This window comes from Marinobacter sp. (genome assembly GCF_046484525.1).
GTDB lineage: Bacteria > Pseudomonadota > Gammaproteobacteria > Pseudomonadales > Oleiphilaceae > Marinobacter.
On the sequence record NZ_JAWOIS010000080.1, the window covers coordinates 1 to 56987 of the forward strand.

Below are 56987 nucleotides of genomic sequence, written 5' to 3' on the forward strand. Positions count from 1 at the left end.
CAAACGAAATCACTATCACTGTCAGTCCAACTGACCGTTCTATCCCGTCCCCCAGTGATCAACCGTTTTGCCTGACGACCATAGCGGTCTGGAACCACCTGATCCCATCCCGAACTCAGAAGTGAAACAGACCTGCGCCGATGGTAGTGTGGCATGGCCCATGCGAGAGTAGGTCATCGTCAGGCTCCTAAATAAAACAGCCCCGACAGCGAAAGCTGCCGGGGCTTTTTTATTTGGATACGATATTCTCTTTCACTACAAACGGCCCCCATGCGACAAGGCTGCCTAAGGCAGCCGCAGGACGTCGGAGCAACGCGACGACGGGCCCGAAGGGCCGAAGGCCGAGAGGCCTGAGCAAAGTAGGTCATCGTCAGGCTCTTAATACCAAAACCCCCAGCGGCGTTGCCGTTGGGGGTTTTTTATTTCCGGTTCGGGAGAAATGATATACTCCCTCCCAAAACCACATCAAAGTTTCTGACGGGAGCCCTTCCAATGGCCGCAACTGATCACCTGGTCATTTTTGATACCACCCTCCGTGATGGCGAACAAAGCCCCGGCGCGACCATGAACAAGGCGGAAAAACTCCGCATTGCCAAGGCCCTGGAGAAACTACGTGTTGACGTAATCGAAGCGGGCTTCGCGATTGCGAGTCAGGGCGACTTCGATGCGGTCAAAACGATTGCAGAGACCATCAAGGAATCGACGGTATGCAGTCTGGCGAGAGCGCTGGACAGCGATATTGATCGCGCTGCTGAAGCCATCCGGCCAGCAGAGCGTGGGCGTATCCACACCTTCATTGCCACCTCTCCAATCCACATGAAGCACAAGCTCCAGATGGAGCCGAACGAAGTCGTGGAGCAGGCGGTGCGTGCGGTCAAGCGGGCCCGCAGTCATGTGGATGATGTCGAGTTCTCCTGCGAAGATGCCGGGCGTTCGGAGTTGGATTTCCTGTGCCGTATCATCGAGGCCGCCATTGATGCTGGCGCCCGTACCATCAACATTCCCGATACCGTGGGTTACGCAATACCGGAGCAATTTGGTGAAACCATCCACCAGATCATGAACCGGGTGCCGAACGCCGACAAGGCCATTTTCTCGGTACATTGCCATAACGATCTGGGCCTGGCGGTGGCCAACTCCCTGGCCGCAGTCACCCGCGGTGCGCGTCAGGTGGAATGCACCATCAACGGTCTCGGCGAGCGTGCAGGTAACGCTGCCCTGGAAGAAATCGTGATGGCGGTTCGTACCCGTCAGGACCTGTTCAATATCGACACCCGGATTGACACCCGGCACATCGTTCCTGCGTCACGGCTGGTTTCCACCATTACCGGTTTTCCGGTTCAGCCGAACAAGGCCATCGTGGGTGCGAATGCCTTCGCCCATGAATCCGGTATTCATCAGGACGGCGTGCTCAAGCACCGGGAAACCTACGAAATCATGCGGGCCCAGGATGTTGGCTGGCACACCAACAGTCTGGTGCTGGGCAAGCACTCCGGCCGTAACGCATTCCGTACCCGACTGCTGGAGCTGGGTATCCAGTTCGAGACCGAGACCGAACTGAATGAAGCCTTTACCCGCTTCAAGGCGCTCGCCGACCTCAAGCATGAGATTTTCGATGAGGATCTGCAGGCTATTGCCAGCGATACCCGTCAGAAGGAAGAGGAGGGGCCCTATGGGCTGGTGTGCATGCAGGTCTGTTCAGAGACCGGCGTAGTGCCGATGGCCAGCCTGACCCTCACGGTGGAAGGCAGGGAGCACAAAGTGGAAGCCGAGGGCAGTGGACCGGTCGATGCCACTTTCAAGGCGATCGAGTCCCTGGTGGATTCCGGCTGCAACCTGCAGCTTTATTCGGTTAATGCCATCACCAGTGGTACCGATGCCCAGGGCGAGGTTACTGTCCGCCTCGAACGGGGTGGCCGGATCGTCAATGGTGTCGGTGCTGATACCGATGTCATAATCGCCTCGGCCAAGGCCTACATCGAAGCCCTGAACCTGATTAGTCGGGGCGGCATCCGTCAACATCCGCAAGTTGCGGACGTATAACCCGCAGGCAGTCTGATGATCCGAACCGAAGCAGAACGTCAGTTCTACCTGGGAGTCGCCGGTGTCCGGCTCTGGTATGCTCGCTCGGCGCTGCCCGGTGCTGCTCCGAGCCCGGAATTTGAATTCCCGGAGGAGGTATCTGGGGCCGCAGAGGAGCTTGGCGTTGCTCCGGGGCCGACTGCCGACGTTAGCCCTGCGGTAGCGAGCAAGCCTGCCGGGAAGAGTGCGAAGCCGTCCCGGGTTGTAAACCTCCAGTCGCTGATGGAGACGTCAGCCCCGGAGTCTTCCGGTACCACCGCGACATCGCAACGCATCGGGCCTGAAGCTGAGTCCGACCAGGAAGCTGGTACGCCGGCGAATGACTCCCGCCAGTCCACCAGTGAATCTGAAGTGGCCCTGTTCCGGCATAAATTGAATCTCCGGTTCTGGGTCGGCCGCCGTTTCGTGCTGGTTTCGGATCTGTCCGGAGAGGCAAGTGTGCGGCTGCAGGAAACCCTGGCGGCCAATATCCTGAAGAGTATTGGCGATCGCGATCCCCAGGTGCTGGGGCCAATTTTGTGGCCAGTCTTCAATAATCCGCTGCTGCCCGGGAATCGGTTGCCTGATCTCGTCGATGTTCTCAAAGGCGTGCTTGAGCCTCTGGACAGCCAGCGCGTGATCCTTCTGGGTGTACCCGGTTCCGGCGCGGAAGCTGCGGGGGGCCACTGGTTTGCACGGGCGCTTGGGCGGGAACCGGAGCTGGTATTTCCCCATACCCTGGCGGAACTTGCCGGCAAATCCGGGTTGAAGAAAAATCTGTGGCAGCTTCTTAAGTCGTTTGCCTGATGCCAATGAGTAACGAACAAGCAGTTTCGGGGCCGGGTGAGAATTCTCTTGAGACCCGCTCGGTGTCCTGTTCGGATCTATCCAGGGTGTTGGAAATCGAGCGCCAGGGCTACTCCCATCCCTGGAGCGAAGCGGTTTTTCTGGATTGCTTCAAGGACAACTACCGTCTGTGGGCGCTCTGCAAGGAGGGGGCCCTTATCGGTTATGCGGTGGTTGCGTATCTGGTGGACGAGGCCCATCTGCTGAACCTGTGCATCCACCCGGACAGTCGTGGTTTTGGTGCCGGCCGTTATCTGCTCGAACACCTGGTGGACAAGGCCAGGGAGGATGGCATGACTCAGGTTTTGCTGGAGGTTCGGGTGAGTAATCGAACCGCCGAGCAGCTTTACAGAAGCGCTGGTTTCGGTGAGATTGGCTGCCGTCCGGGCTATTATCCTGCCGCCAACGGCCCGGAAGACGCCAGAGTCATGACCTTACCGCTGGATAAGTGATCACCCCGGTGCTGTTCACGGGGTGGGTGCTTACCCCTTATAATACCGGGTTTTCACAATCCTCCGATTCCGAGCTCATATTACACTATGTCGAATCTTTCCCAGGAAGTGGCCAAGCGCCGTACTTTCGCGATTATTTCCCACCCGGACGCCGGTAAGACCACCATCACCGAGAAGGTTTTGCTGTTCGGGCAGGCGCTCCAGAAAGCCGGCACGGTAAAGGGCAAGAAATCCGGTCAGCACGCCAAGTCCGACTGGATGGAGATGGAGAAAGAACGCGGTATCTCGGTAACCACTTCCGTGATGCAGTTCCCGTATGGCGGCAAGCTGGTCAACCTTCTGGACACCCCGGGTCACGAGGATTTCTCGGAGGATACCTACCGCACCCTGACCGCAGTGGACTCCTGCCTGATGGTGATCGACAGCGCCAAGGGTGTCGAGGAGCGGACCATCAAGCTCATGGAGGTTACCCGGTTACGGGATACCCCTATCCTGACCTTCATGAACAAGCTCGATCGTGATACCCGGGATCCGGTGGAGCTGATGGACGAAGTGGAGGAGGTTCTCAAGATTGCCTGCGCTCCAGTGACCTGGCCGATCGGCATGGGCAAGAACTTCAAGGGGGTTTATCACCTGTTGCGCGATGAGGTGGTGTTGTATCAGTCGGGACAGGGCCACACTATCCAGGAGAAGCGCATCATCAAGGGTCTGGATAACCCCAATCTCGATGAAGCGATCGGCGCCTATGCGTCCGATCTCCGGGACGAGATCGAGCTGGTAAAGGGCGCTTCCCACGAATTCGATCAGGAGGCCTTCCTGGCCGGTGAGCTGACCCCCGTATTCTTCGGTACAGCCTTAGGCAACTTCGGTGTCGATCACATGCTGGACGGTCTGGTGGAGTGGGCACCGGAGCCCCAGCCCCGGGAGACCGATCAGCGCCTGGTCGCGCCCATCGAAGAGGGCTTTTCTGGTTTCGTTTTCAAGATCCAGGCCAACATGGATCCCCAGCACCGTGACCGGATCGCCTTCCTGCGCATTGTTTCCGGCAATTATTCCCAGGGGATGAAAGCCCGTCATGTGCGCATCGGCAAGGAAGTCCGTTTTTCCGACGCCCTGACCTTCATGGCCGGTGACCGTGCGCATGCCGACGAGGCCTTCGCCGGGGATATCATCGGCCTGCATAACCATGGCACCATCCAGCTTGGTGATACCTTCACCGCTGGCGAGGACATGAAGTTTACCGGCATCCCCAACTTCGCCCCGGAACTGTTCCGGCGGATTCGACTCAAGGATCCGCTCAAGGCCAAACAGTTGCAGAAAGGCCTGATCCAGCTGTCGGAAGAGGGCGCGGTACAGGTATTCCGGCCGCTGAAGAACAACGACCTGATCGTGGGCGCGGTAGGTGTGCTCCAGTTCGATGTGGTTGTGGCTCGCCTGAAGAGTGAGTACAAGGTGGATGCGGTCTACGAGCCCATCAACGTGGCCACGGCTCGTTGGGTAAGTTGCAACGACGAGCGCAAACTGGACGAGTTCGGGCGCAAGAATAACGACTTTCTGGCCCTCGATGGCAGTGACCGCCTGGCCTATATCGCGCCAACCATGGTCAATCTAAACCTGGTCCAGGAGCGTTATCCGGATATTCGTTTCCAGAAAACCCGGGAACACTGAGCCGGAGCCGGGCGGAGGTGAGTATGAGAATGATCGACGCCCATTGCCATTTTGACTTTCCCCGTTTCGACGGCCAGCAAGCGCAGGTGCTGGGCCAGGCCCGGGCGCTCGGCGTTCTGGGTGTCGTAATTCCCGGGGTTCGCGGACCGGACTGGTCAAGGGTCCGGAAAGTTGCCGGCGCTCACCCGGGCCTGTGGTACTGCCTGGGTATTCATCCCTGGTTTGTGCAGGAACACAGCGAAGAGGATCTCCAGGCCTTGGAGGACCAGTTGTCGGAACGGCCCGAGCATTGTGTCGGTCTCGGCGAGTGCGGTCTGGACCGCCTGCATGGAACGCTGGATGAACAGCAGCCGTGGTTCGAGCGCCAGGTAGCGATCGCCGCGCGTCTGGACCTGCCCCTGATTATCCACTCGGTGAAGACCCACGATGAAGTTCATGCCACGCTCCGACGGGCCAATTGGTGTGGGCGGGCGCTGATCCACGGCTTTTCAGGCAGTTACCAGCAGGCCGCCAGGTTGGTGGATCTGGGGTGTTACATCGGGGTTGGCGGAGTGATCACCCATAATCGTGCCCGCAAAACCCGGGACACGGTAGCGCGACTCCCGCTGGATTGTCTGGTGCTGGAAACGGACGCGCCGGATATGGCGCCGGCAGGTGTGGAAGCTGGCCAGAATTCCCCGGTTTATCTTCCGCGGATACTTGAGACGTTGGCGACTCTTCGAGGTGTGGGTGCGTCGGACATTGCGCCAGAATTGCTCGCCAATGTCTGTTCGCTCTATGGCTGGACCGGCGGCGATCTGCCAGAATAAGAGAATAGCGAAGCAGGGCCGGTCGGGGTTGGTTTTCCCTGTGGGTTCGAGTATACTTCGCGCCCTGGCTTTTCAAGGCGATGCCACTATCTCAGCCCCGAATAGTGTCACTGCCAACATTACAGGTATAAACCTCCTCCGGGTGCCTTGCATTTACCGGTGGTGGTTTTTAACGTTTCTTTTATAGCGTTCAAGGCGGAATCAATGAAGACTCTGAGTGCGAAACCAGAAACAGTAAAACGTGACTGGTACGTTGTAGACGCAGCCGGCAAGACGCTGGGTCGTCTGTCAACCGAAATCGCCCGTCGTCTGCGGGGCAAGCATAAGCCTGAGTATACCCCTCACGTGGACACTGGCGACTATATCGTTGTAATCAATGCCAGCCAGGTGCAGGTTACCGGCAAAAAGGCATCTGCAAAGATGTACTACAGCCACACCGGCTTTCCGGGTGGAATCAAGTCCATCAATTTCGAGAAGCTGGTAGACAAGGCTCCCGAGCAAATCATCCAGAAGTCTGTCAAAGGCATGCTTCCGAAAGGCCCGCTCGGCCGCGCCATGTTCAAGAAGCTGAAAGTCTACGCCGGCGCTGAGCATCCCCATGCAGCCCAGCAGCCCAAAGAACTCGACATTTAACGGAAGGCGGATATGTCTGTAGCACAAAATTACGGTACTGGTCGCCGCAAAAACTCCACGGCTCGCGTCTTTATCAAGCCGGGTAGCGGTAACATCACTATCAACGGTCGCACCATCGAGCAGTTCTTCGGTCGTGAGACTCTGCGCATGATCGTTCGTCAGCCCCTGGTGGTTGCCGAGTCTACCGATCGGTTCGATATCAACATCACCGTCAAGGGCGGTGGCACCAGTGGTCAGGCCGGCGCGATTCGCCACGGTCTGACCCGTGCTCTGATGGACTATGACGAGACGCTGCGTCCGGCACTGCGCAAAGCGGGTTACGTTACCCGTGACGCTCGTGAAGTCGAGCGTAAGAAGGTTGGTCTGCGCAAGGCGCGTAAGCGTCCGCAGTTCTCCAAGCGTTAATTCTGCCTTGCAGAATGCGAAAAAACCCGGTCCGTACTGGCCGGGTTTTTTTGTGTCCGGGTGATTTGCTATCAAATTGATCTGGAGCAGGGAAGCGCCGCGCGGAGCGCCTTTCCGACTTGTAAGCCCATGGCAATTTCATTACCATTTGGGCGCTTATATTTTTGGGTTGTGAAGTCCTTTAAGATGCACATTGCCGGCTTTTGGGCGGGCTGTGACATCGCCTGATGGGAGAAAACCATAATGAGTAATGGCGACGTGAGCCAAGGCCGGCGCCGGTTCCTGATCGGCGCTACGTCCGTGGTGGGTGGAGTCGGCGTCGTCGGTGCAGCAGTTCCTTTCGTGGCATCCTGGAATCCCAGTGCCAAGGCGGAAGCAGCAGGTGCACCGGTAACCGTCAATATCAGCAAGATTGAACCAGGCCAGCAGATCACCGTTGAATGGCGCGGCAAGCCGGTCTGGGTCATCCGCCGCACTCCGGAAATGCTGGAAAACATCGAGAAGCTGAACGATGTGGTGAAAGATCCACAGTCGGAAGCGCCTCAGCAGCCTCCGTACATCGAGGGGGCTCTTCGTGCCCTCAAACCAGAGTTTGGCGTGTATGTCGGTCTTTGCACCCACCTGGGTTGCGTGCCGTCCTATCGTCCTGAACTGGCGCCGGCGGATCTCGGCGAGAACTGGCTCGGAGGTCTCTTCTGTCCGTGTCACGGCTCCCGCTATGACCTGGCTGGCCGGGTTTATGAAGCGCAGCCTGCTCCCCTGAATCTTGAGGTGCCGCCGTATCGTTTTGATGACGATGTGACCCTCACGATTGGTCTTGATCCGGAGGCAGCGTAATGCAGAAACTGATTCAGTGGGTAGACGACCGTCTCCCGATCGTTGACGCCTGGAACAAACACCTGGCCAAGTATTACGCGCCGAAAAACTTCAACGTGTGGTACTTCTTTGGCTCCCTGGCGATGCTTGTACTGGTCAACCAGCTGGTAACAGGTATCTGGCTGACTATGAGTTACAATCCCTCTGCTGAGGGCGCCTTTGCTTCCGTCGAGTACATCATGCGCGACGTGGAGTGGGGCTGGCTGCTCCGCTACCTGCACTCGACCGGTGCTTCTGCCTTCTTCATTGTGGTTTACCTCCACATGTTCCGCGGTTTGATGTATGGCTCCTACCAGAAGCCGCGTGAGCTTATCTGGATCTTTGGCATGCTGATCTACCTGGTGCTGATGGCCGAGGCGTTCATGGGCTACCTGCTGCCCTGGGGCCAGATGTCCTACTGGGGTGCCCAGGTTATTGTTAACCTGTTCGGTGCCATTCCGGTCATCGGTGAAGACCTGTCCCTGTGGATCCGTGGTGACTACCTGATCTCCGGTATCACCTTGAACCGTTTCTTTGCTTTGCACGTGGTTGCACTGCCGATTGTTCTGCTCGGTCTGGTGGTTCTGCACATCCTTGCGCTGCATGAGGTTGGTTCCAACAACCCCGACGGTATTGATATCAAGAAGAACAAGGACGAGAACGGCATCCCGAAAGACGGCATCCCGTTCCATCCGTACTACACCGTTCACGACCTGCTGGGCGTGGCTGTGTTCTTCTTCATCTTCTTCGTCGTGGTGTTCTTCTTCCCGGAAATGGGTGGCCTGTTCCTCGAGAAGCCGAACTTCGAGCCGGCGAACGCCCTGAAGACGCCTGCGCATATTGCACCAGTCTGGTACTTCACGCCGTTCTACGCGATGTTGCGTGCGGTGACCGTAGACCTGTTCGGCTTGCCGGCGAAGTTCTGGGGCGTGGTTGTCATGGGTGGTGCCATTGCTATCCTGTTCGTGCTGCCCTGGCTTGATCGTAGTCCGGTTCGATCTATCCGCTACAAGGGCTGGTTGAGCAAGATTGCTCTGGCAATCTTTGCTATCAGCTTCGTGATCCTGGGCTATCTCGGTCTGGTTCCGGCAACAGAAGGTCGCACCATGGTCGCGCAGATCCTGACGGTGCTGTACTTCCTGTATTTCATTCTGATGCCGTTCTATACGCGCATGGAGAAAACCAAGCCAGTACCAGAGAGGGTGACAGGATAATGAGAAAGCTGATTTTTGGTCTCGTTTTCGCGGTCCTGCCGGCCCTCGGGCTGGCAGCCGGTGGCGCGGTTCAGCTCGACCATATCGAGACGGATCACACCAACAAGGAATCCCTGCAGCGGGGGGTGGCGTTGTTCACCAACTACTGTATGGGCTGCCACTCCATGAAATACGCCCGCTACAAGCGCGTGGCGGATGACCTTGGTATTCCCGTAGAACTGTACGAGGAGAACCTGATTTTCACCGGCGCCAAGATTGGCGAGCTGATGAAAAACTCCATGAGCAAGGATATGGCTGCGGGCTGGTTCGGTGCGCCGCCACCCGACCTGACTCTGGAAACCCGTCTGCGCGGTGAATCCTGGGTTTTTTCCTATCTGCGTGGTTTCTATAAGGATGAAAGCCGCCCGCTGGGTGTCAACAATGCGGTCTTCCCGGACGTGGGTATGCCGCACGTGATGGTTGATCTGCAGGGTCTGTGTGCAGTTCACCCGAATGTTGGCGTTGAAGCCTCTGTTGAGCCGCTCAGCGGCAACATCAATAACGGTGATCTTTGCCCGCAGTACGCAAGCGAAGGGTCCATGACCGAGGCGGAGTTCAGTCAGGCGATGTACGACCTGACCAACTTTATGTCCTATATGGCAGATCCGGTCCGGGTTGAGCGTGAGCGCCTGGGTATTTTCGTACTGATCTTCGTGGCGATCTTCTTTGTCTTCGCGTACCTGCTTAATCGTGAGTACTGGAAGGACGTACACTGAGAAATAGGGTATAATCCCGTTTCCTGAATTCCAGCGGGCTCTTTGGGGCCCGCTGGATTTTTGCGTTTTTTCAGGGTTATTTCGGTTTGTTTACTCGTGAGGTAGTTCTATGGGCGTTGTGACCAAGCGGTCATCAATGACGTTTTTCTCTGATCCGGCCAGTCAATACAGTCACCGGGTGCGTATTGTCCTGGCAGAGAAAGGCGTTACCGTTGATATAGTGGATGTGGACCCGGACAATCCGCCGGCGGAACTGGCCGACCTGAATCCCTATAACGCCCTGCCGACGCTGGTGGATCGGGACTTGGTGCTCTACGAGCCCAATATCATGATGGAATACCTGGATGAGCGTTTCCCCCATCCGCCCCTGCTTCCGGTTTACCCGGTGGCTCGCGCCAACAGTCGTCTGATGATCTACCGGATCCAGAAAGACTGGTGTGGCCTGGTCGACCGGATCCTGGCTCAGCCCAATGCCAAGGCCTCTGAGGCCGCTCGTAAGGAGCTGCGTGAGAGTCTGCTGGCAACGGCACCACTGTTCGGCGAGATGCCATTTTTCCTCTCCGAGGAGTTCACCATCGTCGATTGCTGTATTGCTCCGATCCTCTGGCGTCTTCCGGCGTTGGGTATCGAGCTGAATGAAAAACAGGCGAAACCGATCCAGAAATACATGGACAGCATCTTTGCTCGTGAAGGCTTCAAGGCAAGCCTTTCCGACCTGGAAGAAGATATTCGCAGCTGATTTTTGGTAAACCCGGTTAACGGGGCAGGAGTAGGTCGTGCCTGACAACAAGATCGCCATGACATCCAGTCGGCCCTATCTGGTGCGGGCCTTTAACGAATGGATTCTGGATAATGACTGTACACCCTACATTGTCGTGGACGCGGGTGTTCAGGGAGTCCAGGTGCCCACGGAACATGTCGCCAATGGTCAGATTGTCCTGAATATCAGCCCTGGTGCGGTTCGGGGTTTGGTGATTGGCAACGGCGCGCTGGAGTTCAGCGCCCGTTTCGGTGGCGTTCCGATGCAGGTCTTTATTCCGCTTCAAGCGGTGATGGCCATCTACGCCAAGGAAAATGGCGAGGGTATGGTGTTCGGCAGTGAGCCGGGAACCCCGGATCCGGACGGTCCCGGCGACAAGGATGACGGGCGTCCGCAAGGCGGCCCGGATGATCGTCCTTCGGGCAGGCCAACCCTGAAAGTGGTGAAGTAAAACCGCCAATCCCTTCTATCCGAAAGGCCAGTGCAAACTGGCTTTTTTTTATCCGCCGAACAGCTTGGCGTCCACCAGTCGGCAAAGCGTGTTGATGATCAGTAGAAGCAGCGGTGTCGCATCCGCCGGATCGAGATTGTTGAGGGCGATCTCATGATCTTCCGGGTGTAGCAGGGAGGTGATATCGGATTTTTCCCGTGCGCTGAGGACCACCACCTGCATTTCGCGATCGTGGGCAGCCTGTATGGCCTGGATCAGGTTCGCCTTGTGGCCATCATCCACCACCACAAACAGAAGATCTCCTGGCTTTCCGATGGCACGGACCTGTCGTGAAAACGTGTCGTTGAACCGGTTGTCCCGGCAAATGGCAGAGTAGGTGGTTGCATCGGCTCCGAGGTTGATCGCGGGCAGCGCCGGACGGTCATGATCCAGGCGGTTCAACAGGGCTGTGCAGAAATACTGGGCCAGGATATTGGCGTTGCCGTTGGCGCAGGTGATCAGCTTGCCATCCTGCAACAGGGCGCTGACAAAGGCGTCAGCGGCAGGCTCGATCTGCGGCGCTACGGTGGTTGCGGCCTGGGCCGTGTGCTCCATGTGCGTGGCGAACCACTGGCTGATTTGCTGTTCGGTCGTTTCCATTGCGTTTTTTACTCTGCCTGGATGGCGTTCCTGATCCATTGTACCCGGTATTTGCTGGTCGTCCCCGGCACAATGCCGATTACATCAATCCTGCAGCAGGCGTTCCATAGGCCATGTCGGTGCAGATAGAAGGAGACTGCCCTGAGCAGCTTGCGTTGTTTGCCGTAGGTAATTGAGCCGGCCGGATCGGTCAGGCTGCCTTCACCGCGGAAGCGGACTTCAATAAATACCAGGGTGTCTCCCTCCCGCCCAATCAGGTCGATTTCTCCACCCCGGTTGTAGACATTTCTCTCGATAATGGTGACACCTCGGCTTTGCAGATACCGTGCGGCGACACCCTCGTAGTGATTGCCCAGTTCTCGTTTGCCTTCCATGGCGAGGGTCTTCGTCTGGTTCAGATTGTCCCGGGTTGACGCGCATTCTGGCCGTCAGAGTTACGGGTCGGTGTCTGCTCATCTTCCGAAACCTGCTGTTCAGGCAGGAGTTCCGGTGAGCCCTTGCTGAATCGGGCCCAGAGCTGTCTTCGGTGAATGCTGCCCTGGCGGGTCATGGTCAGAACACCGGTCTGGCCGTCAATGGAGGCGGAATCAAGCTGGCGCAGCAAAGGCAGGCGTTTGCTGAGCTGCCAGGCGTCCGCGCCCATGGCAAATAGTCTGCCCAGCTGGCCCTGGGTACCCTTCAGGTGTTCCCGGGCCTGGGCCCGGAGCTCGTTATTCTCTCCGAGAACCCAGGGAATGTCGGTGAAAATGACATCATTGAGGTCGCGGTCGCGAGAGGGGTTGGGGCTGCCACCGTATACAATCGAAGGGGAGTACACCGGCAGGTCGCCGCCAAAGTAGAAGGCAAACAGTGGTTTGAACTGACGGGCAACGGTGGGCTCGGCCACCATCACGATGGCATCCGCATCCTGACGCCGACGAGCTTCGAATTCCACGTCAATGCCAATGGTGCGCTCAGCCTGGATGGCACGATTGCGGGAAGCCGTGATCCCCAGCAGGTCGGCGGTGACAGTACGCAGGTTGTCTTCCGGGAAAAAGCGCTCGATATCAAGGGCAATACCATTGCGTTGCTGCAGCCTGGATAGCAGAGTACGTTCCACCCGGTCTCCCCACTCGCCCTGGGGAATCAGCATCAATACATGATCAAGGCCCTCGTCGATGAGGCGATCTGCAATCTGGCGGGCCTCGTCTTCGGCGGAGAGGCCATACTGGTAAAGGCCATCCGGCACCGTCGCGTCTTCCGGCAGATAGTTCAAGCCCAGGGCCGGAACGGGAAGTGTGTTCATGTCGGCAAGCTCTGCGAGTGCTTCCTTCTCCAGGGGGCCGACGATCAGGTCAAAACCGCCGGATAACAACTCACTGTACAGTTGTGCGAAATCCTCGCCGGAGGTGTTGATGACGCGAATATCGGTCTTGCCGCGGTCCGCGGACTGGTCCATGTAATAGGCCGAGAGGAAACCATCCCGGATTGCTTTCCCGGCGCTGGCAAAGGGCCCCTCGAGTGGCAGCGCCAGCGCGATCTTCTCCGGCCGGCTGGTCGCGAGTGTGGCGATCAGCTGCAGCTCTGACGGCGGCACCTGGGCTGCTGGGTGTCCTGGCCAGTTGTTCTGCCAGCCGCGCACAATGCGCCCCTGCTCGTCCAGGTTGGTACCCGGTTCCCGGACCAGAGCGGCGAGTTCCAGCCAGCCCTGGTTCTCATAGCCGATCGCCTTTGCACTGGCATTGGCCAGTTCCTGGTCTGACAGGGCTTGGAGCAGTTGCCAGATCCGGTCGTGCAGCTGTTGTATATCCGCCCCGGGGTCGGTCTGCGCCAGCAGCATCAGTGTCATTGCAGCGGCCACGCGGTCCCCGGCAAGCTCATAGGTCCGGGACTGAAGATCTGCCGCACCGGCCATCTGGTCCGGCGCGAACTCAAGGAATGCGTCCGGGGTGAGTCCTGCCACTATGGTTTTCGCCCATTTGCTGTCGTCGAGGGCCGTGGCGCTGATCATTGCCAGTCGGCGCTTTTCGCCTTCCAGGCCCTGGGCCATCTGGTCCAGTTGAGCGCTTTCGAGTATGGTGCGTGCGTCCTCGTGGTTACGCTGACTCTGGAAACGACTGGCAATCCGCAGCAGGTATTGTTGCGCGGTTGTTCGGTTGTCTTCACCGGCGGCAAGCTCAAGCGCTTCGCTCGGGGTCTGGGCAACATGGGAATCCAGGTTTACCGTCGCGCACCCGGACAACAGCAGGAACACCGACAGAACACTGGCCAGAATAGGCTGGTTGATAGACTTCTTGATCATGACAAGCTTGACTCACTCCGGATGATTGGGCTTGAGACGCCGCATTAACGGTGGCAAGTTTAACAGCTCCGGGGGTAATTCACATGACCACGCTGTCATGCTCCGATACCAAAACAGGCATAGGGTGCAAAGATTGGCTAGAGAAATGGCGAACGCATCGAAAGAAAGCGGGCAGGCAGGTGATGGGTCGGGCACACTGTATATCGTGGCAACGCCCATCGGCAATCTTGAGGATTTGTCCCCGCGGGCGGAAAAAGTTCTGTCATCGGTGGCGGTTGTCGCCGCCGAGGATACCCGTCACAGCGGCCGACTGCTTCAACACCTCGGCCTTCGCAAGCCAATGATAGCCCTGCACGAACATAACGAGCGTGAGCGGGTTGCCCAAGTGCTGAAGGAGTTGCAGGCGGGAAAGGATCTCGCCCTGATCTCCGACGCTGGCACGCCGCTCATTTCTGATCCGGGATATGTTGTGGTTCGCGAGGCGAGGGCACTGGGAATCCGGGTCAGTCCGATTCCGGGCCCATGTGCCCTGGTGACTGCTCTGAGCGCTGCCGGGCTGCCTACCGACCGCTTCCTTTTTGCCGGCTTCCTGCCGGCCAAACGCACCGGCAGAAAAGCCGCACTGGAAGCCCTCAGGCGAGAGCAGGCAACGCTGGTATTTTACGAGTCACCCCACCGGATTCTGGATACCCTGGCAGATCTTGTCGCAATGCTGGGCAGTGAGCGGGAGCTGGTACTGGGGCGAGAGCTGACCAAAACCTTCGAGACTTTCTACAGCGGTACCGCTGAGGATGTGCTCGCAGAGCTGCAGGCGGACCCCCATGGCAGTAAGGGGGAATTCGTTGTAGTTGTGCGGGGCGCGGAGGCCTCTGGCGAGGCTGGGGAGGAATCCGGGCTGGATGTGGACAAGCTGCTGGTATTGCTCCTGGCCGAGCTCCCGGTAAAGAAGGTGGCGAAGATCGTTGCCGAGCTGACGGGTGGCTCCAAGAACGAATTGTATCAGCAGGCGCTCAGGCTCAAGGCCAGCTGACCGGCCGGGCAGGTTTTCCTTGCATGGCAGGAAGGGGCAGAGTATTGTCACGCCCGAGCTCGCCAGACAGTCGCCGCCGGTCCGCCGGGGGAGGAAAGTCCGGGCTCCGCAGGGCAAGGTGCCAGGTAACGCCTGGGCGGCGTGAGCCGACGGAAAGTGCAACAGAAAGTATACCGCCTAAGCGCCTCCGGGCGCCGGTAAGGGTGAAATGGTGCGGTAAGAGCGCACCGCGTGGCTGGCAACAGTCCACGGCGATGGTAAACCCCACCTGGAGCAAGACCAAATAGGAATCCAATGGCGTGGCCCGCGCTGGATTCGGGTAGGTTGCTTGAGGCTTGTGGTGACGCAGGCCCTAGATGAATGACTGTCCAAGACAGAACCCGGCTTATCGGCGAGCTCTCCTTTCCTTTCTGTGAAGTGTGCAATTCTCAAGACTGATTCTTTATAGCCAAAAAATCTTAAACCTAACTCGCCATCTTCAGAACTATCCGCAGGTGTTTGATTTCCTTTCGTTTCTTTTCCGTAATATCGCCCATCAGGTAAATCTTCGCTCGTAACCTATTGTCATAAAAGGAACTTTTGCAAGACCGACGCCATTTGCGGCGCTTGCATTGTGTAATGCGTGTTTCTATAGTGTGCAGAAGTGGGAAAAAGTGGTTTCTAGTGGTTTTTTGTGGTTTTCAGCTACCCCGAGACGGTGTGAATGAGCAATTTTCTGGGCAGTCATGCCATCAACATGGATGCGAAGGGTCGCCTGGCGATCCCCTCCAAGGTCCGCGAGGAGCTCTCGCAGGTCTGTGGTGGCCGCATCGTGGTGACGGCCAATGCTGACGAAGAGCGCTGTCTTCTGGTGTATCCGGAGCCAGAGTGGGAGGTCCTGCGTCCCAAGATTGAAGCCCTGCCCAACATGAACAAGGCCGCCAGGCGGCTGCAGCGTTTGTTGCTCGGTAATGCTGCACTCATGGAGCTGGACTCCGCGGGTCGAATCCTGATTCCCCCCACACTTCGAAGCTACGCCCATCTGGAGAAGAAGCTCATGCTGATCGGTCAGGGCAAAAAACTGGAGCTCTGGAGCGAGGAGCGCTGGTTCGCCTGGCTGGACGAGTCGTCAGGCGATGACGACATGCCGCCGGAAATGGAGGCGCTTTCACTATGACTTCCGAGCACAACCAGAAGGACGGAGCGGATTACGCCCATCGCTCGGTGCTTCTGGATTCGGCGGTCGATTATCTCGTTGGCGACCCCGACGGCAGATACGTGGATGGCACTTTCGGCCGCGGCGGCCATAGCCGGCTGATCCTGGAACGTCTGGGCCCCAAAGGCCATCTCCTCGGATTCGACAAGGATCCCGAGGCGATCCGGGTCGCCGAGGCCCTGGCAGCCGAAGATCCACGCTTCTCCTGGTTCCATGGCTCTTTCGCCGAACTTGCTCTCGCGATGGCTCGACGTGACTGGGATGAAATTGACGGGCTGCTGCTGGATCTGGGGGTGTCTTCTCCCCAGCTGGATGACCCGTCCCGGGGCTTTAGTTTCATGCGTGACGGGCCGCTGGATATGCGCATGAATCCGAATCAGTCGCCGAGCGCCGCAGAGTGGCTGGCCAGTGCCGATGAGAAGGACATTGCAGACGTCATCTGGCGATACGGAGAGGAAAGATTTTCCCGCCGTATCGCCCGCCTCGTTGTGGCGCGCCGTCAGGAAGTGCCCATCGAGACCACAAGGCAGTTGGCGGAGCTGGTCAGTGAAGCCGTACCGAAAAAGGAAAAACACAAGCATCCGGCGACCCGGACTTTCCAGGCTATCCGCATCTATATCAACCGGGAGCTGGAGGATCTGGAGGTCTGTTTGCAGGCGACGGCCGAGCGGCTGGCCCCTGGCGGCAGGCTGGTTGTGATCAGTTTCCATTCCCTTGAGGACCGGTTGGTAAAGCGGTTCATGCGGGATTTGGCGCGGGGGCCGAAGCTGCCCCGGGGAATACCGGTTACCGCCGATGAGGAACAGTCGGCGTTCCGGCTGGTGGGAAAGGCCGCCAAGGCCGGAGCAGAGGAAATCAGCGACAACGTCCGGGCCCGCAGTGCAGTGATGCGGGTACTTGAGCGAATCGACAGAAACGATAAAACGCAGGGGAGCGCGTGATCATGGGCGCGGTAGCCATAGAACAACCGGTCAAGACGACCCGGCTGAACAAGCAGAGGGTTCGCGATGGCGCTGCCACCGCGGTGCGAATTTCACAGCAGGTGTTCGATGCTACCCGCCAGAAGCGGGTGCTGGTTTCTCTAGGGCTGATGGCTGTGCTGGTGGCGTCGTCCATCGGCGTGGTAGTGAGCGCCCACGAGAACCGGGAGTTGTTCAACACTCTGTCCCAGCTGCAGGCGCAGCGTGATCAGTACCAGAGAGAATGGAACCAGTTGCTGCTCGAGCAGAGTGCGCTCAGTGCCCACGGACGTGTGGAAGCTCTCGCCTCCGAACGACTGGGGATGGTTGTTCCGGGCCGCGAGGATATTGTCCTGGTGCCGCTGAGTTCGCCGGCATCGATCCGGTAAGCCGATAACAACAACATTCACAAAACGTCAGGGTGGTCGAATTGTCCGATCAGGGAACACAGACAACGTGGGGCCAACGTGTGGCTGCAGGGCTCAAAGCCTGGCGGTTCGGCACTATGCTGTGTGTCTTCCTGCTGGTGATTGCGGCCCTGGCGTGGCGGCTCGTGGACCTGCATGTAGTGGACAACGAGTTCCTGCGTAAGCAGGGGGACGTGAGAACCATCCGTGTCGAGACCATCGATGCCCACCGTGGCGTTATCAGTGACCGTCATGGTGAGCCGTTGGCGGTCAGCACCCCGGTTCAGACGATCTGGGCCAACCCCTCGGAAGCCGATCCGGACGAGCCCCGGCTGACTAATCTGGCGCGCCTGCTGGATATCAGTGAGGCCCGGTTGCGTGAGCGGCTCCGGGATTACGCCGGTCGGGAATTCATTTATCTGCGCCGCAAGGTTCAGCCCTCGCTTGCCCGGGACGCAATGGCGCTGGACATCAATGGCATCTACAGTCGGCAGGAATACCGTCGTTACTACCCGGCAGGGGAAGTGACCGCTCACGTCGTCGGTTTTACCAACATTGATGAGCAGGGCCAGGAAGGCATTGAGCTGGCATACAACGACTGGCTCTCCGGAGAGTCCGGGCGCAAGCGGGTACTCAAGGACAATCGTGGCAGAGTGATCAAGGATCTGACCCTTATCCGGGATGCTCAGCCGGGACAGCAGGTCGAACTGAGTCTCGACCTCCGTCTACAGTACCTGGCGTATCGTGAGCTGAAAGCGGTGGTCAATGCCCACAAGGCACGCGGCGGTACCCTGGTCATGCTGGATGTGGACACCGGTGAGGTTCTGGCAATGGTCAATCAGGGCTCCTACAACCCTAATGACAGGAGCCAGCTGGCGGCAGAAAACCTGCGCAACAAAGCCATTACCGATTTGTTTGAGCCTGGCTCGACCATGAAACCGATTACCATGGCGGCAGCCCTTGAGTCTGGTCTTTATGAGCCTGGTGATACCGTCGATACTTCCCCCGGCTTTCGCCGATTCGGCCGTTTTACCATCCGTGACCACCGCAATTACGGCGTCCTGGATCTCAGCGGCATAATTGTCAAATCCAGTAACGTTGGAATCAGCAAGATCGCCTCAGAAATCGGTGGTGACGTGATTCGAGATCTTTTTAGCCGCTTGGGGTTGGGGCAGCCCACCGGCGTGGGCTTTCCGGGCGAAGCCGTCGGGGTGTTGCCAGCTCCGCCCAAGTGGCGTCCGGTGGAGGAGGCCGCCCTGTCCTATGGCTACGGCATGAGCGTCAATGCCCTGCAATTGGCACAGGCCTACATGGTTCTGGCCAATGGCGGCATCCGGTATCCGTTGAGCCTGCTCAAGGTGGATGATCCACCCCGGGGCCAGCGGGTGCTTTCCGAGGGTGTGGCACACGAGGTCCGGCAAATGCTTGGGCAGGTTGTCGAGAAGGGCACCGGTACCCGCGCCCAACCCGGCTTTTACTCCGCCGGCGGCAAGACGGGAACTGTTCATCTCGTCGGCGCCCAGGGGTATGAAGACAGCCAGTACAAGGCGATTTTTGCCGGTATGGCACCGATTGATAATCCGAGGGTCGTTACCGTTGTGGCCGTTGATGCGCCGCAGTCCGGGGAATACTACGGCGGTGAGGTTGCCGCTCCGGTGTTCGCCCGAGTGATGAGTGACGCACTGCGACTGCTGAATGTGAAGCCTGAACTGGAAGTCACCGGCCCGCCTGGCGAGCCGGTGACGACCGGTGAGCGAGGTTAATCCTATGTGCATCGCATCTCTCAGCACTCTGTTGCATGGCATTGTCGAGGTGCCGTCGGTCTTCGATGTCACCATTCACGGGCTGAAGACCGACAGCCGCGAGGTTCGGTCCGGTGACGCCTTCGTAGCCCTGGCGGGAGCGCGAACGCCGGCGGATTTTTATGTCGATAAGGCCATTGAGGCCGGCGCGACTGTGGTGTTGCAGGAATCGGCCTTGGCGGGCGAGTGTGCCGAGCGTCATGGCGCACTGATCGTGCCGGTGGTCGCGTTGCGGCAGCAGTTGGGCCGCTTGGCTGACCGGTTTTTTGAACACCCCTCGCAACGACTGCGACTGGTTGGTGTCACCGGTACCAATGGCAAGACGTCGGTCTCCCAGTACATTGCGCGCCTGTTGAAGGATACCGGAACCCCCTGTGGCGTAATCGGCACGCTTGGCTACGGTATGCCAGACGCCCTTCAGCCGGCGACTCACACGACCCCGGATGTGGTTCAGGTCAATCGGGTATTGTCCCGGATCCTGGCCCAGGGTGGCCGGGCTGCCGCCATGGAAGTGTCTTCCCATGCACTTGACCAGGGCCGGGTGGACAAGCTCACCGTGACCGGTGCGGTCTTCACCAACCTGACCCGCGATCACCTGGATTACCACGGGTCGATGGAAGCCTATGGTGCCGCCAAGGCCAAGCTGTTCGAGCGTGAGGAACTGCACTTTGCGGTGATCAATTTTGACGATCCGTTCGGGCGCCAGCTGTATGGCCAGCTGGAGGGCAAGTGCGACCGGGTCAGGTACAGCCTGCACGAGGCCCAGACTGAGCTCTGGCTGCGGGAATTCCGACCGACCGACGAGGGATTCGAGGCGTCGGTTGATGGCGAATGGGGCGCATTTGATATCCGCGTTCCCCTGATGGGCAGCTTCAATGCCAGTAATGTGCTGGCTGCCATGTCTGCGGTTCTGAGCCTTGGCGTACCTGTTGAGCGGGTTCGGGACGCTGTTGCCCGGCTGGTACCACCTCCGGGGCGTCTGGAGCCGTTTATCGGAAACAACGGTGTCCGGGTCGTGGTGGATTACGCCCACACGCCGGATGCCCTGTCCAATGCCTTGTCAGCGCTTCGTCCCCATGTGACGGGCCGGCTGATCTGTGTGTTCGGCTGCGGTGGTGACCGTGACGCCGGCAAGCGCCCCGAAATGGCCCTGGAGGCCGAGCAGCTTGCCGACGAGGTCATTGTCACTGATGACAATCCTCGCACTGAGACTCCCGCGGCGATCGTCCGGGATATCATGGCCGGCTTTGCCAGTCCCGAGCGCGTGACGGTCATCCATGACCGCGCAGAGGCTATCCAGACTGCAATTGCCATGGCAAGGCCGGATGACCTGGTGTTGGTTGCCGGAAAGGGGCATGAGGCCTACCAGGAAGTCGCCGGTCAGAAACTGCCCTTCAGCGATGCCGAGCAGGTCAGGCATTGTCTGAAGCTTAATGGAGGTGTGGCATGATGCGCGCCTTTTCGCTGGCCGAGGCCTGGGACTGGACTGGCGCCCGGTGCGCCACGCAGGCACTGGAGGCTGTCCGGTTTGAAGGCGTATCGACCGATACCCGGACGCTGGCAAAAGGAGATCTGTTCGTTGCCCTTCGCGGTGAGAACTTTGATGGGCACCGGTTCCTGGCCAAGGCACAGGAGGCTGGTGCGGTGGCCGTGGTGGTGGATACCGCGGACAGCAGTATCAGCATCCCCCAGCTTGTCGTCCGGGATACGGTTGAAGCACTGGCCCGGCTGGCGGAGGGCAACCGCAATGAAAGCCGTGTGCAGCTGGTGGCTGTCACCGGAAGCAGCGGCAAGACCACAGTCCGGGAGATGACCGCGGCGGTGCTGTCGCGGATGGGACCGACCCTGGCAACCGAGGGCAACTTGAACAATCACATCGGGGTGCCGCTGACGCTGTTCCGGCTGTCCCCTGAACACCGGTTTGCCGCCATCGAACTGGGCGCTAGTGGCCTGGGCGAAATCGCCCACACCGTGGCGGTAGCCAGGCCACAGGTAGTGATTCTGACCAACGCCGGCCAGGCTCACCTGGAAGGGTTCGGGAGCTACGAAAACATTGTCCGGGCCAAGGGCGAGATCATTGAAGGCGTCACCGAGGGTGGACTTGTGGTTCTGAACCGGGATGACCCCGCTTTCGACCAGTGGCTGGCGCGGGCAGGAGATCGCCGTGTGGTCAGTGTCAGCCGCCTCGGACATCCGGAAGCGGATTACCAGGTCACGGATGCCGAATTGTCCGGCCCCGGGCAGCAACTGACGGTGACCGGCCCTGATGGCTGGTCCCGCACGCTGACGCTCTCGCTTCCGGGAGAACATAACCGGAGTAATGCCCTGATGGCGATCGCCGCGACCCGGGAGCTGGGCGCCACCGATCAGCAGCTGGAGGACGGACTGGCCGGCATCCAGGCGGTCAAGGGTCGTCTTCAGGTGCTGGATCTGGGTCGGGGATTGACCCTGATCGATGACAGTTACAACGCCAACCCGGCGTCCATGAAAGCCGCGGTGGCAGTTCTTGCTGAGCGGACTGGTCAGCGGGTGGCGGTCTTTGGCGCCATGGCCGAGCTGGGGCCGGATGCCCGTGCCCTGCACGCCGAAGTGGGAGCCGCCGCGAAGGAAGGGGGCATCGATCGCCTGATGGTGGTGGGTTCCGGCTGTGAAGGTTATGTGGATGGATTCGGGCCGGAAGCCGAGCAGTTTCCGACCCATGAAGCGGCAGTGGATAGCATCGTCAGTACCCTGGGTCCTGAAATCACCGTGCTGGTGAAGGGTTCTCGCAGTTCCGCCATGGATCGCGTGGTGGAGGGAATTAAAGAAAAGGTGAATAACTAATGCTGCTCTGGCTGACAGAGGTTCTATCGCAATATTTTTCCGAACTGACGGTGTTTCAGTACCTGACGCTGCGCGCGATTCTGGGGATTCTGACGGCACTGCTGATCTCGCTCATTATCGGGCCGATGATGATCCGCAAGCTCAGCCAGTACCAGATCGGCCAGGCGGTTCGGGATGACGGTCCCCAGACCCACCTCAGCAAGGCGGGCACGCCGACCATGGGCGGCGCGCTGATCCTGGTGGCCATTGCCGTGAGTACCTTGCTGTGGGCTGACCTGACCAACCGTTATGTGTGGATCACCCTGCTGGTCACCATGCTGTTTGGCGCCATTGGCTGGGTTGATGACTATCGCAAGGTGGTGGAGCGTAATCCGCGGGGCCTACCGGCGAAATGGAAATACTTCTGGCAGTCGGTAATCGGCGCTGGTGCGGCAATTTTCCTGTATTTCAGCTCCGCACTGCCCCAGGAGACCTCGCTGTACCTGCCGTTTGTGAAGAACGTCTCGCTGACCCTGGGGCCGGTGCTGTTCATCCTGCTCAGTTATTTCGTAATCGTGGGTAGCAGTAATGCGGTGAACCTGACCGACGGCCTCGATGGTCTGGCGATCATGCCGACGGTCATGGTCGCAGGGGCCCTGGCGGTATTCGCTTATGTCTCCGGGCATGCGCAATTTGCCAATTACCTGCTGATTCCCCATCTGCCGGGAACCGGCGAGCTCATTATCTTCTGTGGCTCCCTGGTGGGAGCGGGTCTGGGCTTTCTGTGGTTCAACACCTATCCAGCCCAGGTATTCATGGGCGATGTGGGTGCGCTGGCCCTGGGGGCGGCACTCGGTGTGGTGGCGGTCATCGTGCGCCAGGAAATCGTGCTGTTCATCATGGGCGGGGTCTTCGTGATGGAGACTATCTCGGTGATTCTGCAGGTGGCCTCGTTCCGCCTGACCGGCCGCCGGATTTTCCGGATGGCGCCGCTGCACCATCATTTTGAATTGAAAGGCTGGCCAGAACCCCGCGTTATCGTGCGGTTCTGGGTGGTCACTGTGGTTCTGGTCCTGATTGGACTGGCCAGTCTGAAGATACGATAGGGTAACGCTACGGCTATGAGTGTCATTGCTTCGGATCGTCGCACATTAGTGGTAGGGCTCGGCAAGACCGGGCTCTCGTGTGTGCGCTACCTGTCCGGACAGGGGCGGGAGGTCGCAGTGGCGGACAGCCGCACCGCGCCGCCTGGCCTGGATGAGCTGCGTTCGAACTGGCCGGAGGTGCCGGTTCACCTGGGGGCGTTCGATGCCGAACTGTTCGCCGGGTTCAATGAGCTGGTGGTCAGCCCGGGCATCAGCATAGCCGAGCCGGCCATCGCAGGCGCGGCCGAGCGCGGCGCCCGGATCCGGGGCGATATCGACCTGTTCGCCGAGGCGGCGGATGCGCCGATCATTGCCATCACCGGTTCCAACGGCAAGACCACGGTCACCACGCTGGTCGGCGAGATGGCGAAGGCGGCCGGGCGCAAGGTGGAAGTCGGAGGCAACATCGGCACCCCGGCCCTGGACCTGCTTGGACGCAGCGCCGAGCTCTACGTGCTGGAGCTGTCCAGTTTCCAGCTGGAGACCACTGACGAGCTGAATGCCCTGGCTGCCACGGTTCTGAATGTCAGCGATGACCACATGGACCGTTATCCGAACAAGATGGCCTACTTCCAGGCCAAGCAGCGGATTTTCCGGGGTGCCAGGAATGCCATCGTCAACCTGGATGATGCACTGAGCACACCCATGGCCCGCGATACCCTGCGGTTCCTGTGTTTTGGTTTTCACCGGGTGAACCCGGACACCTTCAGTACCCGGGACGACGACCAGGGTACCTGGATCACCTTCGGGTTCGACAACCTGCTGCTCACCAGTGAGCTCCGGCTGCTGGGCCGCCACAACGTCAGCAATGTCATGGCAGCGCTCGCCCTTGGGCACGCAGCTGGCTTCCCGATGGACGTGATGCTGCAGGTGGCCCGCGAGTTTCGGGGGCTGCCCCACCGCTGCGAGTTCGTTCGCAGTTTCGAGGGCGTTGACTACATCAATGACTCCAAGGGCACCAACGTGGGGGCTACGGTGGCGGCCATCGAGAGTCTGGCCCCGGAGCAGGGCAAGGTGGTGCTGATTGCAGGCGGTGATGGCAAGGGGGCCGACTTCGCGCCCCTGGAGGCACCGGTCGCGCTGTATTGCCGGGCGGTGGTGGTGATCGGCTCGGATGCAGACCGGATAGCCGATGCCATTGGTAGCGGCATGCCGACAGTGCGGGCCGGGACCCTGAGCGAAGCGGTTTCGGCCGCCCGGAAAGAGGCCCGGCCGGGTGACCGGGTGCTGCTGTCACCGGCGTGTGCCAGTTTTGACATGTTCTGCGACTATCTGGATCGCGGTGACCAGTTCCGAACCCTGGTGGAGGCGCTCTGATGTCTGCCGGAATCAGCCTTCCGACCCGCAACAGCTGGCTGGGTGAAATCCAGCCTCTGCCGGTGCTGGTGATCAGTGCGGCAGCGTTGCTGGTGGTCGGTGTGGTGATGATTTCATCCGCATCCATGGACATGGCGGCGGAAACCATGGGTAACAGTTACCACTATGTGATCCGCCAGTTGCTGTTCGCCGCCATGGGCGGTGCCCTGGCTCTGGTGGCGGTCAATGTGCCGGTTGCCTGGTGGGAACGTAGTGGCTGGTTGCTGCTGGGCATCGGTCTGCTGGTGCTGGTGCTGGTACTGACGCCCATGGGGCGCACGGTTAATGGATCCACTCGGTGGATCCCGTTTGGCCTATTCAACGTGCAGGTGTCCGAGGTGGCAAAACTGTGTCTGATTGCCTACCTCGCCGGTTACGTGGTGCGCCGGCGGGACGAGCTGCTCAATACCTGGCCCGGCTTCCTGAAGCCGCTGGTGGTGTTGGGGGTGGCCTCGGTCCTGCTGGTTATCCAGCCGGATTTTGGTGCCACGGTGGTACTGGTGACGGCGGCGGCCGGCATGATCTTTCTCAGCGGTGTCCGGTTGACCCGGTTCTTGCCGTTGATCGCGATCCTGGTGGCCCTTGGCACCGTGCTGGTGCTGACACAGCCATACCGGCTGAAGCGGGTGGTGAGCTACCTGGATCCCTGGAAAGACCAGTTCGATACCGGATACCAGCTGACCCAGTCGCTGATTGCCTTCGGCCGTGGCGAGTGGGCCGGTGTTGGCCTGGGCAACTCGATCCAGAAGCTCTTCTATCTGCCTGAAGCCCATACCGACTTTATCTTCGCGATTATTGCCGAGGAATTTGGTCTGCTGGGGTCGTTGCTGGTACTGGCGTTGTTCACCGTCCTGGTGGTCTCGGGCTTCGTGATTGCCCGCCGGGCGGAGAAGGCTGAAATGCCGTTTGGCGCCTGTTTTGCCTATGGCCTGACGCTTCTGATCGGGCTGCAGGCCTGGATCAACATGGCGGTCAGCACCGGGCTGCTACCAACCAAGGGCCTGACCCTGCCATTGGTGAGTTATGGCGGTTCAAGCCTGATGATTACCTGTGTGTGCATTGGTGTACTCGTGCGCATTGAAATGGAACGGCTGGACAAGGTACGCGTGGCCAGTGAGAAAAACAGTTCAAGGAAACGGGGAGGGGCGGTGTATGACTGAGTCCCATCGCTTCCTGATAATGGCTGGCGGCACCGGGGGCCATGTGTTCCCGGCGCTGGCCACTGCCCGGGCCCTCGAGGCCAGGGGACATGAGGTTTATTGGCTGGGCGCCGCCGGCGGAATGGAGCAGAGACTGATCGGTGAAACCGACATCCGGTTGTCGCTCATCCACATCTCGGGCCTACGTGGCAAAGGCAAGCTGGCCCTGTTGCTGGCGCCGTTCCGCCTGATGCGGGCACTGGGAGAAGCCTTCACGGTCGTGCGGCAGATCCGTCCCGACTGTGTCGTCGGCATGGGCGGGTTCGTGACCGGTCCGGGCGGCCTGGCGGCCTGGCTCACCCGCACGCCGCTGGTGATCCACGAGCAGAATGCGATTGCCGGGATGACCAACCGGATTCTGGTGCGGTGTGCCGATACCGTGCTGGAAGCGTTTCCGGGGAGTTTCGGAGCCGATGTGGTGACCCGATGTACCGGTAACCCGGTGCGCGAGGACCTGGCCAGCCTGCCGGAGCCGGAAACCCGAATGGCGGGCCGGTCGGGCCAACTGCGGGTGCTGGTGGTCGGCGGCAGCCTCGGCGCCCGGGTGTTCAACCAGCAGTTGCCCGAGGCACTGGCTCTGATCCCGGAAGCGGAACGGCCGGAGGTGCGTCATCAGTGTGGTGAGAAGAACCTGGATGAAGCGAAAACCGCCTACGAGGCACAGGGTGTTACGGCCAGTATCGAGCCGTTTATCAGGGATATGGCTGAGGCTTACAGCTGGGCAGATGTGGTCATCTGTCGCTCGGGAGCGCTGACGGTCTCCGAGCTTTGCGCGGCGGGTATCGGTGCCGTACTGGTGCCGTTTCCCCATGCCGTGGATGACCACCAGACGGCCAATGCGAAGCAGATGGTGGATGCGAAGGCGGCGGTGCTGATTCCACAGCCAAAACTGACACCGGCAGTTCTGGCTGAAACCCTGCAAGACCTGGCAAAGGACCGGACCAGGGTCATGAATATGGCGAAGGCTGCACGAACGCTGGCCCGCCCGGATGCAACGGAGAGAGTCGTGAATTACTGTCTGGAGGCCGCCAATGGCTGATGCAACCAATCCGCCACTGGTCTATCAGGTGCCGGAAATGCGCCGGATTCGCCACATCCACTTTGTCGGGATCGGTGGCGCTGGCATGAGTGGTATCGCCGAGGTCCTTAAGAACCAGGGCTATGAGGTTTCCGGTTCCGATCTGAAGGAAGGATCGGTGACCGAACGGCTGAAATCCCTGGGTGTCGAGGTCCAGATCGGCCACCGTGAAGAGAACAGCGCACGGGCTGATGTGGTCGTGGTGTCCACTGCGGTCAAGTCGGACAACCCGGAAGTGGTGGCCGCACGGAACCGCAGGGTACCCATCGTGCCGCGGGCCGAGATGCTGGCGGAGATCATGCGTTACCGCCACGGTATTGCCGTGGCCGGCACCCATGGCAAGACCACGACCACCAGTCTGATTGCCTCGGTATTGGGTGAGGCGGGCCTTGATCCCACGTTCGTTATCGGTGGAAAGCTGAACAGTGCCGGAACCAACGCCCAGTTGGGTGGTTCCCGCTACCTGGTGGCGGAAGCGGATGAGAGCGATGCTTCTTTCCTGCACCTGACTCCGGTGATTTCCGTGGTAACCAACATCGAAGCCGACCACATGGATACCTATGGCGGTGATGTTGAGAAGCTGAAGCAGACCTTCGTCGATTTCCTCCACAATCTGCCGTTCTATGGCGTCGCCGTGATGTGTGTGGACGACGGCTATGTGCAGGAAATCATCCCGAGGATCTCCCGGGCCATCGTCACCTACGGTATTGACAACCCCGAGGCGGATTACCGGGCCGAGCAGATTACCTCCGATGGCCTTAAAATCCGTTTCGTGGTCAAACGCCCGGGTGGTCGCAGTGACCTGCCGGTGGAGTTGCGGATGCCGGGGCGCCATAACGTGCTCAATGCCCTGGCAGCCATTGCCGTTGCTACCGACGAAGGGGTGGCGGATGAGGCCATCTGCAAGGGGCTGGCCGGGTTTGCCGGCGTTGGCCGCCGGTTCCAGGTGTACGGCGATTACCAGACCCCGAAAGGCACCATCACCCTGGTAGACGATTACGGGCATCACCCGACCGAGGTGGAGGCGGTGATCCGTGCCGCCCATGATGCCTGGCCGGACCGCAGGCTGGTGATGTTATACCAGCCACACCGCTATACCCGCACCCGTGACCTCTACGAGGACTTCGTCCGGGTGCTGTCGGAAGTGGACGGTCTCCTTCTGATGGACGTGTATTCCGCCGGCGAACCGGCGATTCCGGGCGCGGATGGCCGCTCCCTGTGCCGGAGCATTCGCCAGCGGGGTAAGGTGGAGCCGGTGTTTGTCGAGGATAACAGCGAAATCGAGAGTCTGCTGGTCAATGTACTGCAGGATGGCGACCTGCTGATTACCCAGGGCGCCGGCGATATTGGTGGCGTGGCTGCCCGGCTGGCGGCAGCGGGAGTGATTTCTGGTGACTGATATGCACCACAACGAGATACAGGATTATCAGGCAGATCCGGAGCTGGTGAAGGCGCTGGGCCGGGTTGCCGTGTTCATGGGTGGCGATTCCGCCGAGCGCGACGTTTCTCTGAAGAGCGGCAGGGCTGTGCTGGCGGCCTTGCAGTCTGCCGGCGTGGACTCGTTTGGGGTAGATGTCCGGGGTTGTCTGCTAAAAACCGTTGAGGATCCGGATTTCGACCGGGTGTTTATTGCCCTGCATGGCCGTGGCGGCGAGGACGGAACACTGCAGGCAATCCTGTCCCAGGCCGGTATTCCCTACACCGGTAGCGCGATGCTGGCTTCAGCCCTGGCCATGGACAAGCTCCGCACCAAGTACGTGTTCGAAGGCTGCGGCCTGCCGACACCGAAATTCCGCGCGATGACCGCCGAGGACGATGCTGGCAGGATCATGGCCGAGCTGCGGCCGCCCCTGAGCGTCAAGCCGGCGCACGAGGGTTCAAGCATCGGCATCCGCAAGGTGCGGTCCGAATCCGAACTGGTAGAGGCCTATCGGGCTGCTGCGGAGATGGACGACCTGGTGTTGGTGGAGGAGTGGATCGAGGGGCCGGAATTCACCGTGAGCCTGTTGCAGGACCGGGCGCTTCCAGCCATTGGTCTGAGTGCCAGCACCGACCATGCGTTTTATGACTATGAGGCCAAGTACCTGGCCGACGACACCCATTACCGGATTCCCTGCGGGCTGGCGCCCGAGGATGAGCTGCGGCTCCAGCACCTTGCCCTGGACGCGTTCCGGGTAGTGGGCTGCCGGACCTGGGGCCGGGTGGATGTCATGCGGGATGCCGATGGCCGTTTCTGGCTGCTCGAGGTGAACACGGTGCCCGGCATGACCGACCACAGCCTGGTGCCGATGGCGGCACGGGCGGCAGGCATTGGATTTGATGAACTGGTCGTGCGGATACTCCGCGACACACTGGAGGATGCCAATGCTTGAGAACCTGCTGATCCGGAGTCGGACGTTTCCGTCCGAGCCCCCGCGGCGCCGGGGGGCAACGTCCCTCGGTCCCGAGCGGGACCGGTTTGGTGTTCTCAGGGGCATTCTGGCCGCCTTGCCCTGGCTGCAGGTGGGGCTGGGAGCCCTGATCGTATTATTGGCAGCTCTGGTGCCCTGGGGTACCGGTAAGGTTCTGGGCGCGATGGATCAGCAGATCCTGGCGATCGATGTGAACGGTGACTTTGTCGGGGACAGTCAGGTGGCCATTGAGCGTCAGGCAGGCAACTGGATCGGGAAAAGCTATTTTGCGACCGACCTGTCCGATATCAAGGAGGAGCTGGAGCAGCGCGCCTGGGTGGCTTCTGCCGCGGTTCGACGGGTCTGGCCTGATCGGCTGGTGATCGATATCCGGGAGAAGAAGCCGCTGGCGTACTGGACCGATGGTCGCCTGGTCAGCCGCACGGGCGAGCTGTTCAGACCGCCCAATCCCGAGGTGGCGGGCCGTCTGCCCCGTTTGGCAGGTCCGGACGAGCGGGTACGGGAGGTGATCCGGACGGCGCAGACCATGAACGATCGGCTGGTCAGTCACGGACTGGGCTTCGCCGGCCTGGCACTGGAGGCCCGGGGCGCCTGGACCCTCACCCTCGCGAACGGCATCGAGGTGGTGCTGGGAAGAGATCAGGTCGATGAGCGCTTTGAGCGTTTCATGACAGTTTATGAAACCCGGCTGGCCTCCCGCTCGGACGAAGTCAGCAGGGTGGATGCCCGCTACACCAATGGTGTGGCGGTGCAGTGGAAGCAGGCAGTTGAGGCTTCCGGACCGAAATCATAGCAATTTAACGACAGACCAACGGTTTGGTGGAACACATGTCATCGGTTGAAACGGAAAACATGATTGTTGGCCTCGATATCGGAACCTCGAAGGTGGTTGCGATTGTCGGCAAGCGCAAGATGGACGGCACCATTGAGGTGGTGGGGATCGGTTCCCACCCGTCCCGGGGCCTTAAGCGCGGTGTGGTGGTCAATATCGAGACCACCGTGCAGGCCATTCAGCGCGCTGTCGAGGAGGCCGAGCTCATGGCCGGCTGCCGGATCCACTCGGTGTATGCGGGGATCGCGGGCAGCCACATCAAGAGCCTGAACTCCCATGGCATCGTGGCTATCCGCGACCGGGAGGTGACCCAGGCGGATATCGACCGGGTTATTGACGCCGCCCAGGCGGTGGCTATTCCCGCCGACCAGAAGATCCTGCATATCCTGCCGCAGGAGTTTGTGATTGACAGTCAGGAGGGTATCAAGGAACCCATGGGCATGTCCGGTGTTCGCCTGGAGGCCAAGGTGCACCTGGTGACCTGTGCGGTAAACGCAGCCCAGAACATCGAGAAATGCGTCAAGCGCTGCGGTCTGGAAGTGGATGACATCATCCTGGAGCAGCTGGCTTCCAGCCACGCCATCCTGACCGAGGACGAGAAGGAGCTTGGAGTCTGCGTGGTGGATGTCGGTGGTGGCACCACCGACATTGCCGTTTTTACCGGAGGCGCCATCCGTCACACCGCGGTGATCCCGATTGCCGGGGACCAGGTCACCAACGACATTGCCATGGCACTGCGGACTCCGACCCAGAATGCCGAGGAGATCAAGATCAAGTATGCCTGCGCGCTGACCCAGCTCGCAGGTGCCGATGAAACCATCAAGGTGCCGAGCGTCGGCGACCGTGCTCCGCGTGATCTTTCGCGGCAGGCACTGGCCGAAGTGGTGGAGCCCCGTTATGAGGAGCTTTTCACCCTGGTGCAGTCGGAACTGCGCCGGTCCGGATTTGAAGACCTGATTCCCGCAGGCATCGTGATTACCGGCGGTTCCTCCACCATGGAAGGCGTGGTGGAACTGGCCGAGGAGATCTTCCACATGCCGGTCCGCCTGGCTTCTCCGCAGGCGGTGTCCGGCATGACGGAAGTGGTTAACAACCCAATCTACGCCACCGGCGTCGGGTTGCTGATCCATGGTTTCCGCCAGATGGATCTCGGGCGGGCGCCCGTGCTCAAGGGGGAAGAGGCCCCCTCGCTGTTTGAGCGCATGAAGGCCTGGTTTACCGGTCACTTCTGACCGTCCAGGACAAGCAGTACACGAAGGTATCTCGGAAACATAAATCTCGAAAAAAACAGCCTGGATAGGCTGTCTACAGCACGAAGGAGTAGGGAAAATGTTCGAACTCGTCGATAATGTCCAGCAGAACGCTGTCATTAAAGTCGTCGGTGTTGGTGGTGGCGGTGGTAATGCCGTACGTCACATGCTCAACAGCGACGTTGAAGGTGTGGAATTTATCTGCGCCAACACCGATGCCCAGGCGCTGACCGATCTGGATGCCCGGCAGGTAATCCAGCTTGGTGGCAACATTACCAAGGGCCTGGGTGCCGGCGCCAATCCGGAAGTAGGGCGTCAGTCTGCCCTGGAGGACCGCGACCGCATCGCTGAAGCCCTGCAGGGCGCCGATATGGTATTCATCACCGCAGGCATGGGTGGTGGTACCGGTACCGGAGCCGCCCCGATCGTTGCCGAGGTAGCCCGGGAACTGGGTATCCTGACGGTGGCGGTCGTCACCAAGCCCTTCATGTTCGAAGGCGGCAAGCGCATGAGCGTCGCCGAAGAGGGGCTGAAAGAGCTCGAAGAGAGCGTTGACTCCCTGATCACCATCCCGAACGAGAAACTGCTGGCGGTCATGGGCAAGAAAACCAGCCTGCTGGATGCTTTTGCCTCGGCCAACGATGTACTGCTGGGCGCTGTGCAGGGTATTGCCGACCTGATTACCCGCAACGGCATGATCAACGTCGACTTCGCGGACGTGAAGACCGTGATGTCCGAGATGGGCATGGCGATGATGGGTACCGCCCGTGCCACCGGCGAGAACCGTGCCCGGGAAGCCGCGGAAGCCGCCGTGCGCAGCCCACTGCTCGAGGACATCAATCTTCAGGGCGCCAAGGGTATCCTGGTCAATATCACCGCCGGCATGGATCTCAACCTGGGCGAGTTCTCCGAGGTTGGCGACATTGTGCGTGAGTTCGCATCCGATTCCGCGACTGTCGTGGTCGGTACCGTGATTGATCCGGAAATGACCGACGAGCTCAAGGTGACTGTTGTTGCCACCGGTCTGGGCGGTGACCGTGAAAAGCCGACGAAGGTTGTCGACAACACCCGTACCCTGGATGGCAAGACCGACTACAACCAGCTGGATCGACCGGCGGTTCTGCGTCGTCGCGCCGTGTCCAGTGGCAACGTGGCTATCGATCAGAACAAGGAGAGCGAAGAGCAGGGCGTGGACTATCTCGATATTCCCGCATTCCTTCGCCGCCAAGCTGATTGATAATCTGTCGCAAGTGTGAGCCGGTAATGCGAGCAGGAATCCAACTCGGCTTTTTGCCGAATGAGGGAACCTGACTGCCGGAAATTACGTGCGCTGAGTGCCGAGTGTTGGCTTTGTGTAAAGTTGAGGCAAAGCCCTCTTGGTCAAATGGTACTCAGTCTTAATTTCTGCTATCCTCCGGGCAGTTTTTTGCCCAGAATATCGCCATATTGTGACGGAATGATGAACCGATGATCAGACAACGGACACTCAAAAACACCATCCGGGCTACCGGTGTCGGCCTGCACTCGGGGGAGAAGGTTTACCTGACCCTGAAGCCGGCTCCGGTAGACTCGGGCATCATCTTCCGCCGCACGGATCTGGACCCGATGGTCGAGATTCGCGCCTGTGCGGAAAATGTGGGTGAGACCATGCTGTCCACGACGCTGGTAAAAGATGGTGTCCGTGTGGCAACAGTAGAGCACCTGCTGTCAGCCATGGCTGGTCTCGGTATTGATAACTGCTTCGTGGAGCTCAGCGCGGCTGAAGTGCCCATCATGGACGGCTCTGCCGGACCGTTCGTGTTCCTGCTGCAGTCTGCCGGCATCGCCGAGCAGGACGCGGCCAAGTGCTTTATCCGCATCAAGCGAGAAGTTACCGTGGAAGAAGGCGACAAGAAAGCGACCTTCCTGCCTTTCGAGGGTTTCAAGGTCTCCTTCGGTATCGACTTCGACCATCCGGTGTTCAAGGGCCGTGCCCAAACCGCGACCGTAGACTTCTCCAGTACTTCCTTCGTGAAGGAAGTCTCCCGCGCCCGGACCTTCGGGTTCATGCGCGACATCGAGAAGCTGCGGGCGATGAACCTGGCACTCGGCGGCTCAGTCGATAACGCCATCGTGGTTGACGACTACAAGATCCTGAACGAAGACGGTCTTCGTTACGACGATGAGTTCGTCAAGCACAAGGTGCTGGATGCCATTGGCGACCTGTACCTGCTCGGTAACAGCCTGATCGGTGAGTTCCGCGGTGTGAAGTCCGGTCACGACCTGAACAACAAGCTGCTCCGTAAGCTCCGGGCCGAAGAGGATGCATGGGAAGTGGTTACCTTCGACGACGAGGCCACGGCACCCATCTCCTACATGAAGCCTGTGCTGGCACCTCAGGGTTAAGGCAGGACGCTTTAATCTTGGGCGTGGCTTGCGAGTTTTTCGAGAACCTCGCGTAAAGCTTTATCCTTCGTGTGCCCGGCTTCCTCTGCGAGGAGCCGGGCATTTTCTTTGCTCAGGGATTGCTTCTCGGTGGACTTTGTCTCCCTGAAGCGCGGCGGCGCTACTTTCACCTTAAGTTTCCATACGTAACGGAACAGCTCGTGCTCCCGGATGCTGGCCATGATCTCGTGTTGGCGGAAACGGATCTGGCTGGCCCGCGTGGCGTTGGCGGCCGACAGTATCAGTTCGCCTTCCTGGCAGTTGAGAAAGCGAACACCACTGGCCAGTTCTTTCGGGAGGGCGCTGAGGACCTGCTCTTCCGCCTGCCGGTGCAGTTCGGCTTTGGCCACGAGTTCGCGCAGCGCCGGGTTGCCCCCGACCTTGTCGAAGCTCGTTTTCTGTTCACGTTTCCGGCTCATTGACGCGTTTTTACTCGACGGTTCCATTTACGATTGGTTACACTTCGGCACGGTTTAAGGGTAGTGCCCGCTTCAGACTCGTTTTACATTGTCACAAATATCTATGTCCAGCGGGCGCTGCGATTATTCAGTACGTAGTTGCCGCCAGGGATAGGCCAAACCCATTCGGACATCCCGGGCTGCAACACGCAGGATCAGGCTTGCGGCTCCCCGATGAAACCAGAAGACGATATGAACATTATCCTCATAGGCAAACACCACGGGAAGTCCCGGGTTGTCGCCCTGAACGGCAAGTTCCTGGCCGGTATGCTGGTGCTGGTACTTGCGCTGATCAGTGCGGCGGTCTGGGGTGGCTACCAGGTGGCAGTGAGCAAGGTCAAAGCACAGGAGCCAACGCCGTCGGAACTGGTGGCACACTGGAAGAGCAAGCTGGAAGCCCAGCAGCAGGAACTGGCCGCCGTTGAAGAGCGGGTTCGTGAACAGGTTGATGCCCTGACCCTGCACCTCGGCGAACTCCAGGGCCGCATGTTGCGCCTGGATGCCCTGGGGCAGCGATTCGTGGAGTCCGGACTGGTTGCCAGCGAAGAATTTAACTTTGATGAACCGCCGGCTGTCGGTGGTCCTGAGGGACCTGAGACCCGGGAATCCTTTTCCGCACCGGCGCTGACGGACATGATCGAACGCATGGAGGCCCAGCTGGCCGACCGGGAGCAGCAGTTGCGCCTACTGGACAAGCTGGCTTCCCGACAGAAGCTGGAAGAAGAAATGTATGTCGAGGGCCGGCCGATCACCTGGGGCTGGTTGTCCTCGAAGTATGGCTATCGTTCCGACCCGTTTTCCGGCAAGCGGACCTGGCATGACGGAGTCGATCTGGCGGGCAAGGACGGTAGTGACATCATTGCCGTTGCCGGTGGGGTTGTCATCTGGGCTGGTGAGCGTTATGGCTATGGTAACCTGGTGGAAATCGATCATGGTGATGGTCTGGTGACCCGTTATGGTCACTGCAAGACCGTCAAGGTGAAGACCGGGGATGTGGTCCAGAAGGGGCAGGTGGTTGCCCTGATGGGCAGCACCGGTCGGTCCACGGGCCCCCACGTGCACTTTGAGGTCCTGCAGAATGGCCGCTCCAAGGATCCTGTAGAATACATTGCCCGGGCCAATCGTTAAGTCCCGGCGGTGCCTTGTCGCGGTATCCCGGTTTTCCTCTCCAGTTCCCTCCGGCATTGCACTTGTGCCTTCCGGAGGGCAAGTCGTTGGCATTCCGACACTTTCATTCCGGCACTTGTGAGGTGCACCTTTTGTCCTGTCGGGAAATAAGGTTAGAATGCCGGCTTCCCTCGTTTAATTAAAGAAGCAGTGGTCTATGTTCACAAAGCTTGCAACCAAGATGTTCGGCAGCAAAAATGCCAGAGAAATCAAGAGGATGCGAAAGCAGGTAGCGCGCATCAACGAACTTGAAGAGCAGTTTGGCAATTTTTCCGACACCGAGTTGCAGGGCAAGACCGCTGAGTTCCGCCGCCGTGTGGAAGAGGGCGAGAGCCTTGACGCCCTGCTGCCGGAGGCTTTTGCCACGGTTCGGGAAGCTAGCCGTCGGGTCATGGGCATGCGACACTATGACGTTCAGCTGATTGGTGGCATCACCCTGCACGAAGGCCGGATTGCCGAGATGAAGACCGGTGAAGGCAAGACCCTGGTGGCGACCGCCGCGGTCTACCTCAACTCGCTGTCCGGCAAGGGTGTGCATGTGGTCACGGTCAACGACTACCTGGCCCGCCGGGACGCCGACTGGATGGGTAAACTCTACCGTTTCCTGGGTCTGCAGGTGGGCGTGGTGGTCGCCGGTCAGGCCCCTGATGAGAAAAAAGCGGCCTACCAGGCGGACATCACCTATGGCACCAACAACGAATTCGGTTTCGACTATCTCCGCGACAACATGGCATTCAGCACCGAGGACAAGGTCCAGCGCGGGCTGAACTTCGCCATCGTCGACGAGGTGGACTCCATCCTGATCGATGAAGCCCGGACGCCGCTGATCATCTCCGGTGCCGCCGAGGACAGCTCCAAGCTCTACCAAGCCATCAATGAACTGGTACCGAGCCTTGAGAAAGGGGAGGTATCCGAAGAGGGCGAACCTTCCGGCGACTTCACCATCGATGAAAAATCCCGGCAGGTGGAACTGACCGAGGCTGGTCATGAGAAGGTCGAGGAACTGCTGCTGAGTCGCGGCCTGCTGAACGAAGGCGAGAGCCTTTACTCCGCCTCCAACTTGAGCCTGCTGCACCATGTGCACTCGGCATTGCGGGCCCATCACCTGTTCCAGAAGGATGTTGATTACATTGTCCAGGGTGACCAGGTGGTGATCGTTGACGAGCATACCGGCCGGACGATGCCGGGCCGTCGCTGGAGCGAAGGCTTGCACCAGGCGATTGAGGCGAAGGAAGGTGTCAGGATCCAGGCCGAGAGTCAGACCCTGGCCTCGACCACTTTCCAGAACTACTTCCGTCTGTATGAGAAGCTGGCCGGTATGACCGGTACTGCGGACACCGAAGCCTTCGAATTCCGCCAGATCTATGGCCTGGACGTGGTGGTGATTCCGCCCAACAAGCCGATCCAGCGTATCGACTACAACGATCTGGTGTATCTCACCCAGGAAGAGAAATTCCACGCCATTATTGACGAGATCAAGGATGTCACCGCCGAGGGTCGTCCGATCCTCGTGGGTACCGCATCCATTGAGGCCTCCGAGCTGCTGTCAATGCTGCTGAAGAAAGCCCGGATCGACCACAAGATCCTGAACGCCAAGCAGCACGAGTCCGAGGCCTTGATCGTGGCCCAGGCCGGTCGCCCGGGTGCGGTAACCATTGCCACCAATATGGCCGGTCGGGGTACCGACATCGTCCTCGGTGGTAACTGGGAATACGAAGTCGCGGCGATGGAGAATCCGACCGAGGAAGCCGTCGCCAAGATGAAAGCCGAGTGGACTGATCGGCATAACCATGTTCTGGAGGTCGGCGGCCTGCACATCATCGGTACCGAGCGGCACGAGTCCCGCCGGATCGATAACCAGCTGCGTGGCCGTGCCGGCCGTCAGGGGGACCCCGGTTCATCCCGCTTCTTCCTGTCCCTGGAAGATAACCTGATGCGGATCTTCGCCCCGGATCGTGTGAAGAGCCTGATGCAGGCCATGGGCATGAAGAAGGGTGAGGCCATTGAGCACCGCATGGTCACCAACGCCATCGAGAAGTCCCAGCGCAAGGTGGAAGGCCGCAACTTCGATATGCGGAAGACCCTGCTGGAATACGATGACGTGGCCAACGACCAGCGTACCGTGATCTACGACCAGCGCAACGAGGTCATGTCCTCCGAGGACATCTCGGACATGATCAAGACCATCCGTGAGGACGTGGTCAGCGAGCTGATCAACGAGTACATCCCGCCCCAGAGCATGCCGGAACAGTGGGATGTGTCGGGCCTGGAGTCCCAGCTTCAGTCAGAGATGGCAATCGAACTGCCTATCCAGCAGTGGCTGCAGGAAGACAGCAAGCTCTACGAGGAAAGCCTCCGGGAGAAGATCCTCAACGAGATTGTCGCCGCTTACGAGGCGAAGGAAGCCATCGCTGGTTCCGAAGCCATGCGCAAGTTCGAGAAGCAGGTGTTCCTGCAGGTGCTCGATACCCTCTGGAAAGAGCACCTGTCCAACATGGATCACCTGCGCCGGGGCATTCACCTGCGCGGTTATGCCCAGAAGAACCCGAAGCAGGAATACAAGCGCGAGGCGTTCAACCTGTTTGAGGACATGCTGGAGACCATGAAGCGGGATATTACCCGTATCCTGTGCCATGTCCGGGTGCAGACTCCCGAGGAAATGGAGGAGGTGGAGCGTCGTCGCAAGGCCGAGCTCGAGAGAGAGCTGGCCCGTGCCCGTATGCGCCATGACGAGACCAGCGCCACCGCCCAGAGCCAGGCTGAAGGTGAGGGCGATGGTGAGGGAGAGCGGCAGTCCGCGACGCCGGAAACCTTCGTCCGCCAGGAACGCAAGGTCGGGCGAAACGAGCCGTGTCCCTGCGGGTCCGGCAAGAAGTACAAGCAGTGCTGCGGCAAGGTTAGCTGACCCCCGGGGCTCTGAGACCGGTCAAAGACCCGCAACCTGACAAGCGCAGGCTGCGGGTTTTTGCGTTTTGAAAGTTACTGATTGGATTGAGTGAGAGGAGAGGCAGGATGGCGGTAGGTCCAGGCACCTTACCCGAGTTTTTCCCGGTAGCCGGCGTCAAGTTGGGTGTTGCCAGTGCGGGCATCAAGAAACCCGGCCGGAAGGATGTGGTGGTATTCGAACTCGCCCCCGGCAGTCGAGTGGCCGGCATCTTTACCCGCAACCAGTTCTGTGCCGCGCCGGTCACCGTAAGCCGGCAGCACCTGGCCCGGACTGCGCCCCGGTATCTGCTGGTCAACACCGGCAATGCCAATGCCGGTACCGGCGAACGGGGTAGGAAGGACGCGATCGCCTGCTGCGAGGCGCTGGCGGACAATGCCGGTGTCAGTGGCGACGAGGTGCTGCCATTTTCCACCGGCGTGATCGGCGAGCCACTGCCGGTAGGCAAGATTGTCGGGGCCCTGCCCGAGGCACTGGCCAATACCGCGGAGAGTCGCTGGGCGGAGGCGGCCAGTGGCATCATGACCACCGATACCCGGCCAAAGGGGGCCTCCTGCCAGGTGGACCTTGGCGGCCATACCGTGACCATTTCCGGGATCAGCAAGGGCGCCGGCATGATCCGCCCGAATATGGCCACCATGCTCGGGTTTATCGCCACTGACGCCCGGATTGCCCCTGATGTACTGCAGGCGCTGGCCTCGGAGCTTGGCGAGAAATCCTTCAACCGGATTACCATCGACGGTGACACTTCCACCAACGATGCCTGCATGCTGATGGCTTCCGGCCAGTACAGCGGCCCGGAGATTACCGCCGAGAGCCCCGAGCTGGCGACGCTGCGCGAGGCGTTGCAGCAGGTCTACCTGGACCTGGCCCATGCCATTGTCCGCGACGGCGAAGGTGCCACCAAGTTTGTCACCATCGATGTCAGCGGGGCGGCAAACCAGCAGGAAGCCCTGGATGTGGCCTACACTGTGGCCCACTCGCCTCTGGTCAAGACCGCGCTGTTTGCCTCGGATCCGAACTGGGGCCGGATCCTCGCGGCGGTGGGTCGCGCCGGCGTTCCGGACCTGGATCTCGATGCCCTGGAAATCTACCTGGGCGATGTCTGCCTGGTGCGCCAGGGCGGCCGGGCCGATGATTACTCCGAGGACCGGGGGCAGGCGGTAATGGATCAGGAGGAAATCACCATTGCCATCGACCTGAAGCGTGGTGACATCCGGGAGACGGTGTGGACCTGTGATTTCTCCCACGATTACGTGACCATCAACGCGGAGTACCGGACCTGAGCATGGCCGCAAGGCAAAGCCCGGTCCGGGAGATTCACGTGGCGGTCGGTGTCATTGTCCGGGAGGGCCGGGTGCTGATCGCCCGGCGCCCCGATCACGTGCATCAGGGCGGGCTGCTGGAGTTCCCCGGTGGCAAGGTTGAGCCGGGGGAGACCGTTCAGCAGGCGCTGGTCCGCGAGATTGCCGAGGAAACCGGCCTGAGCCTCTCCGAGACCTCCCTGGAGCCGGTTATCGGAATTCGCCATGACTACGGCGATAAGCGGGTTTTCCTGGACGTCTGGCGCACCTCTGAGGCCTCTGGAGAGCCCGAGGGCCGGGAAGGGCAATCGGTGGACTGGCTGCAACCAGAACAGCTCCGCGACCAGGATTTTCCGGTAGCGAACCGCCCGGTGATCCGTGCCCTGCGGCTGCCCGGGGTGCTTGCGATTACCGGTGCGATGACCTCTCCGGAGGATGGGCTGGCCAGCCTTGTGAGTGGGCTGGAGCGGCTGAAAGCCTCCAGGGCCACCTGTGTGGTTCTGCGTGCTCCCGAGCTATCACCCGAGGACTATGTCCGCTTCGCCAGCACAGCGGTGGCTTTATGTGAAGACCAGGGGCTGACGCCGATCCTGCATGGCCGCCCCGAAATGTTTGATGCGGTACCGGGTGCCGGTGGTCTGCATCTGCCCTGGCATGAAGCTCAGGGCCTGGTCAGCCGTCCGGTTCCGGAATCGGTGTGGCTGGGCGTGTCCTGTCACGATGCGGCGCAGCTCGCCCATGCTGCAGCCCTGGGGGCGGATTACGCAACCCTCGGCCCGGTGCAGCCGACGAGGAGCCATCCCGGACGTCCGGCCATGGGCTGGGAGCACTTCGAGGCACTGGTGACCCGGGCGGTCATTCCCGTTTATGCCCTGGGTGGGCTTGGTGCGAAGGAGGAAATTGAGGCGCGCCGGCTGGGTGGTCAGGGTGTTGCCGGAATCCGGTTCTGGTGGCCGTCTGACCGGTAGATATCAAGGCTGGCTTTCGCTCTGTCTGGTATGCTGACGACATCTGTTCAATCCATTTCCAACCATGTCTCTGGAGAAACCGTGAGCAAGCTGACCCACCTGGACGAGAAGGGCGAAGCCCGCATGGTCGATGTCACCGATAAGCAGGTGACCGAACGGGAAGCCCGCGCCGAAGCCACCATCCGCATGGCGCCGGAAACCCTGCAAATGATCATCGAAGGCGAGCACCCCAAGGGCGATGTGCTGGCAGTAGCCCGAATCGCGGGCATCATGGCGGCGAAGAAAACCCATGAACTGATACCCCTGTGCCATAGCCTGAACCTGACGTCGGTGAAGGTTGAGCTGAATCCGGGCGAGGATGGCGCCTCGGTGCATATCCTGACCCGCTGCAAGCTCTCCGGCCAGACCGGGGTTGAAATGGAGGCCCTGACCGCGGCCAGCGTGGCGGCGCTCACCCTGTATGACATGTGCAAGGCGGTAGATCGCGGAATGGTCGTCGACAACGTGCAGTTGCTGGAGAAGAAGGGCGGGCGCAGCGGTCATTGGGTTGCGGGGCCGGCCTGATCCGGCCCGTGGCAGGGAGCGTAACATCCGGTAACGAGTAACCACCGGAGCGCCCACTGTGCCAAGACTACGCCAAGCAGTTGGCCACGTGATAGAATGCGCGCCCCGATTGATTGAACCACGAGGAAACACTGTGGCTGTTCGTTACATCCAGACCTGCCGGTTACCAACCCCGTTCGGCGTGTTTGACATGCACGGTTTCGAAGAGCCGGACACCGGAAAGGAGCACGTCGCCCTGACCCTGGGAGACCTGGATAGTGATGAGCCGATGCTGGCCCGGACCCACTCCGAGTGCCTGACCGGCGATGCCCTGTACAGCATGCGCTGCGATTGTGGCTACCAGCTTGAAGAAGCCTTGCGCAGTATCGCCCGTGAAGGGCGGGGCATCCTCATGTATCTGCGCCAGGAGGGCCGGGGCATTGGTCTGCTGAACAAGATCCGTGCCTACCATCTGCAGGACCAGGGTGCCGATACGGTCGAGGCGAACGAACGGCTTGGCTTTGCCGCGGATTTGCGGGACTACAGCATGTGCAAGGATATGCTGGAACACCTGGGGATCAGTAGCCTGCGGCTGATGACCAACAACCCGCGCAAGGTCAAGGCGCTGGAGTCCTATGGCATCGACATTGCCGAGCGGGTTCCGTTGCACGTGGGGCGCAACCCGCACAACGAGAATTACCTCAACACCAAGCAGACCAAGTTGGGCCACTGGCTGGAAACGCATCAGGACGACGATCCCGAGTAATTGGCATGCTGCCCTGAGTTGCACAAAAAAGCCCGCGTCCGGAGACGCGGGCTTTTTCGTTGATGCCAGTGATACCAGGGATTATTTGACCGCTTTGAGGCTGGAGCGCTGGAGCCGTTCCAGGCGTTCGGCAATGGCCGACCGGATGCCCTCGGCGTCCAGACCGCAGTCGCTCAGCAATTCGCCGTGCTTGCCGTGGTCGATAAAAGTATCGGGAAGTCCGAGCTGAAGCACCGGCTGGGCGACTTCACGGTGGTTCAGGAATTCCGTCACCGCACTGCCGGCACCACCGGCGACCACGTTCTCTTCCAGTGTCACCAGCAGGTCATGCTGCTCGGCCAGTTCCAGTACCAGCTCCTCGTCCAGGGGTTTGACGAAGCGCATGTCGGCAACGGTGGCGCCCAGTGCCTCAGCCGCTTCCAGTGCGGGTGCGAGCAGGGTGCCGAAGTTCAGGATAGCAACTCCGCTCCCTTCCCGGACGCGGCGGCCCTTGCCCAGCTCCAGCGGCTTCAGCTCGGGCTCGATCTTCGCGCCCGGCCCGGTACCCCGGGGGTAGCGCACAGCTGCCGGGCCGTTGAACAGCATGCCGGTCTGGAGCATCTGCCGGGTCTCGTTCTCATCCGACGGGGCCATCACCACCATATTGGGGATACAACGCAGGTAGCTGATATCGAACGCACCGGCGTGGGTCGGACCGTCTTCGCCCACCAGGCCGGCCCGGTCGATGGCAAACAGCACGTCCAGGTTCTGGATGGCCACGTCATGAATCAGCTGGTCGTAGCCCCTTTGCAGGAAGGTGGAGTAGATCGCCACCACCGGTTTGGCACCGTCGCAGGCCAGGCCGGCGGCGAGGGTCACGGCGTGCTGCTCGGCAATGGCAACATCGAAATACCGGTCCGGGAAGCGCTGGGAGAACGCCAGCAAATCCGAGCCCTCGCACATGGCCGGCGTGATGCCGACCACCCGTTGGTCCCGCTCGGCGGCATCGCACAGCCACTGGCCGAAGACATTGGCGTATTTGGGCTTGGCCGGCTTGGGGGTGACCGGCTCGGGTTTGCTCGGTGGCACCGGTTCGATCTTGTTGATGGCATGGTAGCCGATCGGGTCAGCCTCGGCCGGGGCGAACCCCTTGCCCTTGGTGGTCACTACGTGCAGGAACTGCGGGCCGTCCAGCTCGCGGATATTCTCCAGTGTCTCCACCAGCAGCGGCAGGTCATGGCCGTCAATGGGGCCGATGTAGTTGAAGCCGAGTTCCTCGAACAGGGTTCCCGGGGCAATCATGCCCTTGAAGTGTTCCTCGGTCTTCTTGGCCAGGGCCATCAGGTGCGGTGCACCCTGCAGCACCTTTTTGCTGCTGTCACGGACCTGGTTGTAGGTGCGGCTGGAGAGCAGTTTGGCGAAATAGTTGGACAGACCTCCCACGTTCCGGGAGATCGACATGTCATTGTCGTTCAGGATCACCAGCATGTTGGCATGCAGGTGGCCGGCATGGTTCAGGGCCTCGAAGGCCATGCCCGCAGTCATGGCGCCATCACCAATAACGGCAATGCTCTTGCGGCCAGTGTTCTGCATGCGGGCGGCAATGGCCATGCCCAGGGCGGCACTGATGGAAGTGCTGGAGTGGCCCACTCCGAAGGTGTCGTACTCACTTTCGGCCCGCTTGGGAAAGCCCGCCAGGCCCCCCTTGCGGCGAATGCTGCCCATCTGTTCCCGGCGACCGGTAAGGATCTTGTGGGGATAGGCCTGGTGGCCCACGTCCCAGACCAGGCGGTCCTCCGGGGTGTTGAAGACATAATGTAGGGCGACGGTCAGTTCCAGTACGCCCAGCCCGGCACCAAAATGTCCGCCGGTCTGGCCGACGGACCATAGCAGGAACGCCCGCAGTTCCCGGGCCAGCTGGGTCAGCTGTTCAGCCGGCAGCTCACGGAGCTGGGCCGGTACATCAATCCGGTCCAGCAGCGGGGTGTTTGGCCGCTGTGACGGGATTTCCTTGAAAGTGTAAGTATCCTGCATCTGCTCGGGTCTTTTGGGATGATCCAGTGTTTTCAAAATAAGTTACGACAAGTGTGCGCCTTTGGGGCAGGGTGGTTCAATGGGTTCGTGCCACCACGTAATCCGCCATCGCCCGCAGCGGATCGGCTTCCGGCCCGTACTGTTCGAGACTCGCCTTGGCGGTCTGCAACAGTTCGGCCAGGTGCTGCCTTGCCCCGTCCAGACCCAGCAGTGCCGGGTAGGTAGGCTTGGACCGGGCGACATCCGATCCCTGGGGTTTGCCGATCACGTCGGTGCTGCCCTCGATGTCCAACAGGTCGTCCTGCACCTGGAAAGCCAGCCCCAGCACCCGGGCATAGGTCGTCAGTGCCTCCAGTGCGCCGGGTTGCACCCGCTCGGCGCTCAGGGCACCCATGCGGACGCTGGCCTCGATCAGGGCGCCGGTCTTGTGCCGGTGCATGGTTTCCAGCTGAGCCAGGGTCAGGGTCTTGCCCACCGACTCCAAGTCAATAGCCTGGCCGCCCACCATGCCCTGGTGGCCAGCGGCTTTTGCCAGTTCCTGAACCATCGCCAGCCGTGCCTCGCTGGCCAGTCCCGAACCGTTGGCCAGCAATCCGAAAGCCAGCGCCTGCAGTGCATCACCCGCCAGGATGGCAGTGGCCTCGTCAAAGGCAATATGGGTAGTGGGCCGGCCCCGGCGCAGCTCATCGTCATCCATCGCCGGCAGGTCATCGTGGATCAGCGAATAGGCATGGATCAGCTCCACTGCGCAGGCGGGGACGAGGGCGCTGTTGCTGTCCTCGCCCATTGCCCGGGCTGCCGCGAGGCACAGAGCGGGACGAATCCGCTTGCCGCCGCCCAGCACGCTGTACCGCATGGCCTCCTGGAGGCGATCGGAGGCCGCGCTCTGGTCAATGCAGCGGTCCAGCTCGGCGTCGACAAGGGTGCGGCAGGACTCCAGAAAATCCACTGCCGCCTTGGTCTGCTCGGTCATCAGTCGGCGTCATCCGGCGTGAAAGGGCGGGTTTCCAGGGTGCCATCACTGTTCTGCACCAGCTGCTCGACCCGCTGCTCGGCGCTCTTCAATGCCTGCTGGCATTCCCGGGTCAGCTTCACGCCCCGCTCGAACGCAGTCAGGGACTGTTCCAGCGACAGTTCGCCCTGCTCCAGGTCGCGAACCAGCTTTTCCAGCTCATCCAGTGACTTTTCAAAGTCTGCTATGGATGTGGTGTCTTTTTCACCGGCCATCGGGCCCTCCGGTCGGGTGACAGAATTTCGCGGATTATATCAGAGCCGGAGGGCTATCGCTGCCAGTCGAAGTGACGGCAATCGCCTTTTGAGGCCAAAGGCCCCCAGCTCTGTTCGGTTACCCGGATTTGCCCATTGCCGGCGACCGTCACGATCGTGGTCGCCCGGGTACCATAGTCCTCGCCTACGATGAACGGAGACGACAGGAAGCGCTCCGTTGCCAGGCCCACGCCAGTGTCCGGCAGCAGGTGGTCCGGCGCCGGTGTCGAGTCCTGGAGCAGCGTGATAAGCCGTTGATGCAGCCCGTCAGCATCGACACCGGCCATCGAAACCATCTCGCCCACAGACTCCCGCAGCCGGAGCAGTTTCGGCCAGGGCGTCTGCAGCAAGTGATTACTGAGGCCATACACTCCCCGGTGCACACTCCGGCCCGGATGGGCGTCCCGGTTACTGTAATACCAGCCACCGCCGGATTCGAGCCGGATCAGGTTAAACCCGGCGTAACGATCCGGGTCGTCGGTGAGATCATGGAACAGCTCTGTGCCCGGCTCCGCCAGGGCCCGCAACGGCAACTCTCCACGAGTGGTCCGGCCGGCCTCGGGGGAGCCCTCCCGGACATTGGTGACCGCGCTGATGCGGCCATCCTCTGTGACGGCAAGCCAGGTACCACCGGACTGAAGGTCGCGGCCGGCCAGCACCCGCTGGCCGGATTCCGTGGTCCACCAGTCCATGGGGGCGGTGGGCCTGCGGAAGAACTCGTCCCGGTTGGCGGCTACCACCAGCGGAAAATGACGATTCTGGCCAAGGGCAAAGGCAATGAGGCACATGGTCGGTAATGAGTCTCCGAAGGTGAATAGGGAGTCGTGAACTTGTCCCGCGCGGTGTGTATCATACCAGCCTTGTTTCTCATAGGCGTGAGCAGCTATGACCCTGGTAACCGTATTTGCATCGTATCTGGCACTGGGCGCACTGGCAGGGACCATGGCGGGCCTGTTCGGTATCGGTGGTGGCCTGGTCATCGTGCCGGTACTCATCTTCAGCTTCGAGATCCAGGGCATCAGCCCGGACATCAGTGCTCACCTGGCGGTGGGGACCTCCCTGGCCACCATCGTGTTCACCTCGCTGTCCTCCATCCGCTCCCATCACAAGCACCAGGCCGTGCGCTGGGACATTTTCCGGCCCATGACCGTGGGGATTGTTGGCGGGGCCGTTCTGGGTGCCTGGACCGCGGCCTTCATGAGTGGCGATATGCTGCAATTGGTGATAGGCGTGTTCGTGATGCTGGTGGCCATCAAGATGATACTGGAGGTCAATCCCAAGCCCGGTCGGGATGTTCCCGGCCCGGTTGGCCTGGGTGTGGTAGGTGGCGGTGTTGGCTGGGCGTCGGCCATTTTCGGTATCGGGGGCGGTACACTCACCGTGCCTTACCTGAGCTGGTGTAATGTCCGTATGCAGAACACTGTGGCCACCTCAGCGGCCATTGGCCTGCCGATTGCGCTTGCAGGTGCCATTGGCAACATCTGGACAGGCTGGGGGCATGCCGACCTTCCGGAATTCAGCCTGGGCTTTATCTACCTGCCCGCACTGCTCGGGATCATCCTGACCAGTGTTTTCTTTGCCAGAATTGGCGCCAACCTGGCCCACAAACTGAACGCCAAGGTTCTGAAACGTATTTTTGCGATGATGCTCCTGGTAGTGGGGCTTCGTTTTCTCCTGAGCTGAGAGGTAACCGATGCTGCAGCATCCCCAGTTTGACCCTGTGGCCATTTCCCTGGGCCCCGTCAAGATTCACTGGTACGGCCTGACTTACCTGGTCGGCTTTGTCGCCGGGTGGTGGCTCGGCCGGCTGCGGGCCCGCAAACCCTGGTCCCCGGTCACCGAAGAACAAATGGGCGACCTCCTGTTCTACCTGGCCCTCGGCGTTATCCTTGGCGGCCGGTTCGGTTACGTCCTGTTCTATAACTTTGATACCTTCCTGGCCGACCCACTCTGGCTCTTACGTGTCTGGGAAGGGGGCATGTCCTTTCACGGCGGCTTGCTGGGCGTCATGTTCGCCATGTGGTGGTACGGACGCAAACTCGGCTCCGGCTTCTGGCGCCTGGCGGACTTTGTTGCGCCCCTGGTTCCGGTAGGCCTGGGTGCCGGGCGAATCGGCAATTTCATCAACGGCGAACTCTGGGGCAAGCCCACCGACGTGCCCTGGGGCATGGTCTTTCCCCACGCCCCGGACAGCCTGGCACGCCATCCCTCCCAGCTGTACCAGTTCGCCCTGGAAGGCCTTATCCTGTTTGCCATCCTGTGGTGGTTCTCCGCCAAACCCCGCCCCCGCATGGCCGTCTCCGGCCTGTTCCTGGTGTGTTACGGTCTGTTCCGGTTCCTGGTGGAATTTGTACGCCAGCCGGATCCGCAGCTGGGTTACCTGGCCTTCGACTGGCTCACCATGGGCCAGGTGCTGTCCACCCCCATGATCCTCGCCGGCGCCGCCCTGATGTTCATTGCTTACCGGAGAAATGCCGAATGAAAGCCTACCTCGACCTGATGCAAGACGTCGTCGATAACGGATTCGACAAGGGTGACCGCACCGGCGTCGGCACCCGCTCGGTATTCGGACGTCAGCTGCGATTCAACCTGCAGGAAGGCTTTCCGCTGGTGACCACCAAAAAAGTCCACCTGCGCAGCATCATCTACGAGCTGCTCTGGTTCCTGCGTGGTTCCACCGACAACAACTGGCTGAAAGAGCGCAAGGTCTCCATCTGGAACGAATGGGCCCTGGAAAACGGTGACCTCGGCCCCATCTACGGCAAACAGTGGCGCAGCTGGCAGTGCCCGGACGGCCGGGTGGTGGACCAGATCAGCGAAGTCATCGACCAGATCCGCAACAAGCCGAACTCCCGGCGCCTGATCGTCTCCGCCTGGAACCCGGCGGAGCTGCCGGACGAATCCATCAGCCCCCAGGACAACGTTCGCGAGGGTCGCATGGCATTGGCACCCTGCCACTGTCTGTTCCAGTTCTACGTGGCCGACGGCAAGCTCTCCTGCCAGCTATACCAGCGCAGTGCCGACCTGTTCCTGGGTGTGCCGTTCAACATCGCCTCCTACGCACTGCTGACCCACATGATTGCCCAGCAGTGCGATCTGGATGTGGGTGAGTTCGTGCACACGTTTGGTGATTGCCACCTGTACCAGAACCACCTGACCGACGACATCGTATTCGAGCAGCTGAAGCGAGAGCCTCGTGGGTTGCCCAGGCTGGTCATCAAGCGCAAGCCCGAGAGTATCTTTGAGTACGAGCTCGAGGACTTCGAGTTTGAGGGGTATGAGCCTTATCCTGCGATCAAGGCGCCTATTGCTATTTGACCTCGAGTCTGGGATCGCGGTCCTTTTGTTTTGGAGTCGGCAGGGCAGCGGGTGGGGCGTTCCGAAAAACGCTTATCGCGTTTCACCCATGGCTCCGCACATTTTCGGAACGCCCCACCCGATGGCAGCCCCCAAGGCCGAGAGCTCCGGAACCAGAACTCCCAAACTTGAGGACAAGAAATGAGAAAAGCTTTGATCGTGGCCATGTCCCAAAACCGGGTCATCGGCCGGAACAACAAGCTGCCGTGGTACCTCCCGGGGGACCTGCGTTACTTCAAGCAGGCGACCATGGGTAAACCAATCATCATGGGGCGGAAAACCTGGGATTCCATTGGCCGGCCGCTGCCGGGACGGATGAACGTGGTGATTTCCCGGAATGACAGCTGGGAAGCGCCGGCGGGAACCGTGGCTGCGAAGTCACTGCAAGAGGCATTGGTCAAAGCCGAAGCCCAGGCCGAGCTGGAAGGCGGGGATGAGGTAATGATCATCGGTGGTGGCCAGATTTACGCCGAGGCATTGCCGATGGTGGATCGAATGTACATCACCCAGGTGCACGCGGAAGTGGACGGGGATGCCTTCTTTCCGGAAGTGAACTGGGATGAGTGGGAAGAAATCGGACGGGAAGATTTCTCCGCGTCCGACAATAATCCCTACGACTACAGCTTCGTGGTTTACCAGCGCCGCGCCGGTTAACGGGCGGGGCGCTTGCTAGGCGGGTTGCTGCCCTTGCCGGCGGGCTTGCCTCTCGGGCCGCCTTTGCGGTGGCCGGGCTTGCCGTCTTTCTTGAAGCTCTTGCCGGGTCCCTTGCGGAAGTTCTTTTTGCCCGGAGGCGGTCCCTTGCGGTCACGGCGGGGTGCTGCGGAAATTTCCGGAAGGGCTTCCGGCGCTTCCAGCGGCAGGGCGCCCGGTTGGGCCATTTCCATCCAGCACGCCATGGCACCGGCAACCATGGCCATATCCATGTCGTTGCGCTCGGCAATCTCGTCCAGCAGGGCCATCGCCTTGGGCAATTTGCCATCCTCGGCAAATGCCAGCAATTGGGTCTCGAACTGCTGCACCCGCATCTTCTGAAGATCCGCGGGTGAGGGCAGCTGGTAGGATTCCATAGGTGAGTTGGTGGCCCGCTCCAGGGTGCGCAGCCAACTGCGCTCGCGGGGCGTGACCAGCAGGATCGCCTTGCCGGCGCGGCCGGCACGACCGGTACGGCCAACCCGATGGATGTACGCCTCGGTATCGTAAGGCACATCATAGTTGATGACGTGGGTGATCCGGGGCACGTCGAGGCCGCGGGCAGCGACATCGGTGGCAACAATGATGTCCTTTTTACCCCGTTTCAGATCCTCAACCGTCTGCTCCCGCTGGCGTTGGTTCAGGTCGCCGCTCAGAGGGGCCACGGCGTGGCCACGGGCTGAGAGCTTCTCGGCCAGCATTGTGGTCTCGGCCTTGGTGCGCACGAAGATGATCGAGGCGTCGAAGGGCTCCACTTCCAGGATGCGGGTCAGGGCATCCAGCTTGCGCTCGGCGTAGACCGGCAACACAAATTGGGAGATACGCTCGACGGTACGGGTCTCGCTCTCGATCCGGACTTCGGTGGCATCCTTCAGGTAAGTCTGGGCCACCTTCTTGATCTGCGGCGGCATGGTGGCCGAGAACAGGGCTCGCTGGCAGGTGTCCGGCGTCTTCGCCAGGATGGCCTCAACGTCGTCAATGAAACCCATGCGCAACATTTCGTCGGCTTCATCCAACACCAGGGCCTTGAGGTTGTCGAGCTTCAGGGTACCCTTGCGCAGGTGGTCCAGCATACGGCCCGGAGTTCCAACGATAACCTGGGCGCCGCGACGCAGGCCCCGGATCTGGGGACCGAAATCCTGGCCACCATAGATCGGCAGCACATGGAAATTGCGGAACCTGCTGGCGTAGGTGGTGAACGCCTCGGCGACCTGAATGGCCAGTTCCCGGGTAGGGGCGAGTACCAGGATCTGCGGCTCGGCGGTGCTGGCGTCGATGCGGCTCAGCAATGGCAACGCGAACGCGGCAGTCTTGCCGGTGCCGGTCTGGGCGACGCCCAGCAGGTGCCTGCCGGCCAGCAGGGCCGGGATGGATTTTGCCTGGATCGGCGAGGGTGTTTCATAGCCAACGGCGTTGACAGCTTCAAGTACGGCTGCATCCAGCCCCAGTTCGGCAAAGGACATTTCTGACATTGATTTACTCGGAATTCGGAGGGAGGGCATTGCCGGGCAATGCATGATTGACCGGCATTATAGTCGGTTTGCGCGATGTTTGATACGCGCAATACCCTCTTACTCGTATGCATTTCCCCTGACCCTGCCTGCGCCATCATGACACAGGCAGGGTCAGGGTGTTCTTGATCTCCCGAAGGGCGAAGTTGGAGTTCACCTGGGCAATGCCCATCAGTGTGAAGATCTTCTCGTTCAGGAACCGGTCATAGCTGGCCATGTCCGGTACCACAACCCGCAACACGAAATCCGCGTTACCGGTGACCGCAAAGCACTGCAGGACTTCCGGGTAGCTGCTGACCTCGCGCTCGATTTCCGCCGTGCTGTCGATGGTATGGCGTTGCAGGGACAGGTTGACCAGCACACACAGGCCCTGGCCCATGGCTTTCGGATCCAGTTTTGCAGTATAGCCGGTAATCACGCCGGCCTCTTCGAGGGCCCGGACCCGGCGCCAGCAGGCCGCCGGTGAGAGCCCGACCTGCTCCGCCAGCATCTGGTTGCTGATACGACCATCCTGCTGCAGGGCGTCGAGGATTCGGCAGTCCAGTTTGTCGAGCTCGACCTGTTTCATTTGGTAACACCTGATGTTTATTAAAGGATATTTCGGTATTTTGTCATTTATCAAAGAATATTGCATTACGGCGCCGGTCGGCTAACCAAAAAGCAAGCACCTTTTGCGGATATCCCTCTAGAATTTTGGTCATAAAACCAACAATTGGAGGGGCGACCATGACCGCCGATACACCTCAACTCGACAACTACAAACTCGAGGACCGCTACCTGCGCGAATCCGGCCGGGTGTTTCTGACCGGAACCCAGGCACTGGTCCGGATCCCCCTGATGCAGGCAGCCCTGGATCGTAAGCACGGCCTGAATACCGCCGGCATGGTCAGCGGCTACCGGGGATCGCCACTCGGGGCCTACGACCAGGCGCTATGGCAGGCAAAGGACCTGCTGGACAAGAACCGCATCGATTTTGTCCCCGCCATCAACGAGGATTTGGCAGCCACCATTATGCTGGGAACCCAGCAGGTGGAGACTGATGAGGACCGCCAGGTCGATGGGGTGTTCGGGCTCTGGTACGGCAAGGGTCCAGGTGTCGATCGCGCCGGCGATGCCCTTAAGCATGGCACCACCTATGGTAGCTCCCCGAATGGCGGTGTGCTGGTGGTGGCCGGGGATGATCACGGCTGTGTATCGTCGTCCATGCCTCACCAGTCTGATGTGGCGTTTATGAGTTTCTTCATGCCTACCATTAACCCGGCCAACATCGCCGAATACCTCGAGTTCGGCCTCTGGGGTTACGCCCTGTCCCGGTACAGTGGTTGCTGGGTCGGCTTCAAGGCTATCTCCGAGACTGTGGAGAGCGCCGCCTCCGTGGAGCTGCCGCCACTGCCCGAGTTCAAGACCCCGGAGGATTTCACCCCGCCGGCGGATGGACTCCACTATCGCTGGCCGGACCTGCCCGGACCTCAGCTGGAAACGCGTATCGAACACAAGCTGGCGGCGGTTCAGGCCTTTGCCCGCGCCAACCCCATCGACCGTTGCCTTTACAACAACCCGCAGGCCCGTTTCGGTATCGTCACCACCGGCAAGGGCTATCTGGACCTGCTGGAAGCGCTCGAACTGCTGGGCATCGATGAAACCCGGGCGGCCGAGCTGGGACTGGATATTTACAAGGTCGGCATGGTCTGGCCGCTGGAGCGTCGTGGCATCCTGAACTTTGTCCATGGCAAGCAGGAAGTCCTCGTGATCGAGGAAAAGCGGGGCATCATCGAGAGCCAGATCAAGGAATACATGTCGGAACCGGACCGTCCTGGCTCGGTGCTGATCACTGGCAAGCAGGATGAGTCCGGCAAGCCGCTGATGCCCTACGTTGGCGAGCTCAGTCCGAAGCTGGTGGCCGGCTACCTGGCGGCCCGCCTGAACCGGTTCTTCGACGTTGATTTCAGCGAACAGCTCAGGGCCATCAACGAGATGACCAGCGCCAAGGACCCGGGCGGGGTCCGGCGTCTGCCGTATTTCTGTTCCGGCTGCCCCCATAACACCTCCACCAAGGTGCCGGAGGGCAGCAAGGCCCTGGCCGGTATCGGCTGTCATTTCATGGCGTCCTGGATGGGGCGCAACACCGAGTCCCTGATCCAGATGGGCGGCGAAGGGGTCAACTGGATCGGCAAGAGCAGGTACATCGGCAATCCCCATGTGTTTCAGAACTTGGGGGAGGGTACCTACTTCCATTCCGGGTCCATGGCCATTCGACAGGCGGTGGCTGCCGGCATCAACATCACCTACAAGATCCTGTTCAACGACGCAGTGGCCATGACCGGCGGGCAGCCGGTGGACGGGCAGATCACGGTGCCCATGATTGCCCAGCAGGTCGCCGCCGAAGGCGTCAAGCGGGTGGTGGTGCTCAGTGACGAACCGGAGAAATTCAAGGGCCAAGAGGGGCTGTTCCCGAGTGATGTGACCTTCCACGACCGCTCCGAGCTGGATCAGGTCCAGCGGGAGCTGCGGGACATTCCGGGCTGCACCGTGCTGATCTACGACCAGACCTGCGCCGCGGAAAAACGCCGCCGTCGCAAGCGTGGCCAGTTCCCGGACCCGGCCAGGCGGGCCTACATCAACCACCATGTGTGCGAGGGCTGCGGTGACTGCTCGGTGCAGTCCAACTGTCTGTCGGTGGTACCGCGCCAGACCGAGCTGGGGCGCAAACGCAAGATCGATCAGTCCTCCTGTAACAAGGACTTCTCCTGCGTCACCGGCTTCTGCCCGAGCTTTGTCACCATCGAGGGCGGTCAGCTGCGCAAGTCCCGGGGCATGGATACCGGGTCGGTGCTGAGCAAGTGCCTTGAGAGCCTGCCGAAGCCGTCGCTGCCCGCCCTGAACGGTTCGTTCGACCTGCTGGTGGGCGGCGTTGGTGGCACTGGTGTGGTGACCGTGGGGCAGCTGATCACCATGGCGGCCCACCTGGAATCCCGGGGTGCGTCGGTGTTGGATTTCATGGGCTTCGCCCAAAAGGGCGGTACGGTGTTGAGCTATGTACGCATGGCGCCATCCCCGGACAAGCTGCACCAAGTGCGTATCAGCAACGGACAGGCGGATACGGTCATTGCCTGTGACATGGTGGTGGCGTCCTCCCAGAAAGCCCTGAGCGTACTGCGTCCGGATCACACCCGGGTGGTGGCCAACCGGGCTGAGCTGCCGACCGCTGATTATGTCCTGTACCGGGACGCTGACATGCAGGCGGACAAGCGCCTGGATCTGCTCCGTGACGCGGTGGGTGACGACCGCTTCGATGCTCTGGATGCCAACGGCATTGCCGAGAAGCTGATGAGGGACACCGTGTTCTCCAACGTGATGATGCTCGGTTTCGCCTGGCAGAAAGGGCTGCTGCCGGTGTCCGAGGCGGCCCTGATGCGGGCCATCGAACTCAATGGCGTGGCAATCGAGCGCAACAAGGAAGCCTTCGGGTGGGGGCGGGTTGCGGCGGTCGATCCGAACGTGATTGATGACCTGCTGAACCCGGTCAGCGAGCCGGCGGAAGTGCACCTGGAGCCGACCCTGGAGCAACTGATCGAGACCCGTTATCGGCACCTGGAGCGTTACCAGAACCGGTGCTGGGCTGACAGCCACCGGGACCTGGTGGAGCGGGTGCGTCAGGCCGAGCAGGGCATCGGTGAGCAGAACCTACTGTTGACCCGCACGATCGCCGAGCAGCTCTACCGGTTCATGGCCTACAAGGACGAGTACGAAGTGGCTCGCCTGTTTGCCGAGACCGATTTCATGGAGGAAGTGGAGAAAACCTTCGAGGGTGACTTCAAGGTGCATTTCCACTTGGCGCCGCCGATCCTCAATCGTGGCACCGATGCCCGTGGCCGGCCGCAGAAGCGGCAGTTCGGCCCCTGGATGTTCCGGGCCTTCAAGCTGCTGGCGAAACTGCGTGGGCTGCGCGGCACCGCTCTGGATCCGTTCCGCCATTCCGCTGACCGGAAGCTGGACCGGACCCTGCTCGCGGACTACCGCCAGCTGGCCGAGCGTATTGGTCGCGAGCTGAGCACAGACAATCATGAAACCTTCCTGCAACTGGCGGAACTGCCGGCGGACGTTCGCGGCTTCGGCCCGGTCCGGGAGCAGGCGGTGGAAGCGATCCGGGAGCGCCAGCAGCAATTGCTCAAGGCGCTGGAAACCGGCCGCCCGACCTTGATTCGTAGCAAACCAGCAGGCGAAAATGAGGACTCCCATGTGTGAAGGCCTGATGTAAGACATCGGTATCCTGGTGGTGTTCCTTTACAACCACATCTGATCTGAGAGACCGGGCGCCATTACAGCGTCCCGACCCTCCATAAGGTTCACATCGGTTCGCCGACCGCTGTAATCCCTTCTTCATTTTCGTCGCTGGCATCCTGAAGGCCACCGAACCGGCGGTAAAACTTCTCGTTCGGTCCCGGCAGCGGGCCGGATGCGTTTTCGAGAGTTTCGTCCAGCCACTTCTCAGCACGCACGTAGATGTGACGGTACAGGTTCCGACACAGCTGCTTGGCGCTGCGGCCTTCCCAGTCCCCGGGCAGCAACTCCTCGGGCAGTAGGGGGTCCCGCAACAGGATCTTCCGGTACTCATGAATCAGCAGGATGCGCAGGGTGAGGCACTCGGCCGGTGTCAGGTCATCCTCGTTCTGCAGTTCCCGCCAGACCGGGCGGAACTGGGACAGGAACCGTCGGTAGCGCCCGCCCAGTTCGTCCAGGTTCCAGCTCTCACGTACCTGCAATCGCAAAGCTTTGGAGCTCTTCTGCTCCATGGGAACGGTTTCCATAACGATGGTGTCTTCCAGCGCACCCCATTCCTGTAGCAGCGGCAGCAGCTCATTGCGGGTGAAGCGAGGGTGCTCCATGACCCCTGGGGCCATACTGCCGAAACTGAGCCATTTGAGTTCTTCCCGCACCTTCTGCTTCAGGTCAGGCGCCAGCTGGTTGAGGTAGACCAGGCACCAGCTGCCACTCCATTCCCGGGTCGACAAACTGTAGACGTGCTGGAAGGCCTGCTCGAACCGGCGCAGGCCCGGGCCCGTCAGGCTGTAGTAACTGCAGCGCCCGACCTTTTCTGTCTGCAACCAGGATTCCTGCACCAGCCGGTACACCGAGGTGCGGACCAGCCGCTGGCTGATGCCCATGGGGTCCACCAGCTTCATCAGGCTGCCAAGCCATACGGTCCCTTCCCGGGGAACGACGGCGTCACCGTAGATGGTGATGATCAGCGAGCCGGCGCGAAGCGGTCGTTTCTTCTGGAAGTTGATGACGAGCTGCTCAAGCTGGTTTTTTGCAGACATAGGTTTCTTGTCGGTTGTCAGTTTTCAGTTATCAGGAATTACGAATCTGATACGTATTATGCGGTTCCTGTGTGTCACGTAAAGCCTTCGGTCCCGTATCGCCGCTCCCGGAGGCTGGAATCTGCCCGGCTTTACTGTGAGAGCCTGTCAGGTAGTCAGCCAAATCGGTTGACATGAATATTATGATACAATAATGTCCATTGATATTCGTCAACGGTATCGAATTTAACCGGTGATGAAAATCAAGGATCGGATGAATCAGGGATGAACACACAAATATAAAGCTGACAACGGGTCGAAGGGTGACTGAAATGACACAGAAGTCAGAGCCAGGCTCTCGATCGTTGTTTTACTTCTGAGCAATGGATGGGGGGGCAAGCAAGCCCCGCACAATTCGGGAGAACAAAAACAATGCTTAAGACAATTCTGCGTCGAACGGGAAAATTTGCGGCTATCGCTGCCGCAGGTCTGGTCATGAGTGCCCAGGCTGCAGAGCCGATCAAGATCGGTTCGTTCCTGTCAGTAACCGGCCCCGCCTCCTTCCTGGGGGATCCGGAACTGAAAACTCTGGAAATGTACGTCGAAAAAATCAACGAAGAGGGTGGCGTCCTGGGACGTCAGCTGGAGCTGATCCACTACGACGACGTGGGTAATGCCTCCAACGCCCGCAACTTTGCCAGCCGTCTGATCCGCTCCGATCGTGTTGATATCATCGTCGGTGGTAGTACCACTGGTGCCACCATGGCAGCAGCGCCCCTGGTGGAGCAGGCCAAGGTTCCTTTCATTTCCCTGGCGGGTGCCGTGGTGATTACCAACCCGGTGAAGAAGTGGGTATTCAAAACTCCGCAAACTGACCGCATGGCGGCAGAGCGGATCCTGACCGACATGAAAGACCGTGGTATTACCCGCTTCGGCCTGATTTCCGGTACCGGTGGTTTTGGTAGTTCCGGTCGCACCCAG

General features: G+C 60.4%; 51 protein-coding genes, 1 rRNA gene, 1 other RNA gene and 1 pseudogene (1 of these 54 running past the window's edge). 43 read left to right on the forward strand and 11 right to left on the reverse strand.

Annotated elements, in window-relative coordinates; translation table 11 throughout:
- Positions 1-70 precede the first annotated feature (70 nt).
- The 13 genes from rrf (at position 71) to R6W86_RS16125 (ending at position 10909) form a co-directional block, all read left to right on the forward strand.
- A 5S ribosomal RNA gene (gene rrf / locus R6W86_RS16065) occupies positions 71-185 on the forward strand.
- Positions 186-492: 307 nt separating this feature from the next.
- On the forward strand, positions 493-2043 hold the full coding sequence (locus R6W86_RS16070; RefSeq protein ID WP_410330370.1) for a 2-isopropylmalate synthase: 1551 nt from the start codon (positions 493-495) through the stop codon (positions 2041-2043).
- A 15-nt stretch (positions 2044-2058) separates the two neighbouring features.
- The gene (locus R6W86_RS16075) at positions 2059-2868 is read left to right on the forward strand and encodes a 2-isopropylmalate synthase (protein ID WP_410330371.1); all 810 of its coding nucleotides are present in this window, start codon (positions 2059-2061) and stop codon (positions 2866-2868) included.
- Positions 2869-2873: 5 nt separating this feature from the next.
- Positions 2874-3359, forward strand: coding sequence for a ribosomal protein S18-alanine N-acetyltransferase (gene rimI, locus R6W86_RS16080; RefSeq protein ID WP_410330372.1), 486 nt, complete (start codon positions 2874-2876; stop codon positions 3357-3359).
- 87 nt (positions 3360-3446) lie between these two features.
- Positions 3447-5027, forward strand: coding sequence for a peptide chain release factor 3 (gene prfC, locus R6W86_RS16085; RefSeq protein WP_410330373.1), 1581 nt, complete (start codon positions 3447-3449; stop codon positions 5025-5027).
- Positions 5028-5050: 23 nt separating this feature from the next.
- A complete protein-coding gene (locus tag R6W86_RS16090; RefSeq protein ID WP_410330374.1) occupies positions 5051-5836 on the forward strand; it encodes a TatD family hydrolase in 786 nt (261 codons plus the stop codon).
- Between the two features lie 204 nt (positions 5837-6040).
- Positions 6041-6469, forward strand: coding sequence for a 50S ribosomal protein L13 (gene rplM, locus R6W86_RS16095; protein ID WP_008937175.1), 429 nt, complete (start codon positions 6041-6043; stop codon positions 6467-6469).
- 12 nt (positions 6470-6481) lie between these two features.
- Entirely contained in the window at positions 6482-6874 is a 393-nt protein-coding gene (gene rpsI, locus R6W86_RS16100; RefSeq protein WP_092005367.1) for a 30S ribosomal protein S9, read from the forward strand.
- Positions 6875-7117: 243 nt separating this feature from the next.
- Positions 7118-7711, forward strand: coding sequence for a ubiquinol-cytochrome c reductase iron-sulfur subunit (gene petA / locus R6W86_RS16105; protein WP_410330375.1), 594 nt, complete (start codon positions 7118-7120; stop codon positions 7709-7711).
- Positions 7711-8943: a cytochrome b gene (locus R6W86_RS16110; RefSeq protein WP_410330376.1), complete on the forward strand. Its 1233-nt coding sequence runs from the start codon at positions 7711-7713 to the stop codon at positions 8941-8943. Before petA ends, R6W86_RS16110 begins: the two co-directional genes overlap by 1 nt.
- Positions 8943-9698 carry a cytochrome c1 gene (locus R6W86_RS16115; protein WP_410330377.1) on the forward strand — a complete coding sequence of 252 codons (756 nt, stop codon included), beginning with the start codon at positions 8943-8945 and terminating at the stop codon, positions 9696-9698. Before R6W86_RS16110 ends, R6W86_RS16115 begins: the two co-directional genes overlap by 1 nt.
- A 109-nt stretch (positions 9699-9807) precedes the next feature.
- Positions 9808-10437 carry a glutathione S-transferase N-terminal domain-containing protein gene (locus tag R6W86_RS16120; protein ID WP_410330378.1) on the forward strand — a complete coding sequence of 210 codons (630 nt, stop codon included), beginning with the start codon at positions 9808-9810 and terminating at the stop codon, positions 10435-10437.
- A gap of 58 nt (positions 10438-10495) precedes the next feature.
- The gene (locus R6W86_RS16125) at positions 10496-10909 is read left to right on the forward strand and encodes a ClpXP protease specificity-enhancing factor (RefSeq protein ID WP_372988320.1); all 414 of its coding nucleotides are present in this window, start codon (positions 10496-10498) and stop codon (positions 10907-10909) included.
- A gap of 48 nt (positions 10910-10957) precedes the next feature.
- On the opposite strand, the gene R6W86_RS16130 is transcribed toward R6W86_RS16125, so the two are convergent.
- The 3 genes from R6W86_RS16130 to R6W86_RS16140 are packed head-to-tail and all read right to left on the reverse strand — an operon-like array spanning position 10958 to position 13829.
- Positions 10958-11548, reverse strand: a complete 591-nt coding sequence (locus R6W86_RS16130; RefSeq protein ID WP_410330379.1) for an SIS domain-containing protein — start codon at positions 11546-11548, stop codon at positions 10958-10960.
- 8 nt (positions 11549-11556) lie between these two features.
- A complete protein-coding gene (locus tag R6W86_RS16135; protein WP_410330380.1) occupies positions 11557-11922 on the reverse strand; it encodes a YraN family protein in 366 nt (121 codons plus the stop codon).
- A gap of 20 nt (positions 11923-11942) precedes the next feature.
- A complete protein-coding gene (locus R6W86_RS16140) occupies positions 11943-13829 on the reverse strand; it encodes a penicillin-binding protein activator (protein WP_410330381.1) in 1887 nt (628 codons plus the stop codon).
- 145 nt (positions 13830-13974) lie between these two features.
- On the opposite strand from R6W86_RS16140, the gene rsmI reads away from it, so the two are divergent.
- From rsmI to lpxC, 18 genes and pseudogenes are all read left to right on the forward strand, one after another.
- Positions 13975-14859, forward strand: a complete 885-nt coding sequence (gene rsmI / locus R6W86_RS16145; RefSeq protein WP_410330382.1) for a 16S rRNA (cytidine(1402)-2'-O)-methyltransferase — start codon at positions 13975-13977, stop codon at positions 14857-14859.
- 54 nt (positions 14860-14913) lie between these two features.
- An RNA gene (gene rnpB, locus R6W86_RS16150) (RNase P RNA component class A) lies at positions 14914-15263 on the forward strand.
- Between the two features lie 299 nt (positions 15264-15562).
- Complete coding sequence (mraZ, locus tag R6W86_RS16155) at positions 15563-16015, forward strand: division/cell wall cluster transcriptional repressor MraZ (RefSeq protein WP_410330383.1); 453 nt, start codon at positions 15563-15565, stop codon at positions 16013-16015.
- Entirely contained in the window at positions 16012-16995 is a 984-nt protein-coding gene (rsmH, locus tag R6W86_RS16160) for a 16S rRNA (cytosine(1402)-N(4))-methyltransferase RsmH (RefSeq protein WP_410330384.1), read from the forward strand. Before mraZ ends, rsmH begins: the two co-directional genes overlap by 4 nt.
- Positions 16996-16997: 2 nt before the next feature.
- A complete protein-coding gene (gene ftsL / locus R6W86_RS16165; RefSeq protein ID WP_410330385.1) occupies positions 16998-17402 on the forward strand; it encodes a cell division protein FtsL in 405 nt (134 codons plus the stop codon).
- A 41-nt stretch (positions 17403-17443) separates the two neighbouring features.
- Complete coding sequence (locus R6W86_RS16170) at positions 17444-19183, forward strand: peptidoglycan D,D-transpeptidase FtsI family protein (protein ID WP_410330386.1); 1740 nt, start codon at positions 17444-17446, stop codon at positions 19181-19183.
- A 4-nt stretch (positions 19184-19187) separates the two neighbouring features.
- The gene (locus R6W86_RS16175) at positions 19188-20672 is read left to right on the forward strand and encodes a UDP-N-acetylmuramoyl-L-alanyl-D-glutamate--2,6-diaminopimelate ligase (RefSeq protein WP_410330387.1); all 1485 of its coding nucleotides are present in this window, start codon (positions 19188-19190) and stop codon (positions 20670-20672) included.
- Positions 20669-22045, forward strand: a complete 1377-nt coding sequence (gene murF, locus R6W86_RS16180; protein WP_410330388.1) for a UDP-N-acetylmuramoyl-tripeptide--D-alanyl-D-alanine ligase — start codon at positions 20669-20671, stop codon at positions 22043-22045. Before R6W86_RS16175 ends, murF begins: the two co-directional genes overlap by 4 nt.
- Positions 22045-23130 (forward strand): phospho-N-acetylmuramoyl-pentapeptide-transferase, encoded by a 1086-nt coding sequence (mraY, locus tag R6W86_RS16185; protein WP_372987205.1) that lies wholly within the window; start codon positions 22045-22047, stop codon positions 23128-23130. Before murF ends, mraY begins: the two co-directional genes overlap by 1 nt.
- A gap of 15 nt (positions 23131-23145) precedes the next feature.
- The gene (gene murD, locus R6W86_RS16190) at positions 23146-24486 is read left to right on the forward strand and encodes a UDP-N-acetylmuramoyl-L-alanine--D-glutamate ligase (protein WP_410330389.1); all 1341 of its coding nucleotides are present in this window, start codon (positions 23146-23148) and stop codon (positions 24484-24486) included.
- Positions 24486-25685: a putative lipid II flippase FtsW gene (gene ftsW, locus R6W86_RS16195; RefSeq protein WP_410330390.1), complete on the forward strand. Its 1200-nt coding sequence runs from the start codon at positions 24486-24488 to the stop codon at positions 25683-25685. Before murD ends, ftsW begins: the two co-directional genes overlap by 1 nt.
- Positions 25678-26763, forward strand: coding sequence for an undecaprenyldiphospho-muramoylpentapeptide beta-N-acetylglucosaminyltransferase (murG, locus tag R6W86_RS16200; RefSeq protein WP_410330391.1), 1086 nt, complete (start codon positions 25678-25680; stop codon positions 26761-26763). Before ftsW ends, murG begins: the two co-directional genes overlap by 8 nt.
- The gene (gene murC / locus R6W86_RS16205) at positions 26756-28201 is read left to right on the forward strand and encodes a UDP-N-acetylmuramate--L-alanine ligase (protein ID WP_410330392.1); all 1446 of its coding nucleotides are present in this window, start codon (positions 26756-26758) and stop codon (positions 28199-28201) included. The genes murG and murC overlap by 8 nt, the downstream gene beginning before the upstream one ends.
- Positions 28194-29174, forward strand: coding sequence for a D-alanine--D-alanine ligase (locus R6W86_RS16210; protein ID WP_410330393.1), 981 nt, complete (start codon positions 28194-28196; stop codon positions 29172-29174). The genes murC and R6W86_RS16210 overlap by 8 nt, the downstream gene beginning before the upstream one ends.
- Complete coding sequence (locus R6W86_RS16215; protein WP_410330394.1) at positions 29167-30006, forward strand: cell division protein FtsQ/DivIB; 840 nt, start codon at positions 29167-29169, stop codon at positions 30004-30006. Before R6W86_RS16210 ends, R6W86_RS16215 begins: the two co-directional genes overlap by 8 nt.
- Positions 30007-30041: 35 nt before the next feature.
- On the forward strand, positions 30042-31277 hold the full coding sequence (gene ftsA, locus R6W86_RS16220) for a cell division protein FtsA (RefSeq protein ID WP_410330395.1): 1236 nt from the start codon (positions 30042-30044) through the stop codon (positions 31275-31277).
- A 97-nt stretch (positions 31278-31374) separates the two neighbouring features.
- Positions 31375-32364: pseudogene (ftsZ, locus tag R6W86_RS16225) on the forward strand (cell division protein FtsZ); the annotation flags it as partial.
- 398 nt (positions 32365-32762) lie between these two features.
- Positions 32763-33680 (forward strand): UDP-3-O-acyl-N-acetylglucosamine deacetylase, encoded by a 918-nt coding sequence (lpxC, locus tag R6W86_RS16230; protein ID WP_410330396.1) that lies wholly within the window; start codon positions 32763-32765, stop codon positions 33678-33680.
- An 11-nt stretch (positions 33681-33691) separates the two neighbouring features.
- Here the strand turns inward: lpxC and R6W86_RS16235 are convergent, their stop codons facing one another.
- Positions 33692-34138, reverse strand: a complete 447-nt coding sequence (locus tag R6W86_RS16235) for a DUF721 domain-containing protein (RefSeq protein ID WP_410330397.1) — start codon at positions 34136-34138, stop codon at positions 33692-33694.
- 231 nt (positions 34139-34369) lie between these two features.
- Here R6W86_RS16235 and R6W86_RS16240 point away from each other — a divergent pair, with 231 nt between their 5' ends.
- From R6W86_RS16240 to ribA, 6 genes are all read left to right on the forward strand, one after another.
- Positions 34370-35305 (forward strand): peptidoglycan DD-metalloendopeptidase family protein, encoded by a 936-nt coding sequence (locus tag R6W86_RS16240; protein ID WP_410330398.1) that lies wholly within the window; start codon positions 34370-34372, stop codon positions 35303-35305.
- 196 nt (positions 35306-35501) lie between these two features.
- On the forward strand, positions 35502-38249 hold the full coding sequence (gene secA, locus R6W86_RS16245) for a preprotein translocase subunit SecA (RefSeq protein WP_410330399.1): 2748 nt from the start codon (positions 35502-35504) through the stop codon (positions 38247-38249).
- Positions 38250-38356: 107 nt separating this feature from the next.
- Entirely contained in the window at positions 38357-39574 is a 1218-nt protein-coding gene (gene argJ, locus R6W86_RS16250) for a bifunctional glutamate N-acetyltransferase/amino-acid acetyltransferase ArgJ (RefSeq protein ID WP_410330400.1), read from the forward strand.
- A gap of 2 nt (positions 39575-39576) precedes the next feature.
- A complete protein-coding gene (locus R6W86_RS16255; RefSeq protein WP_410330401.1) occupies positions 39577-40560 on the forward strand; it encodes a Nudix family hydrolase in 984 nt (327 codons plus the stop codon).
- A gap of 30 nt (positions 40561-40590) precedes the next feature.
- Positions 40591-41124, forward strand: coding sequence for a cyclic pyranopterin monophosphate synthase MoaC (moaC, locus tag R6W86_RS16260; RefSeq protein WP_410330402.1), 534 nt, complete (start codon positions 40591-40593; stop codon positions 41122-41124).
- Positions 41125-41257: 133 nt separating this feature from the next.
- The gene (ribA, locus tag R6W86_RS16265; protein ID WP_372987219.1) at positions 41258-41869 is read left to right on the forward strand and encodes a GTP cyclohydrolase II; all 612 of its coding nucleotides are present in this window, start codon (positions 41258-41260) and stop codon (positions 41867-41869) included.
- A gap of 81 nt (positions 41870-41950) precedes the next feature.
- On the opposite strand, the gene dxs is transcribed toward ribA, so the two are convergent.
- The 4 genes from dxs to R6W86_RS16285 all read right to left on the reverse strand — a co-directional run bounded on the left by dxs (position 41951) and on the right by R6W86_RS16285 (position 45936).
- The gene (gene dxs, locus R6W86_RS16270) at positions 41951-43882 is read right to left on the reverse strand and encodes a 1-deoxy-D-xylulose-5-phosphate synthase (RefSeq protein WP_410330403.1); all 1932 of its coding nucleotides are present in this window, start codon (positions 43880-43882) and stop codon (positions 41951-41953) included.
- A gap of 76 nt (positions 43883-43958) precedes the next feature.
- Positions 43959-44855: a polyprenyl synthetase family protein gene (locus R6W86_RS16275; RefSeq protein ID WP_410330404.1), complete on the reverse strand. Its 897-nt coding sequence runs from the start codon at positions 44853-44855 to the stop codon at positions 43959-43961.
- Entirely contained in the window at positions 44855-45109 is a 255-nt protein-coding gene (locus R6W86_RS16280; RefSeq protein WP_372987222.1) for an exodeoxyribonuclease VII small subunit, read from the reverse strand. The genes R6W86_RS16275 and R6W86_RS16280 overlap by 1 nt, the downstream gene beginning before the upstream one ends.
- A 53-nt stretch (positions 45110-45162) precedes the next feature.
- Positions 45163-45936 carry an NRDE family protein gene (locus tag R6W86_RS16285; RefSeq protein WP_410330405.1) on the reverse strand — a complete coding sequence of 258 codons (774 nt, stop codon included), beginning with the start codon at positions 45934-45936 and terminating at the stop codon, positions 45163-45165.
- 97 nt (positions 45937-46033) lie between these two features.
- On the opposite strand from R6W86_RS16285, the gene R6W86_RS16290 reads away from it, so the two are divergent.
- The 4 genes from R6W86_RS16290 (at position 46034) to R6W86_RS16305 (ending at position 49159) form a co-directional block, all read left to right on the forward strand.
- Complete coding sequence (locus R6W86_RS16290; protein WP_410330406.1) at positions 46034-46831, forward strand: sulfite exporter TauE/SafE family protein; 798 nt, start codon at positions 46034-46036, stop codon at positions 46829-46831.
- Between the two features lie 10 nt (positions 46832-46841).
- Entirely contained in the window at positions 46842-47630 is a 789-nt protein-coding gene (gene lgt, locus R6W86_RS16295) for a prolipoprotein diacylglyceryl transferase (protein ID WP_410330407.1), read from the forward strand.
- Positions 47627-48466: a thymidylate synthase gene (locus tag R6W86_RS16300; RefSeq protein ID WP_410330408.1), complete on the forward strand. Its 840-nt coding sequence runs from the start codon at positions 47627-47629 to the stop codon at positions 48464-48466. Before lgt ends, R6W86_RS16300 begins: the two co-directional genes overlap by 4 nt.
- A 180-nt stretch (positions 48467-48646) precedes the next feature.
- Complete coding sequence (locus tag R6W86_RS16305; RefSeq protein ID WP_410330409.1) at positions 48647-49159, forward strand: dihydrofolate reductase; 513 nt, start codon at positions 48647-48649, stop codon at positions 49157-49159.
- Here R6W86_RS16305 and R6W86_RS16310 read toward each other — a convergent pair.
- Both R6W86_RS16310 and R6W86_RS16315 read right to left on the reverse strand, forming a co-directional pair.
- Positions 49156-50667 carry a DEAD/DEAH box helicase gene (locus R6W86_RS16310; protein ID WP_410330410.1) on the reverse strand — a complete coding sequence of 504 codons (1512 nt, stop codon included), beginning with the start codon at positions 50665-50667 and terminating at the stop codon, positions 49156-49158. The two genes, R6W86_RS16305 and R6W86_RS16310, sit on opposite strands and share 4 nt — an antisense overlap.
- A gap of 136 nt (positions 50668-50803) precedes the next feature.
- Positions 50804-51274 (reverse strand): Lrp/AsnC family transcriptional regulator, encoded by a 471-nt coding sequence (locus R6W86_RS16315; RefSeq protein WP_410330411.1) that lies wholly within the window; start codon positions 51272-51274, stop codon positions 50804-50806.
- A gap of 158 nt (positions 51275-51432) precedes the next feature.
- On the opposite strand from R6W86_RS16315, the gene R6W86_RS16320 reads away from it, so the two are divergent.
- Positions 51433-54951, forward strand: a complete 3519-nt coding sequence (locus R6W86_RS16320) for an indolepyruvate ferredoxin oxidoreductase family protein (protein ID WP_410330412.1) — start codon at positions 51433-51435, stop codon at positions 54949-54951.
- A 101-nt stretch (positions 54952-55052) separates the two neighbouring features.
- Here R6W86_RS16320 and paaX read toward each other — a convergent pair whose 3' ends face one another.
- On the reverse strand, positions 55053-56027 hold the full coding sequence (paaX, locus tag R6W86_RS16325) for a phenylacetic acid degradation operon negative regulatory protein PaaX (RefSeq protein ID WP_410330413.1): 975 nt from the start codon (positions 56025-56027) through the stop codon (positions 55053-55055).
- A 411-nt stretch (positions 56028-56438) separates the two neighbouring features.
- Here paaX and R6W86_RS16330 point away from each other — a divergent pair, with 411 nt between their 5' ends.
- Positions 56439-56987, forward strand: partial view of an ABC transporter substrate-binding protein gene (locus R6W86_RS16330; protein WP_410330414.1) — the beginning only. Its footprint extends 606 nt past the window's final position; the window shows 549 of its 1155 coding nt (coding positions 1-549); its start codon is at positions 56439-56441; its stop codon lies off the right edge, out of view.

Coding starts and splice junctions, on each gene's coding strand:
- petA (WP_410330375.1), top strand. CDS start 7,118: ATGAGTAATGGCGACGTGAGCCAAGGCCGGCGCCGGTTCCTGATCGGC.
- mraY (WP_372987205.1), top strand. CDS start 22,045: ATGCTGCTCTGGCTGACAGAGGTTCTATCGCAATATTTTTCCGAACTG.
- R6W86_RS16235 (WP_410330397.1), bottom strand. CDS start 34,138: ATGAGCCGGAAACGTGAACAGAAAACGAGCTTCGACAAGGTCGGGGGC.
- R6W86_RS16305 (WP_410330409.1), top strand. CDS start 48,647: ATGAGAAAAGCTTTGATCGTGGCCATGTCCCAAAACCGGGTCATCGGC.
- R6W86_RS16110 (WP_410330376.1), top strand. CDS start 7,711: ATGCAGAAACTGATTCAGTGGGTAGACGACCGTCTCCCGATCGTTGAC.
- dxs (WP_410330403.1), bottom strand. CDS start 43,882: ATGCAGGATACTTACACTTTCAAGGAAATCCCGTCACAGCGGCCAAAC.
- rpsI (WP_092005367.1), top strand. CDS start 6,482: ATGTCTGTAGCACAAAATTACGGTACTGGTCGCCGCAAAAACTCCACG.
- R6W86_RS16310 (WP_410330410.1), bottom strand. CDS start 50,667: ATGTCAGAAATGTCCTTTGCCGAACTGGGGCTGGATGCAGCCGTACTT.
- murG (WP_410330391.1), top strand. CDS start 25,678: ATGACTGAGTCCCATCGCTTCCTGATAATGGCTGGCGGCACCGGGGGC.
- moaC (WP_410330402.1), top strand. CDS start 40,591: ATGCTGACGACATCTGTTCAATCCATTTCCAACCATGTCTCTGGAGAA.
- R6W86_RS16315 (WP_410330411.1), bottom strand. CDS start 51,274: ATGAAACAGGTCGAGCTCGACAAACTGGACTGCCGAATCCTCGACGCC.
- mraZ (WP_410330383.1), top strand. CDS start 15,563: ATGAGCAATTTTCTGGGCAGTCATGCCATCAACATGGATGCGAAGGGT.
- R6W86_RS16280 (WP_372987222.1), bottom strand. CDS start 45,109: ATGGCCGGTGAAAAAGACACCACATCCATAGCAGACTTTGAAAAGTCA.
- paaX (WP_410330413.1), bottom strand. CDS start 56,027: ATGTCTGCAAAAAACCAGCTTGAGCAGCTCGTCATCAACTTCCAGAAG.
- R6W86_RS16290 (WP_410330406.1), top strand. CDS start 46,034: ATGACCCTGGTAACCGTATTTGCATCGTATCTGGCACTGGGCGCACTG.
- R6W86_RS16285 (WP_410330405.1), bottom strand. CDS start 45,936: ATGTGCCTCATTGCCTTTGCCCTTGGCCAGAATCGTCATTTTCCGCTG.
- murF (WP_410330388.1), top strand. CDS start 20,669: ATGATGCGCGCCTTTTCGCTGGCCGAGGCCTGGGACTGGACTGGCGCC.
- lgt (WP_410330407.1), top strand. CDS start 46,842: ATGCTGCAGCATCCCCAGTTTGACCCTGTGGCCATTTCCCTGGGCCCC.
- lpxC (WP_410330396.1), top strand. CDS start 32,763: ATGATCAGACAACGGACACTCAAAAACACCATCCGGGCTACCGGTGTC.
- R6W86_RS16130 (WP_410330379.1), bottom strand. CDS start 11,548: ATGGAAACGACCGAACAGCAAATCAGCCAGTGGTTCGCCACGCACATG.
- R6W86_RS16215 (WP_410330394.1), top strand. CDS start 29,167: ATGCTTGAGAACCTGCTGATCCGGAGTCGGACGTTTCCGTCCGAGCCC.
- R6W86_RS16300 (WP_410330408.1), top strand. CDS start 47,627: ATGAAAGCCTACCTCGACCTGATGCAAGACGTCGTCGATAACGGATTC.
- ftsL (WP_410330385.1), top strand. CDS start 16,998: ATGGGCGCGGTAGCCATAGAACAACCGGTCAAGACGACCCGGCTGAAC.
- R6W86_RS16120 (WP_410330378.1), top strand. CDS start 9,808: ATGGGCGTTGTGACCAAGCGGTCATCAATGACGTTTTTCTCTGATCCG.
- rplM (WP_008937175.1), top strand. CDS start 6,041: ATGAAGACTCTGAGTGCGAAACCAGAAACAGTAAAACGTGACTGGTAC.
- argJ (WP_410330400.1), top strand. CDS start 38,357: ATGGCGGTAGGTCCAGGCACCTTACCCGAGTTTTTCCCGGTAGCCGGC.
- ftsA (WP_410330395.1), top strand. CDS start 30,042: ATGTCATCGGTTGAAACGGAAAACATGATTGTTGGCCTCGATATCGGA.
- R6W86_RS16075 (WP_410330371.1), top strand. CDS start 2,059: ATGATCCGAACCGAAGCAGAACGTCAGTTCTACCTGGGAGTCGCCGGT.
- rsmI (WP_410330382.1), top strand. CDS start 13,975: ATGGCGAACGCATCGAAAGAAAGCGGGCAGGCAGGTGATGGGTCGGGC.
- R6W86_RS16255 (WP_410330401.1), top strand. CDS start 39,577: ATGGCCGCAAGGCAAAGCCCGGTCCGGGAGATTCACGTGGCGGTCGGT.
- R6W86_RS16320 (WP_410330412.1), top strand. CDS start 51,433: ATGACCGCCGATACACCTCAACTCGACAACTACAAACTCGAGGACCGC.
- ftsW (WP_410330390.1), top strand. CDS start 24,486: ATGTCTGCCGGAATCAGCCTTCCGACCCGCAACAGCTGGCTGGGTGAA.
- R6W86_RS16275 (WP_410330404.1), bottom strand. CDS start 44,855: ATGACCGAGCAGACCAAGGCGGCAGTGGATTTTCTGGAGTCCTGCCGC.
- R6W86_RS16090 (WP_410330374.1), top strand. CDS start 5,051: ATGAGAATGATCGACGCCCATTGCCATTTTGACTTTCCCCGTTTCGAC.
- R6W86_RS16240 (WP_410330398.1), top strand. CDS start 34,370: ATGAACATTATCCTCATAGGCAAACACCACGGGAAGTCCCGGGTTGTC.
- R6W86_RS16070 (WP_410330370.1), top strand. CDS start 493: ATGGCCGCAACTGATCACCTGGTCATTTTTGATACCACCCTCCGTGAT.
- R6W86_RS16175 (WP_410330387.1), top strand. CDS start 19,188: ATGTGCATCGCATCTCTCAGCACTCTGTTGCATGGCATTGTCGAGGTG.
- R6W86_RS16125 (WP_372988320.1), top strand. CDS start 10,496: ATGACATCCAGTCGGCCCTATCTGGTGCGGGCCTTTAACGAATGGATT.
- secA (WP_410330399.1), top strand. CDS start 35,502: ATGTTCACAAAGCTTGCAACCAAGATGTTCGGCAGCAAAAATGCCAGA.
- murC (WP_410330392.1), top strand. CDS start 26,756: ATGGCTGATGCAACCAATCCGCCACTGGTCTATCAGGTGCCGGAAATG.
- R6W86_RS16140 (WP_410330381.1), bottom strand. CDS start 13,829: ATGATCAAGAAGTCTATCAACCAGCCTATTCTGGCCAGTGTTCTGTCG.
- rsmH (WP_410330384.1), top strand. CDS start 16,012: ATGACTTCCGAGCACAACCAGAAGGACGGAGCGGATTACGCCCATCGC.
- R6W86_RS16115 (WP_410330377.1), top strand. CDS start 8,943: ATGAGAAAGCTGATTTTTGGTCTCGTTTTCGCGGTCCTGCCGGCCCTC.
- prfC (WP_410330373.1), top strand. CDS start 3,447: ATGTCGAATCTTTCCCAGGAAGTGGCCAAGCGCCGTACTTTCGCGATT.
- R6W86_RS16135 (WP_410330380.1), bottom strand. CDS start 11,922: ATGGAAGGCAAACGAGAACTGGGCAATCACTACGAGGGTGTCGCCGCA.
- murD (WP_410330389.1), top strand. CDS start 23,146: ATGAGTGTCATTGCTTCGGATCGTCGCACATTAGTGGTAGGGCTCGGC.
- rimI (WP_410330372.1), top strand. CDS start 2,874: ATGAGTAACGAACAAGCAGTTTCGGGGCCGGGTGAGAATTCTCTTGAG.